This window comes from Candidatus Binatia bacterium (genome assembly GCA_035631035.1).
Taxonomy (GTDB): Bacteria; Eisenbacteria; RBG-16-71-46; order SZUA-252; family SZUA-252; genus DASQJL01.
The window spans coordinates 114,266-159,524 of the sequence record DASQJL010000060.1 but is presented as its reverse complement, the minus strand read 5'-3'; the positions used below and the strand labels follow the sequence as shown (position 1 = coordinate 159,524).

Here is a 45,259-nt window from a genome sequence, read left to right as displayed (position 1 = left end):
GAACGCCCTCTCGGGCTCGGCGACGACGGCGATCACGATCTCGAACGGCGACCGGCCGCCGGTGGTCACGGCTCCCGCGACCGCCTCGGGTAACGAGAACACGCTGATCACCTTCACGGTGACGGCTTCGGATCCCGATGCGGATCCCATCACCACGCTCACCGCTACGGGCACGGCCATCACGGCGGGCGCGACGTTCGCGGCGGGTGCGGGCAATACGAGCGGCACGCTCTCCTGGACGCCGAACTTCACCCAGGCGGGCAGCTACTCCGTCACCTTCACCGCTACGAACGCGCTGAGCGGCTCGGCCACCACCGCGATCACGATCACGAACACCGATCGTGCTCCGGTCGTGACGGCCCCGGCGACGGCGAGCGGCGCTTCGAACACGCTCCTCACCTTCACGGTGACGGCTTCGGATCCCGACGGCGACGCGATTGCTTCGCTGACCGGCGCTCCGCTGCCTTCGGGCGCGACGTTCACGGCGAACGCGACGAACACCTCGGGGACGTTCAGCTGGACCCCGACCAACGCGCAGACCGGCACGTTCAACGTGACGTTCACGGCGTCGAACGCCCTCACGGGCACGGCGACGACGGTCATCACGGTTACGAACGGCGACCGGGCTCCGGTGGTCACGGCTCCCGCGACGGCTTCGGGTGCTGAGAACACGCTGATCACCTTCACGGTGTCGGCGGTGGATCCGGATGGCGAAGCGATCACGACCCTGACGGCGGCTCCGCTTCCGTCGGGCGCGACGTTCACCTCGAACGCGGCCCATACGTCGGGCACGTTCAGCTGGACGCCCAGCTTCAGCCAGTCGGGCAGCTACAACGTGACGTTCACGGCGACGAACGCCCTCTCGGGTTCGGCGACGACGGCGATCACGGTCACCAACGTCGACCGGGCTCCGGTGGTTACGGCTCCCGCGACGGCTTCCGGCAACGAGGGAACCCTGATCACCTTCACGGTGAGCGCCTCGGATCCGGACGGTGACGCCATTGCTTCGCTCACGGGCGCTCCGCTCCCGGCGGGCGCGACGTTCACGGCTGGCGCCGGCAACACGAGCGGCACCTTCAGCTGGACGCCGTCGTTCACGCAGGCGGGCTCCTACAGCGTGACGTTCACGGCGTCGAACGCCCTGACGGGTTCGGCTTCCACGAGCATCACGGTGAACAACGTCGACCGGGCGCCGGTGGTTACGGCTCCGCCGACGGCTTCGGGTGCGGAAGGCACGACGATCACCTTCACGGTGACGGCGTCCGATCCGGACGGTGACGCGATCGCTTCGCTCACCGCGGCTCCGCTTCCCGGCACGGCGACGTTCACGGCGAACGCCTCGAACACCTCGGGGACGTTCAGCTGGGCGACGACGCTGGCCGATGCGGGCACCTACAACGTGACGTTCACGGCGTCGAACGCGCTCAGCGGCTCGGCGACGACGGCCGTCACGGTGACCAACGCGAACCAGAACCCGGTGGTCACGGCTCCGGCCACGGCCTCGGGCAACGAAGGCACCCTGATCACGTTCAACGTGACGGCGACGGATCCTGACGGCGACCACGTGACCCTCACGGCACTCGGTCTCCCGTCCGGTTCGACCTTCACGGACAACGGGAACAACACGGGCACCTTCAGCTGGACGCCGAGCTTCACCCAGGCGGGCAGCTACAGCGTGACGTTCCATGGCGCCGATGGAAACGGCGGCAGCGCGAATGCGACGACCTCGATCACGGTGAACAACGTGGATCGTGCGCCGATCGCCAACGCGGGCGGCCCCTACACCGGTATCACGGGCGTCAACGTGAACTTCAATGGCACGGGCTCGTCCGATCCGGACGGCGACGCGCTGACCTACGCGTGGGACTTCGGTGACGGCTCCACGGGCACGGGTGCGACGACCTCGCATGCGTACGCCGCGGCCGGAACCTACACGGTCACGCTGACGGTTACCGCGAATGGACAGTCGTCCACGGCCACCACGACGGCGACGATCTCGGACACGTTCTCGGCGACGGCCTTCGCTACGGGTGGCAACAAGACCATCTCGCTGGCGGCGGGCAAGCCGTACTCGTGCGTCCAGGTCCAGCCGGACGGCGGAACGTTCAGCACCAACGACGTGAATCTCGCGAGCATCCGGATGGTCTATCCGAGCGGCTCGAACAACTCCGTCCTCGCCGATCCGTCGAAGACGTCCATCGACGGTGACAAGAACGCGGATGGGATCACGGAGATCACGGCGTGCTTCACCAAGGCGAATCTGCGCACGCTGTTCACCGGACTCCCGTCCGGCTCCAATACCGTCACGGTTGACATCACGGGCACTCTCATCGGCGGCGGGCAGTTCAAGGCCACGATGCAGCTCATCGTGAAGTCGAACGGAACGTTCTTGGCGGCGAGCATTTCGCCGAACCCGCTCAACCCGCAGGCGAAGCTCTCCTTCATGACGACGAAGCCGGGCGCCGTTCGGGTCCAGATGTTCGACCCGCAGGGCCGCCTGGTGAAGACGATCACGGATGAGACGACGATGCAGGCTGGGTACCACGACTACACGATCGACGGGCGTTCCTCGACCGGCTCCAAGCTGGCCTCGGGCGTCTACTTCGTGAAGGTCTGGTCGCAGTTCGACGGATCGGAAGTGAAGAGCATCACGATCCTCAAGTAGTCCGCTGTTCGAGGGTCGGTCGTAGGGAACTCAGGGCCGCGGCGCAAGCCGCGGCCCTCTTCCTTTTCCCCCGGCGGACGCGGGCCGCGACGGGGCGTGGTAGATTGCGCGGCATGGGGGCCTACCGTCGGTTCGGGAAGCGGGCGCTCGATCTGGCCCTGGGGTCCGTTCTTTCCATCGTGGCGCTCCCCGTGATCGCGGTCGCCGCCGTCCTCGTGAAGCTCGACTCGCCGGGCCCGGTGTTCCATCGCGCCGTGCGCGTGGGGCGCGGCGGGCGCAAGTTCACCTTCCTGAAGCTCCGTTCCATGCAGAAGGACGCCGAGGAGCTTCGCGGCCTCTTGCTGCACTTGAACGAATCCCAGTGGCCCGCCTTCAAGCTGACCAACGACCCCCGCGTGACGCGGGTGGGGCGCCTGCTCCGGAAGACGTCGCTCGACGAGCTGCCGCAGCTCTGGCACGTGGTCCAGGGACACATGAGCCTGGTCGGCCCGAGGCCTCCCTTTCCCGAGGAGGTGGAGCGCTACGAGCCGTGGATGCTGCGCCGCCTGGCGGTGCGTCCCGGCCTCACCTGCCTCTGGCAGATCTCCGGCCGAAGCGACCTCTCCTTCGAAGAGTGGATGCGGCTCGATCTGGAGTACGTGGACCGCTACTCGCCGGCCATGGACGCGCGGATCCTCCTCCTCACGGTGCCCGCCGTGATCTCGGGCCGGGGCGCCTACTAGACTCCCGCAGCACCGTGTGATACCGCTCCACGCATGCGACTCCACCCGGTGATCCTGGCGGGAGGGCGCGGCGAGCGCTTCTGGCCGCTCTCGCGCCGCGCCCGGCCGAAGCAGCTCCTGCCGCTCCTCTCCGAACGCTCGATGCTGGCCGACACGCTGGCGCGGCTTCGTGGAGCCGCCCTGCCGCGCGACACGTTCGTCATCACCGCGCGCGACCTGGCGGGCGCGGTGCGCGACGCCGTTCCGGAGATCCCGCACCACCACGTGGTGGGGGAGCCGGTGGGGAAGAACACGGCGCCCGCGGTGGCGCTGGCGGCCTGGTGGCTGCGCGACGCAGGGGAGGACGCCGTCGTCGCGGTGCTCCCCTCCGACCATCGCGTGGAGCCGGCGGAGCGCTTCCGGGAGGAGCTGGTCCGCGCGGGCGAGGCCGCGCTCGAGCGCGGCGCGATCGTGACTTTCTGCATGCCGCCGACGCGTCCGGAGACGGGCTACGGCTACATCGAGGTGGGCGCCGCCACGGCGCCCGGCTCGCCGCTGGCGACCGTGGCGGCGTTCCGCGAAAAGCCGGACCTGGCGACCGCCTCCCGCTACGCCTCGGACGGACGGCATCTCTGGAACGCGGGGATGTTCCTCTTTCCGCCGGGGGTCATGCTGGAGGAGATCCGCGCGCACGCGCCCGAGATCGCGGAGCTCCTTCCCGCGCTCCCCGCGCGGCTCGCCGAGGACGAGGCGGCGCTCCTGCGCTACTACGGTGCGGCCCCGTCGGTCTCGATCGACGTCGCGGTGATGGAGCGGAGCGCGCGCGCCCTCGTGGCGCGCGCCGGGTTCGCCTGGGACGATCTCGGCTCGTGGGCGGCGCTGGGGCAGGGGGAGGCGGCGGAGGGATCGGGGTCGAACGTGACGCGGGGGAGGACGATCCTCCTCGACTCCGACGGCGTGGTCGCCTTCGCCGACGGCGGGCTGGTCGCCGCCGTGGGCGCGCGCGACCTGGTCATCGTGCACACCCCGGACGCCACCCTGGTCTGCCCGAAGGATCGCGTGCAGGAAGTGCGCGCGCTGGTGGCCCGGCTGAAGGCCGAGCCCGGCGGCGATGCGTTCCTCTAGCGGCGGCCCCGTCCGGCGCCTCCGCCGGCCGCTCGCGCCCGCCGCGCTCCTCGCGGCCCTCTTGGCGGCCCTCGCCCTCGGCGGGTGCGCCCACGCCCCGCGCCGCGGAGAGGCGGCCGCGCCCGCGGAGCCCGACCACGAGGCGCCCGCCCCTCCGACGCGGCGCGCCGAGCTGCCGCCGGAGCCGGTCCCCTCCGAGCGCCCGGCCGGCGCTCCCGCTCGCCTGGACCCCTCGGAGCAGATCACCCCCCGGGAGCTGGCGACGCTCCCCGACCCGGTGCCCCGGGGAGGCGCCCAGGCGCCGCCCGCGCCGGCCCCGGACGCGCCGGAGCGTCCCTCCGGCACGCCCGCGCCGGAATCGGTGCCTGGGCCCTCGGGAGGCGATTCGGCCGCTCCTGCGCCCTCGGAGGGGCTCTGGCGCGTGCAGATCCACGCTTCCGAGAGCCGCGCCGAGGCGGAACGGGTGGGACGCGCCGCGGCGCGGCGGCTCCAGGCAGAGCTCGTCATCCAGCGCGAGGGGTCCCTCTACAAGGTCCGGCTGGGGGCGTTCGCGACCGAGGCGGAGGCGCAGGCGCTTCGCGACCGGGCGGCCCGGGCGGGGTACCCGGGCGCGTTTCGGACCCGTTCGAGCCCGTAGTAGACTTCGCGCCGTGGAGACGTCCCCGGAGGCGCCCGAGCTGCGCAAGGACCCCATCGCGGGGCGCTGGGTGGTGATCGCGCCCGAACGCGGCCGGCGCCCCTCGTCCGCGCCTCCTCCGTCCACGGCCGCCGCGGCCGCCGGACCCTGCCCCTTCTGCCCGGGGAACGAGGGGCACACGCCGCCCGAGGTGGACGCGCGGCGCGATCCCGATTCCCGCCCCGACGCGCCGGGATGGAGAACGCGCGTCATCCCGAACAAGTTCGCGGCGCTCCGTCCCTCGGGAGCGGCGGAGCGGGTCCGGGACGGGATCTACGAGCGAATGGAGGGCGTGGGGGCCCACGAGGTGATCATCGAGTCGCCCGAGCACGACGCGGAGCTCTCGGAGCTTGCCGTGGAGCGGATCGCGGAGGTGCTCGAGGTCTGCCGCGACCGCGCCCGCGCGCACGCGTCCGACCCGCGCGTGCGCTACGTGCTTCCGTTCAAGAACTACGGCGCCTGGGCCGGCGCCTCGCAGGAGCACAGCCATATCCAGCTCCTCGCGACGCCGGTGATCCCGAACGTGGCGCGCGAGGAGCTCACGGAGTGCGAGCGGCGCTGGCGCGAGACGGGGCGCTGCTCCTTCTGCGCCATGATCGCGCACGAGCTCGAGGCGCGCGACCGCCTCATCGCGCGCGACGACCGCTTCGTCGCGCTGGCGCCCTACGCTTCGCGGTTCGCCTACGAGACCTGGATCCTCCCGCTCCGGCACGAATCGTCCTTCACGTCGGCCGAGCGGGCGGAGCTGGACGCCCTGGCCGCGCTCCTCGGCTCGACGCTCCGGCGCATGCGCGCGGCGCTCGACCGCCCCTGCTACAACTTCCTGATCCATTCCGCGCCCGCGCGCGACCCCTCGCTTCCGTGGTATCACTGGCACGTGGAGATCGTGCCCAAGCTCTCGATGGCCTCCGGTTTCGAATGGGGGACCGGCGCCTATATCAACGCCGTTCCGCCCGAAGAGGCCGCGGAGCGGCTGCGCGCGCCCGAGCGCGCCGCGGCGCCGCCCTCTCCGTAGCCATGGCCCAGCGCTTCCGCGTCGCCATCCTGAGCGCCGAGTGCGTCCCCTTCGCCAAGGTGGGCGGGCTGGGCGACGTGACCGGCGCGCTCTCCCGCGCCGTGGCGGATCTCGGCTGCTCGGTGGCCGTGGTCCTCCCGCGCTACGGAGATCTCGCGCTGCCCGAAGGGGCCACGCTCGAGCTGGTCGGGCAGGTCGAGGTCCCCGTGTCGGGGCGGGACGAGACAGCCCTCCTCTACCGTCTTCATCAGGCGGGCCTGCCCGGACACCTGCACCACTTCTTTCTGGCGAACGAGACCTGGTTCGGCCGCGACGGCGTCTACGCCGATCCCAGCACGGGGACCCCATTCGCCGACAACGCCGAGCGCTGGGTCTTCTTCGCGCGCGCCTCCCTCGAGGCGCTTCGCGCGGCGGCCTACGCCCCCGAGGTGATCCACGCCAACGACCACCAGACGGCGCTCGCTCCGGCCTATCTCAAGACGCTCCTCGCCGACGATCCCTTCTTCCAGATGACGGCGACGATCCTGGCCATCCACAACCTCGGCTATCAGGGGGTCTACCCGCCCGAGACGATGCGCGCCGCCGGCTTCCCGGAGGATCTCTTCCATCCGCTCTCGCCCTTCGAGTTCTGGGGGAAGATGAACTTCCTGAAGGCGGGGATCCACTTCGCCGACGTGCTCGTCACGGTGAGCGAGCGCTATGCCGAGGAGATCCAGTCGGGGGAGGAGTTCGGCTTCGGGCTGCAGGGGGTGCTGAACGCGCGGCGCAACGACCTGGTGGGGATCCTGAACGGCATCGACGTGAAGACCTGGAATCCGCGCACCGACCGGCATCTCGCCGCGCGCTACGACGCGGAGAGCCTGGACTCGAAGGAGCGCTGCACCGAGGCGCTCCTCGAGGAGATGGGGCTCTCGCGCGCGCCGCGGCGTGCGGTCTTCGGGATGATCTCCCGCCTCGTGGAGCAGAAGGGGCTGGACCTGATCCGCGCGGCCGCCGACCGCCTCTTCGCGCTCCCGGCGCGCTGGGTTTTCCTCGGGAACGGGGAGCGGGAGTACGAGGAGTTCCTGGAGGGCGCGGCGCGGCGCCACCCCGACCGGGTCGCGTTCCGGCGCGGCTTCGACGACCCGCTCGCCCACCGGATCGAGGCGGGGGCCGACTTCTTCCTCATGCCCTCGCACTACGAGCCGTGCGGGCTGAACCAGATGATGAGCATGCGCTACGGCACCGTCCCCGTCGTCCGGGCCACGGGCGGCCTGGCCGACACGGTGGAGCCGGTGACGCGTCGCGGGGAGGAGGGGACCGGAATCCTGTTCGAACCCTATACGGCCGAGGCGCTGGTCCGCGCCGCCGAAGAGGCGGTGGCGCTCTTCGCCGAGCCGGCCGCGCTGGCGCGTGTCCGCCGCCAGGGCATGGCCCGCGATTTCTCCTGGGAGTCCTCGGCGCGGAAGTACATCCACCTCTACCGCCAGGCGAACGCGGCCCGCAGGATGGGGTCGGGATTCAACCGCTGGCTGGAAGCGATGGAGGGCGAGGGGCGCCGCGGCGGCCCGCCGTCCCCGCCTCCCTTGACGAGGGGAAAAGGGGGGGTTTAGAATCCCCTCCGCCGTACCGACAAGTTCCCTGTGAGCGGAAGTAGCTCAGCCCGGTAGAGCCCCACCTTGCCAAGGTGGTTGTCGCGGGTTCAAATCCCGTCTTCCGCTCCACTTTTATTCTTCGGCGCTCCACGTTTCCTCTTCCGGCTCCCGCCTTTCGGGCGATTCTCCTGGGAAAAACATCGGTTTTCCCTCGGAAAATCACCATTTTTCCCTGTACGCCAGCACTGAATCTGCTAGTACTTCCCTTCGGCGCCGACATGTTCGGATCGGCCGACGTTCACGAAAGGAGAGGTGCATGCCAGCTAAGAAGCGCGCCGCAGCAAAGCCCAAGAAGAAAACGGCCTCCAAGCGGAAGCCGAGTGCCGCGTTCATGAAGCCGATGCAGCCGTCGGCGACCCTCTCCGAAGTGGTGGGCGCGAAGGCGATGCCGCGCACCGAGGTGACGAAGAAGCTGTGGGCGTACATCAAGAAGAACAAGCTCCAGGACGCGAAGAAGCGCACGATGATCAACGCGGACGACAAGCTCAAAGCGATCTTCGGTGGCAAGAAGCAGGTGAGCATGTTCGAGATGACCAAGCTCGTCTCGAAGCATCTCAAGTAAGCGTCTATCGATCCTACGGCGCCCGTATCGCGCCCCCGCCGCGAAGCACCGCGGCGGGGGCGTTCGATTCCCCGGTCCACCTCCGGCGCCGCGCCCGGGTCCGGCGGGAATCCGCACAGACCCGTTGAATCCCGGGGGCGGACCGACTAGGCTCAGCCCTTCGTGGCCCCTCGGGGGGAAGGCGCCACTCCCCGGCGCAGACCCGCCTCCTCCGACTCGACAAGCCGTCCACGGCACCCGAAACGCGAGGCCGGTCATGTCGCGACATCTCGTCGTCATCGTCACCAACCTCCGGCTCGGCACGAGAGGCGCGCTTCGCGCGCCGGCCGCCGCGGCCCGGGGGATATAGGGAGACCGGCGGCCCACCGCGGGCTATCGTGTGCGCGTGGACGAGCGGCGCTTCCCGCGATCCTTCGATTCCCTCGAGCCGATCTTCGGCATGATCGCCGATTTTCTCAGGGACGAAGGGCTGGACGGGACGGTCGCTTTCGATCTGGACCTGATCGCGGAGGAGCTCTTCACCAACATGGTGAAGTACGGAAGCGGGAACGAGCCCGTCGCCATCGGGCTCCGGCGCGAGGAGGATGCGGTCCTCCTCGTGCTGCGCGACTTCGACGCGCGCCCCTGGGACGTGACCCGGCCCCGGGCACTCCCCGACGCGCCCATCGCCCAGCGCAAGGCGGGCGGCCTCGGGCTGCATCTCGTGCAGCGGCTCGCCGACGGCCTGGAGTACCACCACGACGGGCGCTCCGGAACGATCACGGTCCGGAAGCGGGTCGCGCCCTGATGTTCGAGGCTCGGTTCGAGGGCGAGGACCGCGTACGTCTGGTGGGCCGCCTGGACGCCTCCCAGGCCGACGCCGCGCTGGCCGCGCTCGGCCGCCTGCAGGGACCCTCCGTGGCCGATTTCTCCGAGCTCGAATACATCTCCAGCGCCGGAATCGGCGTCATCCTGGAAACGTACAAGCGCCTCCACCAGGGGGGCCATACGTTCCTCCTCACCAACCTGAGCCCGCGGATCCGCAGCATCTTCGGCTACGCCGGGCTCGACCGCGTCCTCCTCATTGAGTAGCCGCCTCGCCGTGGAATCGCGCCAACTTCCGGCGCCCGCCCGTGTAGGTATGGACGGAGCGCGTGAAGCGGAGCTGATCCGCCGGTCTCTGGACGGCGACGCCGACGCCTACGGCGAGCTGGTCGCCGCCCATCAGCGGGTCCTGTACAACGTGGCGCTCCGCATGACGGGAAACCGGGAGGACGCGCAGGACGTCACGCAGATCGCCTTCATCAAGGCGTACCAGAAGCTCGCGACCTTCGACCGGGGCCGGAAATTCTTCAGCTGGGTCTACCGGATCTTGTGGAACGAGACCTTGAACCTGGTGCAGCGACGCCCGCGCCATGAGGCGCTGGACGAGGAGACGCCCGCGGAGCAGCGGTCGCCGGAAGCGGAGTCGGAGGAGCGCGAAACCAGCGCCCGCATCCATGAGGCCATCGAGGAGCTGCCCTCCGACTACCGGCAGGTGATCCTGCTGCGGCACTTCGCGCAGCTCTCCTATCAGGAGATGAGCCGCGTGATCGAGCTTCCCGAGAAGACCGTGAAATCGCGCCTCTTCACCGCGCGGAGGCTCCTCGGGTCGATCCTGGAACGGAAAGGAGTCGCGCTGACATGAAGCCGCGCGCCAACGACGAGAACGAAAGCGACGAGGCGGTAGCCCGGATGCTGGACCGGGTCCCGCTCGAGGATCCGCCGTCGGACCTCCGGCAGAACGTTCTCCGCGCGATCGGGAGTCGTCCGGAAACGTCCCGCCAGGGTTGGTTCGAGGCCGTTCGCGCGGAGCTGCGCGAGCGGATCGTTCCCCGGATGATCCCGTTCGCGGCGGGCGCCGCGGCGGGCGTGGTCGTCTTCGCCCTGGCTTCGGGGAGTGGCCTGTGGCGAGGCACCGGCAGCATGCCGTCCGACGGCGTGATGGCGCCCCTCGTCCGGGGGGCCGGCAGCGTCGCCGGCGGCATCGCCGGAACCAAGGTGGACGACCAGAGCTTCGAGCTGGGCCGGGCGAACGTCCGGTTCGAGGTGTTCCGGTCGAAGGACCGGGCGATGGTGGCCGTGCAGGCCGATGCCGTCGACCCGGTCCTGGTCACGGTCCAGCTTCCTCCGGGCGCGTCCCGGGTCGAGCGGCTCGTGACCATGCCTTCTTCACGGGGCGGGGTGGAGTACGGACCCGGCTGGGTCCGCGTGCGCCAGGCCGGGCGGGACCGGGCGGAAATCGGTCTCGTCATCGACGCCGGCGCCGGGGACGCTCCGATCCGCATCGCCGTCGAGGCTCCGGGAGGGACAGTCCGAGGCGCGCTCCGGGCGAACGCGGCCCCAGCCGCCGGCCTGTCAGGGCCGAAAACGAACTGATGCTTTTTTTCGCAGGGCGCGCCAACTTTCCGGCGCGATGGGTGTCTTGCATGCGAACGGCCGGCGCGACAAGGCGGTGGCGGTTCGCGAGAGGAGGGAGGTCCCATGAACGGTAAACGATGGGTCGTCGTAGCGGGTCTCGTGGTGGCGGCCGGGGTCGGAATCGCGGCCATGAAGGGGCTCATCCCGCCTCGCTCGGGCGTGGAAGGGACGATCGGCGGAGCCAAGCGGTACCAGGTGGAGCAGATCGCGGACAAGGACGTGAACCTGTCCGATCCCGCGGTCCAGGAGTTCCTCCAGAGCGACCTGTTCCACAAGATCTCGACCGATCCCAATTTCGGCAAGACCATCCTGGTGCCGGCCGAGAACGGCAAGCTGGTACGGGTGCCGACCGAGAACGGAAAGGTCTCGCTGGTTCCGACGGAGAACGGCAAGGCGGTCCTCGTGGCCGTCGAGAACGGCAAGACGGTGCGCGTGCCGACGGAGAACGGCAAGCTCATCCTGGTCCCGACCGAGAACGGCAAGGCGATCCTGGTGCCGGCCGAGAACGGCAAGACCGTGAGCGTGCCGACCGAGAACGGCAAGACGATCCTGGTGCCGGTCGAGAACGGCAAGACGATCCTGGTGCCGACCGAGAACGGCAAGGCGGTGCTGGTGCCGACCGAGTTCGGCAGGACGGTCCTGGTGCCGACCGAGAACGGCAAGACGATCACGGTGCCGACCGAGAACGGCAAGACCATCGTGGTGCCGACCGAGAATGGCAAGACGATCGTGGTGCCGACCGAGAACGGCAAGCTGGTGCTGGTGCCGACCGAGAATGGCAAGGCCGTGCTGGTGCCGACGGAGAATGGCAAGACCGTCCGGGTGCCGACCGAGAACGGCAGGTTCGTCCTGGTGCCGACCGAGAACGGCAAGGTGGTGCTGGTGCCGACCGAAAACGGCAAGACGGTGCAGGTGCCGACCGAGAATGGCAAGACCGCGCTGGTGCCGACCGAGAACGGCAGGACCGCGAACGTGCCGACCGAGAACGGCAACTAGACGGACCGACCGATGCACCGGATCGCGTGACGCAGGACGGGCTCCGATCGCCCGAGTGCCGCAGGCGGGGAGGCCCCGTGGGGGGGGCCTCCTCGTTCGTTTGCCCGGAGGAGCGCGCGCGCGGCGCGCGGCGGTGGTGGGCCGGAGCCGTCGCGGCCGTCCTCCTCGCCACCGGGGCCGGGCCCGCGCGCGCCCAGCTCCGCGTCCTCGAGACCGACGACCTGAGGCTCGTCTATCCCGCGCCCGCCCTCTCCTTCCTCGCTCCCTACGCCGCGCGCTGCTTCGAGAACTCGATCCGCTTCCACGAGCGCCTCTTCGACTACCGGCCCGGCGAGAAGGTCAACGTGATCCTCGACGACGCCTCCGATTTCGGGAATGCCGGGGTCGGGGTGACGCCGCGCGACATCATGGTCGTCCACATCGCGCCGGTGAACTTCGTCTACGAGACGGGCCCCTCGAACGAGCGGATCAACTTCACCATGAACCACGAGGGGGTCCACGTCGCCGCGCTGGACCAGGCGGCGGGGATGGACCGCTTCTTCCGCGGCCTGTTCGCCGGCAAGGTGCGCGACACCTCGCGCCATCCCGAGTCGGTGCTCTACTCGTTCCTCACGACGCCGCGCCGCGCGGCGCCGCGCTGGTACCACGAGGGGGCCGCCGTCTTCCTGGAGACCTGGATGGCGGGCGGGCTGGGGCGGGCGCAGGGCCCGTACGACGAGATGGTCTTCCGAGCGATGACGAAGGACGGAAGCCGCTTCTACGACCCGCTGGGGCTGGAGTCGGAAGGGGCGAAGGTCGACTTCCAGGTGGGCGTGAACTCCTATCTCTACGGCACCCGGTTCATGACCTATCTCGCGTACGAGTACGGCACCGATTCGCTGATGACGTGGATCGCGCGCCGCCCCGGCTCGCATCGGTGGTTCGCGGGGCAGTTCCACTCGGTCTACGGGCGGTCGCTGAACGAGGAATGGCGGCGCTGGATCGCCTGGGAGCGGCGCTTCCAGAGCGCCAATCTCGACTCGATCCGGCTCCATCCGGTCACGGGGTACCGCGACCTCTCCGACCGTCCCCTCGGCTCCGTCTCGCGCGCCTTCGTCGATCCCGCGTCGCGCTCCCTGATCGCCGCCGCGTACTACCCGGGCGCGCCCGCGTCGCTGGTGGCCGTGCCCCTGCCCGGCGGGGAGGAGACCGCTCCAGCCATCGCGGGCGCCGCGCCGGAAGCCGGAGGCGGAGCGCCGGCCCCGGCCGCGTCGGCGCCGCCGCGCCGGCTTCTCGAGGTGAAGGGTCCCGCGCTCTACTTCGTCTCGTCCCTGGCGTTCGATCCGGAGACCCGCACCATCTTCTACACGGCCGACAACAACGAATGGCGCGACCTCTGCGCCTACGACCTGCGCACGAAGAAGAGCCGCGTCCTCCAGAAGGACGCGCGGGTGGGGGACCTCGCGTGGGACGCGAAGGAGGGCACCCTCTGGGGGATCCGGCACTTCAACGGCGTGTCGACCCTGGTTCGCATGCTGCGGCCGTACACCGACTACGCCCGGGTCGCCACGTTTCCGTTCGGCCGCGATCTCTACGACATCGACATCTCTCCCGACGGGAAGCTGCTCGCCGGCTCGGTGGCCGAGATCAACGGGCGGCAGTCACTCCGCCTGTGGAAGACCGATTCGCTGATCGCCGGCGACACCGCGTCGGTCTCGCTCTACGACTTCGGCGCGTCGATCCCCGCCGGGTTCGTCTTCGCTCCCGACGGCCGCCGCCTCTACGGCAGCTCCTACTACACCGGCGTGTCGAACATCTTCCGCTACGACCTGGACGGCGATTCGATGAGCGTGGTGACCAATGCCGAGACCGGCTTCTTCCGCCCCATTCCGCTCGGCGCCGATTCGCTCATCGTCTTCCGCTACGCGGGCGGGGGCTTCGTCCCCGCAGCGATCGAGGCGCGTCCGCTCCAGGACGTCAGCGCGATCACCTTCCTGGGGCAGGCGCTCACGGAGCGGCGCCCGGCGGTGACGACCTGGCGCGTGCCGCCTCCCTCGGTGGTGCCGCTCGACTCGCTCATCCGGAAGGAGGGGCTCTACCGCGCCGGATCCTATCTGGGGCTCGCCTCGCTCTACCCGATCGTCGAGGGGTACAAGGACTACACGGCCGCGGGACTCCAGGCGATCCTCTCCGATCCGCTCGGCCTGGATGCGATCGACCTCTCCCTCTCCTATTCGCCCGCGCGCGGGCTGCCGGCGGGCGAACGCTGGCACGCGGCGCTCGGCGCGGCGCGCGCGCCGTGGAATCTCGAGGCGCGCTGGAACGGCGCCTCCTTCTACGATCTGGGCGGGCCCACGAAGGTGAGCCGGAAGGGCTACGGCGGGACGCTGGGGTACTCCCGCACGCTGATGGACGACGCGCCGAAATCGCTCCTTCTCGACCTGTCCGCGAGCGGCTGGGGCGGGCTGGAGCGCCTGCCGGACTACCAGAACGTCGCGACGTCGCCGGGATTCGACAAGCTGCTCTCCGGCTCCGCCGTGCTCCGGTACCGAAATCTGAGGAGCTCGATCGGCTCGGCCGACTACGAGCGCGGCTGGCGCGGATCGGTCACCCTGGCGAACGACGGCGTCCGCTTCATCCGCGGGGGACGGGCCGCCTGGCGCGGATTCCCCCACGCGGAGGGAACGCTCGACCTGGGCGTGCCGCTCCCGGCGCCGCACGCCTCGGTCTGGCTCCGGTCGGCGGCCGGCCTCTCGCCGGGAGACCGGGAGGAGCCGTTTGCGAACTTCTACTTTGGAGGGTTCGGGAACAACGTGATCGACTACCACGACCCGAAGCGCTACCGGGAGGCGGAAGCGTTCCCGGGAACCGACCTGAACTCGATCGCGGGACGGAACTACGCCAAGACCACGCTCGACCTGAACCTCCCGCCGCTCCGCTTCCGGCGCGCGGGATCGCTCGCGCTCTACGCGACCTGGCTCCGCGCCTCTCTCTTTGCGGGGGGACTCGTGACCAACCTCGACGACGCCGATTCCCGCGCGACCGCCGCGGACGTGGGGATCCAGGCCGATCTCCGGCTCCAGCTCTTCACCGTGTCGCCGCTCACGCTGTCGGCGGGGTACGCGCGGGCGTTCCGGCGCGGCGGACCCGGCGACGACGAGTGGATGGTCTCGCTGAAGATCCTGTGAGACGGATCCGGTGACGCCGCTCTTCCCCCTGCTCGCGGGCGTCCTGCCGGTGCTGCTCTTCCTCGCGGCCCTCCTCATCCTCGACAGCTACAAGCTGACCACGCGCCGCGCCGTCCTGCGCTCGATCGGGTGGGGGCTCGTCGCCGCCGGCATCGCCTACGTCGTGAACGCGAGCCTCCTGCGCGCGGGGCTCGATTCCGTTCTCCTCCGCCGCTACGCCGCGCCGGTCGTCGAGGAGTCGCTCAAGGCGGCGCTGCTGGTCATGCTGATCCGCCGTGGCCGCGTCGGCTTCCTCGTGGACGCCGCGATCCATGGCTTCGCCGCGGGCGCGGGCTTCGCGCTGGTGGAGAACGCCTATTACGCCGGCGCGGGCGCCGCGGGCGCCGGCGTCTGGATCGCGCGCGGGCTGGGCACCGCGGTGATGCACGGCTCGGCGACCGCCATCACGGGGATCCTGGCGAAGAGCCTCACGGAGCGGCACGGCGCCTCCTTCCGGTGGTTCCTCCCGGGGCTTGGCGCGGCGATCTTCCTGCACTCCCTCTGGAACCACGTGGTGCTGAACCCCCTGGTCTCCGCGGCGCTCCTCGTCGCGACGATGCCGCTGGTCGTGGCGTTCGTCTTCGAGCGGAGCGAGCGCGCGACCGAGGCCTGGCTGGGCGAGGGGCTGGACGGCGACGTGGAGCTCCTGGAGCTGATCGCGAGCGGGGAGTTCCGCCACACGCACGCGGGCGCCTACCTCGAATCGCTGCGGGCCCGCTTCCCGGGGCCGGTCGTGGCCGACATGCTCTGCTGGCTCCAGATCCACCTGGAGCTGGGCCTTCGCGCGAAGGGGGTCCTGCTCGCGCGCGCGGCGGGGATCGATCTCCCGGTGGATCCCGCCGTCCGGGACGCGTTCGTCGAGATGAAATTCCTCGACCGCTCGATCGGACCCACGGGGAAGCTCGCGATGATGCCGCTCTGGCGGGGGAGCGGCCGCGACCTCTGGCAGCTCCAGCTCCTGGCGGAGCGGCGCTAGAGGATCTGCTTGCCGAAGAGGCTGAGCGCCAGCTCGACCGCCAGGGCGCCGGTCGAGTTCCGGGTGTCGAGCACCGGGTTCACCTCCACGAAATCGGCCGCCACGACGAGCCCGCTCTCGCAGAGGAGCTCCATCGCGAGGTGCGCCTCGCGGTAGGTGATGCCGCCCGGAACCGGCGTGCCGATCCCCGGCGCCTCCTCCGGATCGAGCACGTCCAGATCGAACGAGAGATGGATCCCCCCCGTGCCAGTGCCGGCGATGCGGATCGCGTCGCCGACCACGGTCTTCATGCCGCGCTCGTCCACGTCGCGGATCGTGAACACCGCGACCCCCGAGTCGCGCAGCATCTCCCGCTCGCCGGTGTCGAGATCGCGCACGCCGATGACCGCGGCGTGCTGCGGCTTCACTTTCGGCGCGCGCCCGCCCAGGCGGACCAGCTCCGAGTCGCCCTGCCCGAGGAGGACGGCGAGCGACATGCCGTGGATGTTTCCGGAAGGGGTCGTGAGCGGAGTGTTGCAGTCGCCGTGGGCGTCGAACCAGATCAGCCCGACCGGCTGGGAGCGGATGTCGAAGTGGTTCGAGGTCCCCGCGACCGATCCGATGGCGATCGAGTGGTCGCCGCCCAGCACGAGCGGGGTGCGCCCGGCGCCGTGGATCCGCTCCACCTCGATCCGGAGCGACTCGCAGGCGGCCAGGATGGCCGCCTTGTAGCGGAGGACCCCGGCGCCCACCTCCAGCGTCTCGGGGATCATGACGTCCACGTCGCCGTGGTCGGAGACGCTGTGCCCCAGCGCCTCCAGGCGCGGCTCGAGGTCGGCGATGCGGATGGCCGAAGGGCCCATGTCCACGCCGCGGCGTCCCGCGCCCAGGTCCACGGGCGCGCCGATGATCTCGATCGATGCCGGCTTGAAGCTCATGACGAACGGGCTAGTGGCGTCCTCGCCGCATGCGCTCGGCCGACGTCACCTTGCGGGGACGCCGCCCATGGCGATCGGCATCCCCCGCGGGGGTGGCCTGGTCGGGACGCCGCCGGTCGTTCTCGGATCCCGCGCCGCGGCCGGAGCCACCGTTGCGCGGACCGCCGGAGCGGGGTTGGGATCCCGACCCGGGTCCGGAGCCGGGCCGCCGGGAACCGCCGCCGCGCCGCGGCCCGCCGGCCGCGCCGCCGCCGTGGCGCCCTTCGCGCGAGGAGCCGGGGTAGGTGGCGCCGCGCCGTTCGCGCGCGCCGGAGCCCTGCTCGCGAGGTGAGCCGTTTCCGGCCCGATCCTCGCGGCCGCTCCGCTCTTCGCGGCGGCCGTCCGAGGGGCGCGCCTTGTAGTCGAAGTCGGGCAGCGTGACGCGCGGGATGGCGCGGCCGAGGAACCGCTCGATGGCGGTCATCTGCTTTCCCTCTTCGGGAGCCATGAGCGTGAAGGCGTCGCCGACCGCGTCGACGCGGCCGGTGCGCCCGATGCGGTGCACGTAGTCCTCGGGCGTGTGCGGCACGTCGAAGTTGATCACGTGGGTGATCCCCTCCACGTCGATCCCGCGCGAGGCGATGTCGGTCGCGACCAGCACCGACACGCGTCCGCGGCGGAGGTCGGAGAGCGCGCGCTCGCGCTGGCTCTGGCTCCGGTTTCCGTGGATCGAGGCCACCGAGTGGCCGCGCCGCACGAGCAGCTTGGCCAGGCGGTCGGCGCCGTGCTTGGTGCGCGCGAAGACGATCACGCTCGAGGCCTCGTCCTTGGAGAGCATGGCGTCGAGGAGGTCGGTCTTCTTGTCGCGGGCCACGGGATAGACCGCTTGCGTGATCCCCGCCGCGGGCCGCGACGGAGGGGCCAGGTCGACCCGCGCCGGGTTCTTGAGGGCGTCCTTCGCGACGTTGTTCAGCTCCGGAGGCATCGTCGCCGAGAAGAGGAGCGTCTGGCGCTCCGACGGCAGGAGGCGAAGGATGCGCTTCAGGTCGGGGGCGAAGCCCATGTCCACCATGCGGTCGGCCTCGTCCAGCACCAGGATCTCGATGAAGTCGAGGCGGAGCGCGAGGCGGTCGTGCAGGTCGAGGAGGCGCCCCGGCGTGGCGACGAGCAGCTCCACCCCGGCCTTCATCTGGCGCTCCTGGGGCGGAAGGGGCACGCCGCCGTAAACGACTCCCACCCGGATGTCGGTGAAGCGGGCATAATCGCGGGCGTTCGTCTCCACCTGGGCGGCCAGCTCGCGGGTCGGCGTCAGCACCAGGGCGCGGATGCGCTTGGGGCCCTCGAGGAGACGGCTCAGGATGGGGAGGATGAACGCCGCGGTCTTTCCCGTTCCGGTCTGCGCCGCGGCGATCACGTCCTGTCCCGACAGCACGAGCGGGATGGCGCGGTTCTGGACGGGCGTCGGATCGGTATATCCGGCGGCCCGCACCCCTTTGAGGACGGCGGGCGGCAAGCCCAGTGTGGCGAATGGCATCGGAAGACCATACACGAAAGGAGCCTCCACGTATGCTGCTGATTGCTCGGCCGGCGCCCGGCGAATTCCTTCCCTACTACGGCCGCTACATCGACCTCGTCGGCGACGACCTCTTCGGCGCGCTGCGATCGGGCGTGGGCTCCATGCGCGAGCTCGTGGGGGCGCTGCCGGAAGCGCGCGGCGACTTCCGCTACGCGCCCGGCAAGTGGAGCGTGAAGGAGGTGCTGGGGCACGTGATCGACTGCGAGCGCGTGTTTACCTATCGCGCCCTCCGCTTCTCCCGCAACGATGCCACGCCGCTTCCCGGGTTCGACGAGAACGCATGGACGCCGCAGTCGGGGTACGCGTCGCGCTCGCTTTCCAGCCTGCTGGACGAGCATCGCGACGTCCGCGCCGCCACCGTCGCCTTCTTCGAGAACCTTCCCGAGGCGATGTGGGGGCGGTCCGGCACGGCGAACGACGCGCGGATGAGCGTGCGCGCGGCGGCGTACGTGATCGCCGGCCACGAGCTGCATCATCAGAACGTCCTGCGCGAGCGGTACTTGAACGCCTGAACTCGCCGCGATTTCCCCTCAAGTCCGGGGGGCGATCTGCCGATTCCTGGGATTCGGGGAAGTGCCCTCCGCGACCGGGATCGGGGGAAGCCTATGGACAAGCACGAACGGGGATGGGAAATCCAGGAGGGGCGGACGGACCTGCCGCTCCCGCAGTGGAACGGCAGCTACCGCGGCGACAGCCGGCGCCTGCCGAAAGTGGTGCAGAAGCTGGCCAAGGGACGCCCCCTGACGCCCGAGGAGAAAGCCGAGCTTCTCTGGCGCTTCTACGAGCTGGACATGCAGCGGCGCTCCCGGAGCCGCGGGCTCAAGGGGGTGCTCCTGGTGCTGGCGACGCTGGGCGTGATGGCCTTCATGGCCGCCTATCCGCCGCCCTGGCTGCGGCAGGAGATCGTCAGGTTCCTGGGTCCGGGCTGAGACGCGTGCTACAGTCCTCGGCGTGGCCCACGACCGGGGCGCCGCGGCCACCGCGGCCGACCCCCTCCTCGCCCGGCTCCTCGAGCTGGAACGGCTGACCGCTCCGCTTCACCCCGACGCGGAAGAGCGGGAGTCCCTGGCCGAAGCCGCGTTCGTCCACGCCGAGGCGCTCTCCGACGAAGTCGAGCGCGGCGTCCCCAGCGTGCGCGACCACGGCGACCGCGCGATCACCGAGTTCCCGATCGGCCCCGAGCCGGTCGACGCCGCCACCGTCTTCTCGCTTCTGGTCCGGCACGTGGACGCCCTGGGCATGACGCCCCACGCGCCCGGGTTCTTCGGGTACATCCCGGGCGGGAATCTCTACCATGCCGCCATCGCCGACTTCCTCGCCGCCGTGAGCAATCGCTTCACGGGTCACTTCCTGGGAAGTCCGGGCGCGGTGCGCGTCGAAAACCAGGTGCTCCGCTGGCTCGGCTCGACGGTCGGCTATCCGGCGAGCGCCGCCGGCTCGCTCGCCTCGGGCGGGAGCCTCGCGAACCTGAGCGCGATCCTCGCCGCGCGCGAGGCGGCGAACCTCCGCTCCGAGCAGGTGCCACGCGCGGTGATCTACGCGACCGAGCACGTCCATCACTGCATCCCCAAGGGACTCCGCGTCGCGGGCCTCGGCGAATCCCCGCTCCGCCGCGTCCCGATGGACGCGCACTGGCGCATGGACCCCGAATCGCTCGACCGGATGATCGACGAGGATGCCCGCGCCGGACGGATCCCGTGGCTGATCGTCGCGACCGCGGGCACCACCGACGCCGGCGCGGTGGATCCGCTGGAAGCGATCGCCGACGTCGCGCGACGCCGCGGCCTCTGGATGCACGTGGACGGCGCCTACGGCGGCATGTTCGCGCTCGCCGCCGAGGGGCGGCGGATCCTGGCGGGGATCGAGCGCTCCGACTCGGTGGTGCTCGACCCCCACAAGGGGCTGCACATCCCCTACGGCGTGGGGGCGGTGCTGGTGAAGGACGCGCGCGCGATGCGCGCGGCGCACCGCTTCGACGCGGCGTACGTTCCGGACGAAGCGCACGAGGTGGAGGAGCCCTCCCCGTCGGAGCTCTCGCCCGAGCTGAGCCGCCCCTTCCGCGGGCTTCGCCTCTGGCTTCCGCTCCTGCTGCTCGGGACGCGGCCGTTCGAGGCGGCGCTCGAGGAGAAGCTGCTGCTGGCGCGCTATGCGCACCGGCGCCTCTCGGAGATTCCGGGGCTCGAGGTGGGACCCGAGCCCGATCTCTCGATCGTGGTCTTCCGGATGGCGCCCGACCGCGCCGACGCCGACGAGCGCAACGACCGGCTGGCGCGCGCGCTGGAAGAGGACGGCCGCGCCTTTCTCTCGACCACGCGGCTTTCGGGGAAGCGCTTCCTGCGCCTCGCCATCCTCGCGTCGCGCACGCATCGCCATCAAGTGGACCGCGCGATCGACGCGATCCGGGAGCTCAGCGCCGCCCTGGGCTCGGCCTAGGGCCCGAGGGCGCGACGCGCCCGTTGCTGCGCCGGTCTAGGCGTAGCGGGGTGGCCGCTGCACGTGGAATGACGTGCGCGCCTGGTACAGCTCGCCCAGGTCCAGCAGCAGTCCCTCCTCGAACGCCGATCCCATGATCTGGAACGAGGCCGGCATGTGCCCGCGGCCGAAGCCGGCGGGCAGCGCGATCGCGGGAAGGCCGCACGCGTTTCCGATGGCGCCGACGGGATCAGCGTAGGGAAGGGTCTTCACGAGGTCCTCGGCCACCGGCGGCGCGACCGACATGAAGTTGGGCGTGACGATGACGTCGTAGCGGGAATAGAAGTCGAGCATCTTCTCTTGGAGCACGGCGCGCATGCGCGTTGCCTTCACGTAGTCGGCGCCCGTGAGCGCCTCGGTGACCTCGCGCTGGTAGGGGGCGTAGGGATCCTTGAGCTGGCGCACCGTGCCGTCGTCGAAGAACTTCTCGAAGGTGGAGAGCGCCTCGGCATAGAGGACGGTCGTCGCCGTCTCCGAGGCGGGGAACTCGGGGAGCTTCGCCTCCTCGATCGGCAGCCCCGCGCCGCGCAGCTCGTCCACGGCCGCGCGGAAGGCGGCGCCGACTTCGGGCTCGGCGCCCGGAGTCTTCGCGAAATCCAGCGGCACCAGCGCGGCGCGCAGGCTCCGCAGGTCCAGCCGGCGGCGCCGCATGCGGACCGGCTCGTCGGCCGCGCTCGGATCGTCGGGGTCGGGGCCCGCGATCGCCTCGAGCACCATGCGGCAATCGCCCGCGCTCCGCGCGAGCGGGCCGATCTTGTCGAGCGTGAACGATCCGACCATCCCTCCGGCACGGCTCACCCGCCCGTAGGTGGGGCGGAGTCCCGTCACGCCGCAGAACGCGGAGGGGCAGAGGATCGACCCCCACGTCTCGGTGCCGATGGCGAAGCCGACCAGCCCTGAGGCCACGGCGGCGCCCGATCCCGACGAGGAGCCGCCGGTCCAGCGGTCCAGGTTCCACGGATTCCTGCCGGGGCCCGTCAGCGAGGCGTTGGCGAAGCGGTAGCCGAGGCATCCCGCGAACTCCACCATCCCCAGCTTGCCCAAGAGCACCGCGCCCGCCTCGCGCAGCAGCCGGATCACCGTGGCGTCCTTGTCGAACATCTGACTCCGGGTCGGCGCCGCACCCCAGGTGGTCTTGATCCCCGCCGTCGCCAGGAGATCCTTCGCGCCGTAGGGAATGCCGTGCAGCGGGCCGCGGCGCCGGCCGCGCTGGATCTCCTGCTCCGCCTCGCGCGCCTGCCGCATCGCGACGTCGTCCGTCACCGTGACGAAGGCGTTCATCTCGGCCGCGTAGCGCCGGATCCGGTCGAGGTAGGCCTGGGTCAGCTCGACGGGGGAGAGCTTCCTCCGGCGGATGAGGTCGGAGAGCTGCGCGACCGGCTGGAAACAGAGATCGGCGTGGAGGTCAGGCACGGGAGACGCTCCGCTTCTCGGCCCGGAAGAGGAACGCGGGCCGGCTGCCCGGCGGGAGCTTGTAGGCGCGGATCACCTTCAGCATGTCGGCCACCGATTTCTTCTGGCTGGCGATCTCCTTCCGGGTGGCCGCCGACATCGCCGGCGATTCCGGCGGGGGCGATGCGGGATGCTTGGCCGCGGCGGCGAGCGAGCGCCCCACGGGCTGGGTCAGGACGGCGGCCGCGCTCGCGGCCATGAGCTTCATGAATCGGCGACGTCTCATGATCCGAATCGCCCCAGCGGGGCGCCTCCCACGAGGTGGAAATGAAGGTGAAAGACGGTCTGCCCCGCGTGCGGGCCGACATTGGTCACGAGCCGCCACCCCGATCCCAGCCCCTCGTCGCGGGCGATGCGCGCCGCCAACGGGAAGAGCTGCCCCAGGAGCGTCCCATGTTCCGGCGTGAGCTCCGCGGCGGAGGGGGCGATGTGTCGCTTGGGAATGATCAGGATGTGGGTCGGAGCCTGAGGCGCGATGTCGCGGAACGCGAGGAGGTCGGCCGTGTCGGCCACAGGCTTCGAGGGGATCTCGCCGCTGACGATGCGGCAGAAGAGACAGTCGCTCATGGTCTCCGCGCCCGGCCCCGGGGCGGCGCGGAAAACGCAGCGCCCGCGGACCGTACGGGTGAGACCGTACTAAGAGGCCCGCGGGCGTGCCAAGCGATTTCCGGACGGATCAGCGGTTGTGGCCGCGCCCCCGCCCGTGGCCCCGTTGATCGGAGCCCTGGTCCTGGCTGGGCTCCTGGTCGGAGCCGCCGCGATTGCCGCGCTCCTGCCGGACCCGCTGCTGCGGCTGCTGTTGCTGTTGCTGCTGCTGCTGTGGCTGCTGCGCCTGTGCCTGCTGGCGGCGCTCTTCCTGACGCGCGCGAGCGTCCTGCTGCTGCTGCTGCTGTTGGCGCTGGTAGCGCTCCTGCTCTGTCTGCTGCCGGTATTGCTGGCGCTGGTAGCGCTCCTGCTCCGCCTGCTGCCGGTATTGCTGGCGCTCGTACCGCGCTTGCTCGGCCTGCTGGCGGGCCTGGTCGCGCTGGGCCTGCTGCTCGGCGCGAGCGCGCCCCTCGGCTTCAGCGCGATCCCTGCGGCGCTGCTGGGATTGGCCGCGGTCGTATTGCTGCTGCCGTTCGATGCGCTGCTGCTGGCGCTGCTCCTGCTGCTGGCGCAGGCCCTGCTGCTCGCGCTCGTAGCGTTGCTGCTGCTGGCGCTCGAAGCCGCGCTGCCGCTGCTGGCTCTCGAAGCGCTGCTGCTGAAGCGCACGGTCCTCGCGGGCGTTGCGGTCCCGCTCCACGCGCGCCTGATCCCGGCGGTCCCGCTCCATGCGCATCTGATCCCGCCGATCCTGCTCCATCCGCGCGCGATCGAATCCACGCTGCCGCTCGACCGGCGCTCCGCGCTCGAGCCGTCCGCGCGCCTGCATTTCGCCGCCGCGCCCCGGAGGCATCCGCTGCCCGCGCTCCAGCCTGCCGCCGCGAACCCGCATCTCCCGCTCGAAGCGATCGCGGCGCGCGCGCATCTCGGTGGTGAGGCGCTCGCCGCCGCGCCCCCTACCTTCTCGCGCGAGAACCGGCATCGGCGATACGAGGGTCCTGCCGCGCACCATGTCGCGCCGGAGGCCGCCCTCGCGGGTCGTCAGGCGGTACTGCGGGATGTCTCGTCCCGTGGCGCGCTCGATCAGCGCGGGCCGAAGTCCGCGCTCGGCCACCCGCCCGTTCACCGACGCGTAGCGGGTCAGATCCCGGGTCTCGGTGTAGATCCGCCGCGTCTCGGGAAGCGGCGCCACGTACGAGCGGAGCCGCGTGCTCGTGAGCCGGGTCGCCGGAACGAAGCACCAGCGCGACGGAGCGACGAAGTCGTCGGCGTAGCGAACCCCGAAGGAAACGTCCCACGTCGCCTCGGGCGGAAGCGGCGCCCAGCCGGCCCAGCCGTCGCCGTAGCGCCACGACACCCACGCCGGCGCCCACACGTCGTCGGGGACCCACATCCAGCGATTCGAAGCGTCGCAGGCCCATCGGCCGTAGTGATAGGGATCGGCTCCCCAGGGATCCTCGGAAACCCAGGCCCAGCCCCAATCGGTGTAGACCCAGTGCCCGTTGAGGTAGGGGCGCCAGCCGGCGTACGTCGCTTCGGGGTACCAGACCCAGCCGTAACGCGGGTCGTCGTACCAGTCGCCGTAGGGATCGAGCTCGTCGTAGAAGTAGGAGACCGTGACGGGGTAGCCGTATTCGTCGTCGCCGTAGCCGTCGTCGTCGTAGCCGCGATCGTAGTAGCCGCCGTCGCCATACGAGGAGGCGAGATAATAGTCGTACGACGGGTCGCGGCCGTAGGCGTACGCCCAGCGGCCGTAGTAATCGGTGTCGCCGGAACGGCGGTCGCGCTCCGTCCTGGGAGCGGCATCGTGTCGGTTCGCGGCCGCGCGTCCGTTCGAGGCGCCGCGGGCGTCGCTATACGAATCGGAAGGCGGCCCCGCGTAGGGGTAGTCGTCCTGGGAGAGCTGGTCGCCTCGTCGCGACGAGCACCCCGCGGAAACGACGGCCGCCGCCATCGCTATCCAGATCGCTGTTCTTCGAAACACGGAAACGCTCCTTCCTGACGGAACGGGGTCTCACTGTCGCTCGTTTCCTACACCGCCCCGCGCCGCCCGTGGCGCGCCGCGGAATCTTCCGTTGCTGGAAAAGGGCTTACGGACGGTCCGCGCGCTACACCCATCCCTCTCCTATGCTAGATTCGCCCTCCAGTCCTTGCGGTGCAGGGGTAATGCCAAGGAGGGCGGGTGGCGGGCAAGAAGATCATCATCGTGGGCGGGGGCGTGTCGGGCCTGGCCACGGCCTGGTACTGCCTGGAGCGGGGGCACGAGGTCACCGTCCTCGAGCGGGGGCCGGAACACCACGACTGCTGCTCCCTGGGCAATGCCGGATTCATCTCGCCGAGCCATTTCATTCCGCTCGCATCGCCGGGGGTCGTGGGGAAGGCGCTCCGCTGGCTCGGCGATCCCGAGAGCCCCTTCTGGGTGCGCCCACGGCTGGATCCCGCGTTCCTCGCCTGGTCCTTCCGTTTCTGGAGAGCCTCGCGGCCGGAGCGCGCGCGCCGCGCGGGGCCGCTCCTCCGCGATTTGAACCTGACCAGCCGGTCGCTTTTCGAGGAGCTGGCCCGTCGTACCGGCAACGATTTCGGGCTCACCGAGGAAGGGCTTCTCCTCCTCTTCCGCTCGGAGGCGGCCCTCGACGTGGAGCGCCGCCACGCGGCGGCCGCGCGAGAGCTGGGCATGGAGGCCGTCATCCTCGATCGCGCGGGCGTGGCGGCGCTGGAGCCGTCCCTCACGCTGGACGTGACCGGCGGGGTGCACTACCCGATGGATGCGCACGTGACGCCGCAGCGCTTCTGCGCGACGCTCGCGCGTCTCGTGCGCGAGCGGGGCGGCGCCTTTGCGTGGGAATCGGGCGTGACGGGGTGGCGCGCCTCGGGGCGCAGGATCGAAGCGGCGATCACGCCCCGCGGAGAGCATCGGGGCGACGAATTCGTGGTGGCCGCGGGCTCCTGGTCGCGCGCGGTGCTCCGGCCGCTCGGCGTTCCGATCGCGCTCGAGCCGGGGAAGGGCTACAGCCTCACCCTGCCCGAACCTCCGGAGCGGCCGCGCCGTTCGCTGCTGTTGCAGGAGGCGCGCGTCGCGATCACCCCAATGGGAAGCACGCTCCGGGTCGGCGGCACGATGGAGCTCGGGGCCGGCACGCTGGGCGTCAATCCGCCGCGCATCCGGGGCATCGTGCGCTCGATGGGACGCTATCTGCCGGCCTTCACCCCGGACCGTTTCGCCGGGATCGAGCCCTGGAGCGGGCTTCGCCCCTGCACGCCGGACGGGCTGCCGTACATCGGCCGCTCCGCGCGCCGCGACAATCTCCTCGTCGCGACCGGGCACGCGATGCTCGGACTCTCGCTGGGCCCGGTGACCGGCTCCCTGATCGCGGCGCTCGTGTCCGGCGAGCGGCCCGCCATCGATCTCGAGCCCCTGCGCCCGGAGCGGTTCAGATGAGCCGTTTCGGCAAGGCGATCCGTTCCGAGTGGCTGCTCGATCCCGCCTTCGTCTACCTCAATCACGGGACCGTCGGCGCGCCGCCCCGCCGCGCGTTCGAGGCGCAGGAGCGGATTCGCCGGGAAGTGGAGCTCCAACCGGCGCGCTTCCTGCTGCGTGAGCTCTCGGCCATCGCGGTGGGCGGTCCGCGCGCGGAGCCGCCGCGGATGCGCGCGGCCGCGGACCGGGTCGCCCGATTCCTGAACGCCGAGGGGAAGGACCTCGTCTTCGTGGACAACGCCACGACGGCAATCAACGCGGTGCTCCGCTCCTTTCCCCTCCGGCCGGGCGACGAGATCGTGATCTCCGACCATGCCTACGGCGCGATCCGGAACGCCGCCGCGTTCCGCGCGCGGGAGACCGGCGCGGTCGTGCGGGAGGTCCCGCTTCCGGGTCCGCCGTTCTCGGCGGAGGGCATCGCCGAGGCGTACGCGGCCGCGCTCTCGCCGCGAGCGCGGCTCCTGATCGTGGACCACGTCACCTCGGAGAGCGCCCTGATCTTGCCGCTCGAGGCGATCGTCGCGAAGGCGAAGGCGCTCGGCCTGCGGGTGCTGGTCGACGGGGCGCACGGTCCCGGCGCCGTCCCGGTGGATTTGAGCGCGCTGGGCGCGATCGGCGCCGACTGGTACGCCGCGAACCTCCACAAGTGGGCGTTCGCGCCGCGGAGCTGCGGCATTCTCTGGGCGGCGCCGGAGCGGCAGGAGGAGCTGCATCCCCCGGTGATCTCCTGGGGCATCGGCCGGGGGTTCCTGGCGGAGTTCGATTGGGTGGGCACGCGCGACCCCTCGGCGTGGCTCGCGACGCCCGCCGCGCTCGACTGGTTCGAGGAGCTGGGGGCCGACGCGGTGCGCGAGCACAACCGCGCGCTGGCGCTCCGCGCCCGCGCGTTCCTTACGGAGCGGTGGGGGACGGAGCCGGCGGCGCCGGAGTCGATGACCGGCCCCATGACGACGATCCCGATGCCCGAGCGTCTCGGGAGCGAGCCGGAGGACGCCGCGCGCGTCCGCGACCGGCTCCTCTTCCAGGATCGGATCGAGGTTCAGGTGCACGCATGGCGGGGGAGGATCTGGGCGCGCGTCTCGGCCCAGCTCTACAACGACGACGACGACCTGGAGCGGCTCGCGACTGCGGTCGCGGCGCTCCCTAGCTGAGGAGCCGAGATGCCGACGAAACGACGAAGGAAGAACGCGAAACCGGTCGCACGGCGCCAGGCGCCCGCCCGGAGGTCGTGGTTCACGCGCTTCGCCAAGGCGACCTCGCGCGCCGCGGGCCGCCCGGGCGCGTTCGCCGTCGCGGCGGCGATCATCGTGGTCTGGGGACTCACGGGGCCGATGTTCCACTACAGCGACACGTGGCAGCTCGTCATCAACACGGGCACCACGATCGTCACCTTCCTGATGGTCTTCCTCATCCAGAACACGCAGAACCGGGACTCGGAGGCGGTCCACCTCAAGCTGGACGAGCTGATCCGGGCGCTCGAGGGCGCGCACAACGCGCTGCTCGATCTGGAAGACCTGGACGACAAGGAGCTGGACAAGATCCGCGAGACGTACGCGGAGCTCGCCGAGTCGGCGCGAACGCTGCTGCGGCAGCGAGGCGTGGACACGGGCACGCCGGACGTGAAACCCGCGCGCTGACGGCTCGTTGCGCTTTCGCGCGCGGAGGGCCTAGACTCAAGGCAGGGGAAGTGGGCTCCTGGGGTCTCGCCGAAGAGGAGACCGAGCCATGAAGAGCGACTCCGGCGCCACGCGCTCCGTGTGGATGGACGTCCCGCCGCTGCCTGCCCGCCCGCCGCTCACCCGAGACCTGCGCGCCGACGTCTGCATCGTGGGCTCCGGCATCGCGGGACTCACCACCGCCTACCTGCTCGCCCGCGAAGGGCTGCGCGTGGCGGTCCTGGACGACGGCGCCACCGCGGGCGGGGAAACCTCGCGAACCACCGCGCACCTCACGAACGTCATCGACGACCGCTACCACTGGATCGAGCAGGTCCACGGACCCGAGGGGGCGCGCCTCGCGGCCGAGAGCCACACCGCCGCGATCGACACGATCGAGTCGATCGCCGAGGGGGAGCGGATCGCCTGCGACCTCCTTCGACTCGACGCCTATCTCTTCGCCGCCCCCGGCGATCCCCGGGACGAGCTGGAGCGGGAGCTGGAGGCGGCGCGCCGCGCGGGCGTGTCGGGCGTCGCGTGGGCCGACCGGGCGCCCCTCGACGCGTTCGAAACGGGGCCCTGCCTCCGCTTTCCGAACCAGGCGCAGTTCCACCCGCTCCGCTACCTGCAGGGCGTGGCCGACGCGATCGAGCGCTCCGGAGGACGCATCCACGGCGGCACGCGCGTGACCGCGGTCCATCACGGCCCGCCGCCCCGCGTCGAGACGGCGGACGGCGTCACCGTCCAGGCGGATGCCGTCGTGGTCGCCACCAACTCGCCCGTGCACGAGCTGATCGGAGTCCATCCCAAGCAGGCCGCCTACCGCACCTACGTGGTCGCCGCCCGCGTGCCGGCCGGCTCGGTGACGCGCGCCCTCTACTACGACACCGAAGACCCCTACCACTACGTCCGCCTGCAGCCGGAGAGCCAGGGAGGGCCGGATCTCCTGCTCGTGGGGGGCGAGGACCACAAGACCGGACAGGCCGACGACGCCGACGAGCGCTGGGCGGCCCTCGAAGCGTGGACGCGCGAGCGCTTCCCCCAGGCGCGGGAGTTCGTCGCGCGGTGGTCGGGGCAGGTCATGGAGACGATGGACGGCGTGGCGTTCATCGGACCGGACAAGAGCGGGTCGCGGGTCTTCATCGCGACGGGGGATTCGGGGATGGGGATGACCCACTCCACCATCGCGGGGCTGCTCCTCCGCGATCTGATCGCGGGCCGCGAGAACGCCTGGGCCCGGCTCTACGACCCGGGCCGCGTCAGCCTGCGCGCCGCGGGAGAGCTGGCCAAGGAGAACCTGAACTTCGTATCCAAGTACGCCGACTACGTGACGGGCGGCGACGTCGGCTCCGCCGACGAGATCCCTCCCGGCGAGGGCGCGGTGCTGCGACGCGGCCTGACCAAGGTGGCGGCCTACCGCGACCCCTCGGGGACGCTCCACGAGATGTCGGCGGTCTGCACCCACCTGGGATGCGTCGTGCGCTGGAACTCGGCCGAGAAGAGCTGGGACTGCCCCTGCCACGGCTCCCGGTTCGACAGCCGCGGCCGGGTCGTGAACGGACCGGCCACGCGCGATCTCGCCGAGAAGGACACGGCGCAGCCGGCCGCGGCCTGGGAACGGGCCTGACCCGCGCCGGACGCGCCCCGCGGCGCGCCGGCGCGTCGCTCTAGGCGGTCTTCGCCTGCCGCTGGAACATGCGGCCCAGCGCGAAGGCGACGCCGATCCAGATCACGATCAGCGCCAGCGCCACTTTGGCGAAGTCGGTGGGCCGGAACGCGAGCCACGTGGTTCCCGCGAAGACGAGACCCGCCGAGATCACGTCCCCCAGGCGAACGAAGAAGGTGTCGTTCGCCTGCTTCGCCTTGTACTTGGCCGCCCGGCTCGTGGGCAGGTAAAGGGCGTTGCGCGTCGTGTTCTGGAGCGAGTAGTCGAGCGAGTTCTCGGCGATCTTCGCGCCGCGGATGAAGGAGAGGATCGGCACGAACGCCATCGACGCGTAGCCGACCAGCGCCACCAAGGGAAGCACGAGAAGGGCGGTGCGCACCCCGAACCACTTGAGGATGCGCGAGACGAGAAACGCCTGGATCAGGAAGGAGACGATGTTCACGATGGTGAAGTAGTTCCCGTAGAAGGCGCCGATCGCCTTCTCCTCGTCCACGGCGCCTCCCTGCCGCGCCGCCAGGACGTTCACGATCGTCTTCCCCAGGATGTACTCGCCCGTCGTGTTCACGAGATTCGAGAGAATCATCAGCGCCGCGATCAGGAGCAGGTAGCGGTTGGTGAGGACGAGCATGAAGCCGCTCCGACTCTTCTCGCCCGTGTCCGCCGCGGCGGGCTGATCCGCGGCCGCGGCGCGGTCGCCGGGCGTCTCCGGCTGGCCGTGCACGCCCCGCTTCTCCCTCAGATTGACCAGGTTGGTGAGCACCATGCAGATCCCGAGAAGCGCCGCGGCGGCCAGCATGAAGGGATAGGGTCCGAACGCCTTGACCAGCTTTCCGGTCACGAAGGAGCCCGCGATCGCACCGAGCGAGGCGCCGACGCCCACGATGGCGAAGAGCCGCTTTCCCTGGTCCACGGTGTAGACGTCGTTGGCGAAGGCCCAGAGCTGGGCGATGACCATCAGGTTGAAGATCCCGACCCAGACGAAGAAGGCGGTCCCGACCGCGTAGCCGACCCGATCGGCGAGGAAGAAGGCGACGAGGCAGCCGATGAAGAACAGCGTCACGCCGTTGATCAGCTTCACGCGCGACACGCGCGAGGCGATGGCGCTGTAGATCGGCACCAGCACGATCAGGACGCCCGCGATCGCCGCCGCGGCGTAGCTCTTCACCTCCGCGCCTCCCGGCTGCGCCAGGATCAGCGGCTCCCGGATCGTCTTGAGCAGGTAGTACGAGGCGAGGAGAAAGAAGATGTTCAACATCAGAAGGAGCGCGGTGACGCCCTCGCCGCCGCGCACGTCGGCGAACAGGCCGAGGACCCGGTCGAGGATCCCCCGGTGCTCGCCGGCCACGGGGACGCCGCGACCGGCGGTATCGGAAATCGTATGGCTCATGGGTTCCTCCGTGGGCTGAGTCGAGCCGCCGCTCAGCGGCGGGTCCGCCGCGGCCGCACCGGCGTTTTCGCGCGGCTGGGGGGCGGCGTGTTCTTGATCGTCTTCGATACGGTCGATACCGAGTCGGATTTCGTGGTCGAGGTGAGGCCCTTGGCCTTGGGGTTCTCCTCGAGCGGCGGCGGCTGGGTTTTCGGCTCGGCCGGGATCGGGAGCTTGTGCTGGTCGATCTTCGGGACGCCGTAGCGCTTCAGATCGATCTGGACCTGGTCCGCCAGCCGGACGTTTCCATTCGGGAGCACCTCGTACGTGGCGAAGTCGCCGCCTCCGAACCAGAGGCGGACGTGGATGAAGTGGAAGAACTGCCCGGTCAGGACGTTCTCGGGCTTGATCACCCCGCCGGCCACCTTGTACTCGCTGAAGAGGCGCGCGCTCTCCTCGCGCGAGGGGATGTCGTGCAGCGGCGACCCGGCGCCCCCGGTGACGAGATTGATGAGGACGCCGTCGGGCCAGGTCATGAGCGCGCGCTGATAGGCGTGCTCGTGACCCGTCGCCAGCACGCCGATGCCGTTCTCATGCAGGGCCCGCACCATCCGCTCGCGCCGTTCCTGAAGCACCGCGTCGCTCTGCCACTCGACGCGGTGGAACCCCACCGAGAGGGGAGGGTGGTGCATGAAGACGAAGGCCGGTCCGCGGTGCTCCTTGATGCGCGCCACCAGCCAGTCGATCTGCTCGTCCGAGTACTTGATCTCCACGTCGCGCGGCCAGTGGTTCGCCGGATCGGTCATGGGATTGGAGTCGAGCGCCAGGAACCGCACCCAGCCGTCGGCTGAATCGAAGCAGTAGTAGAGCCGGTCCCCGGTCGCGGGAAGGCCCGTCGCGGTGCGCCAGTTCTCCACGCCCAGGGGCGTGTCGGTGCGCTCGTGATTCCCCGCGATGCCGAAGTAGGGGACGCGCGAGGAGAGCGGGCGGATCAGGTTCAAGAACCGCTTCCATTGAGCCGGGACGCGTCCGTCCTTGACGAGGTCACCGGTATTGATGATCGCGGATACCGCCTGGCCGCTCGCTTCCAGGGAATCGAGCTTCGCTCCGATCGCCTTGTTGACGGCCACCTCGCGCCCCCACGTCGGATGATTTCGCGCCAGGTCAGGGATGTCGCGCACCAGGGCCAGGTCGGGCACCAACCCCCTCACGAGGACCGTCGGGATCGCGATCAGGCCGCGCACGACGTTCAGCGGGTTGAGGGAGAAGATGTGCTCGACCCTGAGAATGTCCTCCTTGAGGCGCGTGGTGCGATACGCCGGACGGTTGTCGCCGCAGAGAAGGATGTTCAGCGTGTCGGCCGTGTAGCCGCGGCGGAGCCGGCCCAGGTAGCGCCGCGTGCTGTCGCCCGTGCCCGGGACGAAGCCGATCAGCGAGTCGCCGGTGAAGAGCGACCAGGTTCCCGGGGCGCCCCCGGCCTCCCGCGCCAGGCGCCGCTCCCCCTCCGCGCGCTGTGCCGAGCGGGGGATGCTGTCGGCGGGCGGCGGCGCGATCGTCTGGGTCACGCCGGTCAGGCGCCCGGTGGAGGAGCATCCGGCCGCCAGCGTCAGGGCCGCCGCCAGGAAGATGCCCGACCGTCGAATCCAGGCGCCTCCGGTTCGGGGAGGCGTCGCTTCGCTCATCCGTGCCGGACCCGCGTCACGACCCAGTCGTGCCCGTTCCGCCGCAGGTCGACCCGCACGGGCCGCGCATGGCTCTTCGCCACCGACAGCCGCAGGGAGATCTCATCGCTCCCGCGGCCCAATCGGCTCAGGCTGATTTGCGGGTCGCGCGCGAGAACCTCGATCGGCACCGCACGGCCGTCGCCGTGCTCCTCCTCGACCTCGTAGCCGCGCTCGGGAGCCAGTCCCAGGTCCACCGCGAGGTCGTGGAACACGAGGTAGCCGTCCTTGACGTGGAAGAAGTCGAGTGGGGCCACGCGCGCGAACCAGAACCGCGCGATCTTGTCGCGCCGGGCGATGAGCGTCCGTTCGATGTACTCCGGCGCGCGCGGATCCTCGTACCCCGCGGCGTCCACCGCGGCCGCGATCTGGGCATTGGAGAACGAGGCCACGATCTTGGCGCCCCAGTAGGCGTCGGCGAGCGTCATGCGGCGGAACGGCTCCATGTACTGGAGCGGCGCCCAGTCGGCGGGATCGAATTCCACGGCCTCGAAATTGCCGACCGAGGGGATCCCGCTATCCTGATGCGCGCGGCGCCACGGATCGGTCGAGAATCCCAGCGTGACGAATCGCTGGAGGGTCCGGCCGGTGTCGAAGCGCTGCTCATAGCCGTACTTGAGCGGCTTCGGGCCCTCCGCCGCCGCGCCCAGCGACCCGTTCACGTCGAGGAGATAGTGGGTGACGTGGCCGTTCGCGCTGTCGGGTCCATACGTGTCCAGCGACTGGTCGTCCTTCACGTCCCAGTTGTTCACCCAGGAATAGACGACGAAGAGCCCGCGCAGGTCGCGCCGCTCCTTGTGCCGGAACCGGTCATTCGGGTCGTCCTGGCGAATCCCTCGGAAGCTGAACGGTCCGATCGGCGTTCCCGGCAGGAAGAAGCTCGCGATGGCGTAGTAACGGCCGTCCTGGGTGCGCGCGCCGCGCGTGAGCAGCGCCTCGAGGTCGGCATCGCGGAACGGCTTCTTTCCATCCTTTCCCTTCGCCAGATCGGCGTCGATCGAGAGCTCGTCCCTGCGGAACGTGAACGCCTCGTCGTGCGAGATGTTGTACCCGGCGGCCCAGACGAGGCGGCTCGAGACGACGCCGGCCCCCGAGGAGATCTGCGGGAACCCGGCGCGGTCCAGCTTCACGACCCAGCGCTTGCCGGCCGCGTCCTTCATGTTGAAGCCGGGGTTGAACCCGTGCGTCTTGACGCTCTTGATCGTGTACGGGGGTGTCGGATGCACGGCACCGAAGGGCCCCTCCCGGACCGCGTCCGTCGAAAGCGCGCGGACGTGGTTGCGATTGGTGAACCAGGTGGAATTGGGGACCTCGTCGAACGCATTGACGTTGGGCGCCTCGGGCACCCTGCGGACGCCCAGCGGCCTCATCAACCAGATGACCTTGTCGGGAATGTCGAACAGGTGGGAGATCGGTTCCACGAACGATTCCCGGACCAGGTGACCCAGGTGGCTGGGGTCCGACACGTGCGGCTGGGGAATCGGCTGGCCGTCGTGGTCCACCCGGGTGTTCTCCTTGACCGGCTGGCGCTCGAGGCGCTCTTCGGCTTCGTGCTTCGGGCTCGCCGAGAGCGGGGGTGCGTTGACGGAGGCGGCCAGGGCCGCCCCGATCACGGTTCGCAGCAGCACGCGAAGGACGCGCGCCATCTTCCGTTCCTCCATCGTCGCGCGCATCAGAAGGGCGCCTCCAGGTTCAGGTCGATGTCGAATCCTTGGTTCCCCTTCGCCAGCTCGAGGCGGGCGGTCTGGGTGTCGGTGATTCGATAGCGGAAGCCGCCCCCGTAGGCTTCGTGCATCGAAGCCCAGCGGAGCGCCCCCGTGCTCGGAGCGACCTCGGCGCGTTGCGCCAGGGCGAACGCCCACAGCTTGGACCAGATCAGCCAGCGGTACTCGGCCTGCAGGATGACGAGTCGCTTGTCCCGGAACCGGTCGCCGGAGTACCCGGAGAAGCGGTCGTCCCCGTTCGAGTAGGGGAGCCGGTAGAAGGGGATCGGGCCGGAGCCGCTCGCCGGATTCACGCCGTCGATAAGCGCGCGACCGGCCAGGATTCTCCGGACCGAGAAGACCGGCAGGTAGCCGCGCCCTTCGACGCGGTAGGCCTCATAGGTGAGGTCGTTCGCGTCGGCGTCCATGAGGTGGCGCGCTTCGCCGAAGATCCGCACCCCGCGCGCGGGATCGACCGGCTCGTTCAGCGAGGCCCATCCCGCGCCGGCGCCGACATACCAGACGCGCGACCCGCGGGTGAGGTACGGCACCTCGGCGGGCGTGAAGACCTCGATGCTGCGCGGCGAATCGTTGTACCCGGGACCGATGTCGATGTCCGAGAGGCCGACGAAGGCTCGCGCATCGAGCCGGGGTTTGTGGGTCACGAGGACCGAGCCCATGAACTCGTCTTCCCGCTCGAGATAGATGGTCCTCGTCGTTCCGGCATCGTTTCCGATCCCGTAGAAGCGGCGGTTCGGACGGTGGCGGTACATCCCGAACAGCGAATAGCCGAGGGGGCGGTCGGCGCCGAAAAGGAGGGTGGCGCGCGCGCGCCGCGTGTCTCTCGTGGACCAGCTCAGGTCGGAGCGGCCGACGTTGTGGGGCGTCCCGAGCTCCGCCTTCATGGAGAGGCCCAGGCCGAGACCCTCGTTGTTCGAAAAGGAGGCTTGAGGAGCGGCATGGAACCCATGCGGGGGGCCGGCCGGCGCGTTCAGCTCATCGAGGGGAAGATGCTTCTCCGCCAGATCCGCCGCGCCCTCCAGTCCCCAGGCCATCAGGCGGAACGGGAAGAAGGCCACGCGGAACGGCGTGCGGAGCACGGTTTCCCAGGTTCGCTCGTGATCGGGCTCGGCGACGCGCGGACCGGGGTCCTCCGGCGTGCCGGTGGCCTGAGGGACCGGAGCGACCCACGTGGAATCGCCGAACCGCTCGTCGGCGCGCGACGAAGAGGCGCCGAAGGTGAGGACGGCCGCGAGGACGGCGACGGACACGGGAAGGATACGGGAGCGCTGATTCGTTCTGGTCGGCACAGGGCCTCCGGGTGCGGAGAGGAACCGATCTGGCTCGGTGCGAGCCGTGCCCCTTATCAAGGCACGTGCCGACGGGGCTGTCCGCCGGGACGCTAGCAGTTAGAGTCTCAAAGGAAAATAGGGTTGTCGTTGGATTGTCAGTTTTTCCCTGCCGGAAGCGGGTGCCGCTCGTATCTTACAAGGGCTGGGGCGGGGCGGCAGGGCCATTGGCCCGACCTGTGCTGGAGTTTCCCGGGCCTCACCGCCCCGGCGCGCCCGCGGCCGAGGGACCGGTGGGTTCCCACGCGCGAAGAGGAGGCTTCCATCGCATCCCGTCTCTCGATGGCCCTGACTCGCCGTCTCGGACTCGAGCCGGAAGAGCAGCGGACGTTCTACCTCATGGGCCTCCTGGTCGCGGCGCTCCTCTGCGCCTACACGCTGGCCAAGGTGGTGCGCGACGCGCTCTTCCTCGCCAACTTCGGCGCGCTCGCGCTTCCCTACGCCTACGTCGGCGTGGCGCTCGCGTCAGCGGCGTTCGTCTGGTTCGAGGGCCGGCTCACCCGCCGCTACGCCCGGCTCGACCTGACCCGGTTCAACCAGGTGCTCGCGGTCGTGATCGGGTTCTCCGCGGCGGCCCTGTACCCCCTGGCCCGCACGTGGACGACGGCGCTGTTCTACCTCTGGACCGGAAGCCAGGCGATGCTCCTCATCCCGCACTTCTGGCTCCTGGCGCTGGACGTCTGGGACTCGCACCGCGCGCGGAGGCTCTTTCCGATCCTGAGCGGCTGCGGCCTGATCGGCGGGCTCGCGGGGGGCGGCATCGCGGGGTGGATGACGCCGCTGCTCAAGCGCGTCGGGCTCATGTGGATCGTGGCGGGACTGTTCCTCGTCTCCCACGTTCTCACGCTGGTGCTGCAGAAGCACCGGGCGCGCCGCGCGAGCCCGATGGAGTTCGCTTCGCCGCTCTCGCGCTGGGAGATCCTCCGACGGTCCGGCTACATCCGGCTCCTGGCGCTGACCCTGGCGCTCGCGGTGATCGTGGGGACGCTGATCGACTTCCAGTTCAAGTTCTTCATTCAGCGGGTCTATCCCGATCCGCACGACCTCACGCAGTTCCTGGGGCGGTTTCAGGTGGCCGTGAACGCGCTCGCGCTGGTCGTCCAGTTCGTCGTGGTCGGGTGGGCCTTCCACCGGCTGGGACTGACCAACGCGAGTCTGCTCCAGCCCGCTCTGGTGATGGTCTTCGGTGGCTGGGTCGCGGCCACGGGCGGGTGGCTGGCGATCATCGCCATGCGCTGGGTCCAGGGGGTCGTGCTCCAGACCTTCGGCAAGTCCGCGTCGGAGATCTACTACATGGCCGTGCGCCCACCCGAGCGGCGGCGCATCAAGCCCACGGTGGACACCCTGGTGGAGCGCTGGTCGGATGCCGTCGTGGGGGTCCTCCTGATCGTGGTCCTTCGGGCGATCGGCATCGCGATTCCCGTTCTCATCGGAACCACCCTGGCCGTGGCGGGCGTCTGGATCGTGTCCCTCTTCTTCCTGAACCGCCAGTATGGGCGCGCGTTCCAGGAGGCGCTGAGCCGGCGCTGGGTCGAGCCGGAGCTGTCGCCGGAGTCGCTGCAGACTCCGGCCGCCGAGCAGGCGCTGCTCATGGCGATCCGCTCCGGGAAGGAGCCGCAGATGATCACCGCGCTTCGCCTGGCCGAGGGGGCGCGAGGGCGCGCCGTCGCCGCCGGTGTGCGCGCGGCCCTCGCCCACCCCTCCGCGGCGGTCCGCGCGGCGGCGATTCGCGCGGCCGAAGCGCTGCGCCTGCGGTCGGCCGCTTCCGTGATCCAGCCGATGGAGCGCGACCGGGACGAAGCGGTGGCCGGCGCGGCGCTCCGGTACGGTCTCGCCATGAGCCGGAACCCCGTCGCGTACGCGCGCGAGCGTCTGGAGGGAAAGGACCCCGCCCTTTGCCGGCGTATCGTCGAGGTGTTGTTCGAGCGGCCCTACGCGGCCCCGGGGGCGCTCACGCTCGAGTGGATCGACCGCCGGATCGAGAAAGGGGACACGGAGAGCCTCATCCTTGCCGCGCACGCCGTGGGGGCCACCCCCGGCAGCGCCGCCCGCTCGCGTCTCCAGACGCTGCTGGCCGACCCCGACGTGGAAGTGAAGCGGGCGGCGCTCCTCGCCGCCGCGCGCCGTCCCACGGCGACGCTCCTCGACTCGATCCTCCCGCTCCTCTTCGTGCCTGAAGTAGGCGGCGAGGCCCGCGCCGCGGTCGCCGCGATCGGCGACCCTGCGGTGCCGAGCCTGATCCGCTTCCTGAGCGGCGAACACAGCGCGCGCGCCCGGGCCATCGCGGTGCGCGCCCTCGCGGAGCTGGGCAGCCCGCGCGCCGTGAACGCGCTGCTGGGCCTGACGCGGAGCAGCGATCCCAACGAGCGCACGCTCGGCCTGCGCAGCCTGAGCCGCGTGCGCGTGAACACCGGCCGCCCCGTCCTGCCTCGCGCGCTCGTGCACCGGCTCTTCCTCCGCGAGCTGCGAAGCTATCGCTCGTCGATCGAGCCGGCGGTCGAGCTGGAGAACGCCGTGGACCCGGAGATCCGGCTTCTCGCCGAGAGCTGGGTCGAATACGGGGAAGGGGCGCTGGAGCGCGCGATGCGCGCTCTGGCCTGCTGGTACGACCCGCAGCCCGTGTCGGGGGCCTTCGAGCGGCTCAAGTCGCGGGACTACGAGCAGGTGGCTCCGGCGCTGGAATTCCTGGTGCACGTGCTGCCGCGCCCCGTGTTCCGGCCGCTGCGCGAGATCTTCGAATCGCGCATGGTCCGCGAGCGCACGCGGGGCGACGACACTCCGACCCGTCTCGCCGACTGGATCCGGGCGGCGTGGGAAACGGGCGACGCGTGGATGCGCGCGTGCGCCGTCCGCGCGTCGTGGGTGGTCATCGAAGCCGACCGGACCTGGTTCGCGGGGGGCGAATCCAGCGCCATGGTGGACGCGGAGCTGGCCGCGCGCTTCCCGGATTTCCCCCCCGCGGGAGCGGCGGCGCGCCTCGCGGGAGGAGCGGCCCCGTGCTGACCCCCGTCGAACGCGTGCTGATCTTGAAGGGCGCGGATCTCCTGCGCGGCGTGGGACCCCGGCATCTCCTGGGCCTGGCCAACGTCTCGCGCGAGGTGCCGATCTACGCCGGGGACACCATCTACCTGGAGACCGACCCCGCGGACGCCCTCTACATCGTCGTCGAGGGACGCGTGCGGATCTCCACGGACGGGCGCGCCACCTCGGAGGTGGGGCCCGGCGAGGCCTTCGGGACCTGGTCCTTGATCGACGACTCCGAGCGCGGCCAGCGCGCCGAGTGCGTCGAGGACGGGCTTGCGCTCTCGCTCACGCGCGAGGAGTTCTACGACGTCGCGTCCGGCGATCTCGCCATTCTTCAAGAGCTGGTGCGCGTGCTGGCCAAGCGGCTGCGTGAGCTCGCGGCCACGGCACCGCCCGAAGAGGCGCGGGTCGAGGGAGAGGGAATCGAGAGGACGGAGGCGCAGGTCGAGGCCGCGCGCCCGACGGATCAACCCGCGGAAGCGGAAGCGGTCGGCCCCGCGTCGTCTCCGGGCTCGTCGCTCGCGGCGGCCGCGGCGGGCAAGCCGTCTTCGGCCGAGACCCCGGCCGCGGTGCCGAACCTGCCCGGGCCGACCGACGGCGCCGCCGCCATGGATCCGGTCATCGCGCCGGAGCCGATCGCGCCGCCCGTGGAAGGGGTGGAGACGGAAGAGTAGACACAACTCGCGCGGCGATGGGCGCCGCGCGCGACGAATCAGCCCCGCGCCGCCGCTCCGCCCTGCACCAGCGCCACCGTCCGCACCAGCTCGGCCGGGTCCACCGGCTTCGACACGTGCGCGTCGAAGCCCGAAGCCAGCGCGCGCAGCCGATGCGTCTCCTGGGCGTACGCCGTGAGCGCGATCGCCGGCGTGTGGAGGCCGCGCCCCCGCTCGGCCCGGCGGATCCCTTCGATCAGCGAATAGCCCGACTCCTCGGGCATCCCGATGTCGGAGACGATGACGTCGGGCGGCGCCGCTTCGAACGCGGCGCGCGCCTCGCGCGCCGAGACGCACGCGCGCACCTCGGCGCCGCGCCAGGCCAGGATGCGCGTCACGACCGCGCGCGTGTCCTCTTCGTCCTCGACCAGGAGGATGCGCGTGCCCGCGAGCGATGGAGCGTCTCGATCCGGCGGGGGCGCGGGGACGCGCACGGAGCGGGTGGCGTCGGGGCGCTTGGGCGCGCCGTTTCGGGCAGGAACGCCTGGAACGCCGTCCGCGGCGGTCTTCGCGCCGCGATAGGGCGGCAGGAATACCGTGAACCGGGCTCCGCTCCCCGGACCGGCGCTCTCCGCCTTCACCGTGCCGCCGTGCATCTCGACCACGTTCCGGACGATCGCGAGCCCCAGCCCCAGGCCGGAGTGCCGTCGATTCTGCACGCTCTCGGCTTGCCGGAAGCGCTCGAAGATCCGCGGCAGCATCTCGGGCGCGATCCCAGGGCCGGAATCGGATACCGAAATCGCGATGGAGCCGTTCGAGGGTCCGGAGGCGACCTCCACCCGGCCGTCTTCGGGGGTGAACTTGACCGCGTTCGAGAGCAGATTCCAGACGACCTGCTGGAGCCTGGCCGGATCGCCGAGCACCAGGTCCGCGCCCGGCGACAGCCGCGCTACGATCCGAATCCGCTTGGCCTCGGCGGCCGGCCGCACCACCTCCAGGGACGCCCGGACGGCATCGGAGACGGTCGTCGGGCGGACCTCCAGCTTCAGCTTGCCCGAGGCGATGCGCGAGGCGTCGAGCAGATCCTCCACCAGCCGCACCAGGATCCCGGCGTTGCGCTCCACCGTCTCCAGGGCCCTCGACGAGGAGGAAGCGTCCACGGCGCCGATGCGCAGGAGTCGGAGCCAGCCCACGATAGCGGTGAGCGGCGTGCGCAGCTCGTGCGAGACGACCGCGAGGAAATCGTCCTTCGAGCGGTTCGCGCTCTCGGCCTCGGCCCGCGCGACGCGCTCCCGCTGGAGCGCATCGTCCTTCTCGGACTCGGCGTGCTTGCGCTCGGTGATCTCCTCGACGATGGCGAAGCAGAACCGCGGCGCGCCCTCGGCGTCGCGCACGGCGGAGACCTGCTTCCGGACCCAGACCACGGCGCCGTTCGGGCGCACGTAGCGCTCCTCGGCGACGAAGTCGCGGCACGCGCCGAGAAGCTCGCCGAAGAGGGCGGCGTGGCGGCTTCGGTCGTCGGGATGGATCACGTCGGAGAGCGAGCGGCCCGACAGCTGGGCCCGGCTCTGGCCGACGATCTCGCAGTAGCGCTCGTTCACCTGGAGGAAGCGGCCCTCGAGGTCGGTCTGGGCGATGCCCGCGATCGACTGCTCGAAGATCGCCCGCAGGCGCCGCTCGCTCTCCCGCAGCGCCTCTTCGGCGCCGCGCCGGTCGGTCACGTCGCGCACGATGATCATGACCCCCTCTTCGGCCGGATACAGGTTCGTCTCGTACCAGCGTCCGTGGGGCGGATACCAGGTCTCGAGGCGCCCGGGGATCCCCTCGTCCATCGCGCGGCGCAGCTCGCGCAGCGCCGGCAGGTCGGCGACGTGCGGGAACACTTCGGAGACGCCGCGTCCCACCAGCTCCTCCGGCGGGCGCCCGGCCAGCTGGCCGGCCGCGCGATTCACGAAGCGATACCGCCAGTCGGTGCCGAGGAAGGCGCATCCGTCGGAGACGCCCTCCAGGATCTTCCGCATGCGCGTCCGGCTCACGTGGCCGGTGAGGCTGAGAAGGCTGGCCGCGGCCCCGAGTCCAACGAAGGCGACGAGCGGGGCATAGGCCAGGGCGCCGGTGGCGCCGGAGCGGGGCAGGAGCTGGCTCGCGATCAGGCCCAGCCCGGTGGCGAAGAATCCGGGGCCGGGGCCGGCGAGCGTGGCCGCGACGACGACGCCCACGGCGAGCGGCAGGAACGGAGAAGCCCGGAACAGGGGCCACGTGGCGATCTCGAACCAGGCGAGCACGCAAACGGTCAGCGCGGCGAAGGAGTAGCGCATCAGGCGGGGGTGCTGCCTTCGTGCGAGCATCGCGGCGCTCCGTGGAGGTCCCTAGGTCGGCCCCATTGCGACATTTCGAGCCGGTCCCTTCGATCGCTAACATTTCCCATGCCATCCGGATGTTTCGAACGCGCGCCGAGCGTTGGGATGGGGTGGAACTCCCGGCAGGCGCGGAGTTGGGGGGATTGGGGCGGGTCCGCTACCCGCGCCCCGGGCGCGCGCGCCCGTGCAACAACGACGCATTCCTTGTAAGCGACGTCTCTCGGCGCCGCGTAGCTCCACGCGTTCCGGCCCTGCTCCGTAGACAAGCTCGGTTGGCGCGGGTTCTGCACCCGGCAGCGGCCGGGGCAGGTGCCCGGAACGAGGAGATACCCATGGCGCGCGCATTCTGGAAAGGCAGCATCAGCTTCGGCCTGGTCGAGATCCCGGTGACCCTCCGGCCGGCGCTCAAGAGCGACGAGATGAGCTTCACGCTCCTGAACCGAAAGGATTTCGCTCCGGTCGGCTACAAGCGCTACGACAAGAACACGGGCCGCGAGGTCCCGTGGGACGAGATCGTGCGCGGCTACGAGTACGAACCGGACGAGTACGTCGTGCTGAGCGACGAGGAGCTGCGCGCGGCGAACGCCAAGGCGACGCAGACCGTCGAGATCGTCGAGTTCGTGGACGGCTCGGAGATCGATCCCCTGTACTTCGACACGCCCTACTACGTCGAGCCGCAGAAGAAGGGGAGCAAGAGCTACGGGCTCCTGCGCGAGGCGCTCCAGAAGAGCGGCAAGATCGGCATCGCGAAGGTGGTGCTGCGCACGCGGCAGCACGTGGCCGCGCTCCTCGTCCGCGGCCAGGCACTCGTGCTGAACCTGCTCCGCTACGCGCACGAGATCCGCCCCGCCGCCGACCTCGACGTCCCCGCCAAATCGGCGGGCGCCTCTCCGCGCGAGGTGCGCATGGCCGAGCAGCTCATCGACGGCATGACGGCCGCGTGGCGACCGGAAGCGTTCAAGGACGAGTACCGCGACGACGTGATGGCCCTGGTGAAGAAGAAGATCAAGTCGCGCCAGACCCACACCATCGTGGAGCCCGAGAAGGGCGCCGAGGCCCCGGCCCGCGCGAAGGAAGTCGTCGACCTGATGCCGCTCCTGAAGCAGAGCCTGGAGCGCCGGCACGGCGGAAAGGCCGGCCCCGCGAAGGCCCGGGCGGCCTCGAGCGCGACGGAGGAGGAGCCCGCACCCAAGACGGCGCGGCGCTCGGCGAAGCGCGGGGCATCGTCTCGCGGCCCGGCTCGCCCGTCGCGCGCGCGGGCCCGCACCGGCACGAACGCCGCCTCGCGCGGAGCCCGGGCGCGCCGCGAGCGCCGGAGCGCCTGAGCCGTGCCGCTCGGCCTCTATCGCAAGAAGCGCGACTTCCGGCGCACGCCCGAGCCCCGAGGACGGGTCGTCCACGGCGGAGCGAAGCTTGCCTTCGTGATCCAGAAACACGCGGCGTCGCACCTGCACTATGATTTCCGCCTCGAGCTGGCCGGCGTGCTGAAGAGCTGGGCCGTGCCCAAGGGGCCCAGCCTCGACCCCGCCGACAAGCGGCTCGCGGTCATGGTCGAGGACCACCCCATCGAGTACGGCGGCTTCGAGGGGACGATCCCGAAAGGCCAATACGGCGGCGGCACGGTGCTCCTCTGGGACCGCGGCACCTGGGAACCGCGAGGCGACGCCGAGGCCGGGCTCCGGAAAGGGCACCTCGCCTTCACCCTCCACGGGAAGAAGCTTCGAGGCGCCTTCTCCCTCGTGCGCATGGGAGGCCGGGAAGGAAAGAACTGGCTCCTGATGAAGACGCAGGATGAATTCGCGCGTTCCGGCGGCTCGAAGAGCGTGGTCCAGGAGCGGCCGGAGAGCGTGACGTCGGGGAAGAGCATCGAGGAGATCGCCGGCGCGAGGCGCGCCAAGGTGTGGAACTCCAACCGCGGCGGCACGACCACCGCGGCGACGTCCGTCGCGCGCCGCAATTCCGCCGCGAAGAAGCCCGGCCCCTCCGCCGGCGCGCGCGCGGCCACGCGGGCGCGGCGCCCCTCCGGACCCGACCCCTCGAAGCTCCTTCGCGCGCGGGCGGCCGCGATGCCGCGCGACGCGCGGCCCCAGCTGGCCACCCTGGTTCCCGAAGCGCCCGAGGGAGACGACTGGCTGCACGAGATCAAGTACGATGGCTACCGCGTGCTCGCGCGGATCGAACGCGGGCGGGCGCGCCTGATCACCCGCGGCGGGCTCGACTGGACCGACCGGTTCGCGGTCGTGGCCGACGCGCTCCGGCGCATGCCGGTGAAGCAGGCGATCCTGGACGGCGAGATCGCGATGGTGCTCGAGGACGGCACGACCAGCTTCCAGGCGCTCCAGAACCAGCTTCGCTCGGGGAACGACGAGGCGCTCGCCTACTTCGTGTTCGACCTCCTGTACCAGGACGGATGGGACCTGACCCAGGCTCCCCTGGAGCAGCGCAAGGAGGCGCTGGCCGCGCTCGTCGAGGGGGCCGACGCCAGCCCGGTCCTGCGCTACAGCGATCATCTCGAGGGGCAGGGCGTCCGCTTCCATCGCCAGGCTTGCCGGAGCGGTCTCGAAGGGATCGTCTCCAAGCGCAAGGGATCGGTCTACACGCCGGGGCGCACCGGCTCCTGGCTCAAGACCAAGTGCTCCTCGCGGCAGGAGTTCGTGATCGGCGGCTACACGGAGCCGCAGGGCGCTCGCGAGGGAATCGGGTCGCTCCTCCTGGGCACGAACGAAAACGGCGATGGGCTTCGCTATCGCGGGCGCGTCGGCACGGGATTCACGCGCGAGACGCTGGACGAGCTCCTTCGGAAGCTCCGCCCCCTGGAGATCGACAAGGCTCCGTTCGCCGACCGTCCGCCGCAGAAGCGGGGGGTGCACTGGGTGCGCCCCCGGCTGGTGGCCGAGGTGTCGTTCGGCTCCTGGACGAACGACGGGCGGCTGCGCCATCCCTCGTTCCAGGGACTGCGCGAAGACAAGCCCGCGGACGAAGTCGTGCGCGAGGCGCCCCGGAACGGGTCTGCGCCCGCGAAACCCCGCCGCGCCGGGGCCCGAAGCTCCGCGGCGCCGGCCAAGGCGAAGCGGCGGCCGACGCCCGAGAGGCGCCGCCCCCCCGACACGCCGCCGCGGATTCCGCCTCCCGTGAAGGAGCCGGGCCGCCGGCCGCCCGTCGCGGACCCGCCGCCGCGACCGAGGAAGCGACCCCTGCGGGACCCGGTCGACGCGGACGCGGCGCTCGCGATCACGAGCCCCGACCGGGTGCTCTACGCCGACGAGGGAATCACGAAGCTCGATCTCGCGCGCTACTACCGCGCGGTGGCC

General features: G+C 70.8%; 36 protein-coding genes and 1 tRNA gene (1 of these 37 only partly in view). 26 read left to right on the top strand and 11 right to left on the bottom strand.

What is annotated here, in order from left to right; translation table 11 throughout:
• From VE326_06255 to VE326_06185, 15 genes are all read left to right on the top strand, one after another.
• The coding region (locus VE326_06255) for a putative Ig domain-containing protein (protein HYJ32806.1) at positions 1–2,665 on the top strand (2,665 nt) is incomplete at its 5' end.
• Between the two features lie 113 nt (positions 2,666–2,778).
• On the top strand, positions 2,779–3,387 hold the full coding sequence (locus VE326_06250) for a sugar transferase (protein HYJ32805.1): 609 nt from the start codon (positions 2,779–2,781) through the stop codon (positions 3,385–3,387).
• 33 nt (positions 3,388–3,420) lie between these two features.
• Positions 3,421–4,491 carry a sugar phosphate nucleotidyltransferase gene (locus tag VE326_06245; GenBank protein ID HYJ32804.1) on the top strand — a complete coding sequence of 357 codons (1,071 nt, stop codon included), beginning with the start codon at positions 3,421–3,423 and terminating at the stop codon, positions 4,489–4,491.
• On the top strand, positions 4,478–5,128 hold the full coding sequence (locus VE326_06240; protein ID HYJ32803.1) for an SPOR domain-containing protein: 651 nt from the start codon (positions 4,478–4,480) through the stop codon (positions 5,126–5,128). Before VE326_06245 ends, VE326_06240 begins: the two co-directional genes overlap by 14 nt.
• 13 nt (positions 5,129–5,141) lie before the next feature.
• Positions 5,142–6,182, top strand: a complete 1,041-nt coding sequence (locus tag VE326_06235; protein ID HYJ32802.1) for a DUF4931 domain-containing protein — start codon at positions 5,142–5,144, stop codon at positions 6,180–6,182.
• Positions 6,183–6,184: 2 nt separating this feature from the next.
• Complete coding sequence (locus VE326_06230; GenBank protein ID HYJ32801.1) at positions 6,185–7,774, top strand: glycogen/starch synthase; 1,590 nt, start codon at positions 6,185–6,187, stop codon at positions 7,772–7,774.
• A gap of 34 nt (positions 7,775–7,808) precedes the next feature.
• Positions 7,809–7,885: transfer RNA gene (locus VE326_06225), tRNA-Gly, on the top strand.
• A gap of 187 nt (positions 7,886–8,072) precedes the next feature.
• Positions 8,073–8,378, top strand: coding sequence for an SWIB/MDM2 domain-containing protein (locus VE326_06220; protein ID HYJ32800.1), 306 nt, complete (start codon positions 8,073–8,075; stop codon positions 8,376–8,378).
• 385 nt (positions 8,379–8,763) lie between these two features.
• Complete coding sequence (locus VE326_06215; GenBank protein ID HYJ32799.1) at positions 8,764–9,165, top strand: ATP-binding protein; 402 nt, start codon at positions 8,764–8,766, stop codon at positions 9,163–9,165.
• Positions 9,165–9,449 (top strand): STAS domain-containing protein, encoded by a 285-nt coding sequence (locus VE326_06210; GenBank protein ID HYJ32798.1) that lies wholly within the window; start codon positions 9,165–9,167, stop codon positions 9,447–9,449. Before VE326_06215 ends, VE326_06210 begins: the two co-directional genes overlap by 1 nt.
• A gap of 49 nt (positions 9,450–9,498) precedes the next feature.
• Positions 9,499–10,044 carry a sigma-70 family RNA polymerase sigma factor gene (locus tag VE326_06205; protein ID HYJ32797.1) on the top strand — a complete coding sequence of 182 codons (546 nt, stop codon included), beginning with the start codon at positions 9,499–9,501 and terminating at the stop codon, positions 10,042–10,044.
• Positions 10,041–10,775 (top strand): hypothetical protein, encoded by a 735-nt coding sequence (locus VE326_06200; protein HYJ32796.1) that lies wholly within the window; start codon positions 10,041–10,043, stop codon positions 10,773–10,775. Before VE326_06205 ends, VE326_06200 begins: the two co-directional genes overlap by 4 nt.
• 105 nt (positions 10,776–10,880) lie before the next feature.
• A complete protein-coding gene (locus VE326_06195) occupies positions 10,881–11,813 on the top strand; it encodes a PQQ-binding-like beta-propeller repeat protein (GenBank protein HYJ32795.1) in 933 nt (310 codons plus the stop codon).
• Between the two features lie 77 nt (positions 11,814–11,890).
• Positions 11,891–14,980: a hypothetical protein gene (locus VE326_06190; GenBank protein ID HYJ32794.1), complete on the top strand. Its 3,090-nt coding sequence runs from the start codon at positions 11,891–11,893 to the stop codon at positions 14,978–14,980.
• Between the two features lie 10 nt (positions 14,981–14,990).
• A complete protein-coding gene (locus tag VE326_06185) occupies positions 14,991–15,995 on the top strand; it encodes a PrsW family glutamic-type intramembrane protease (GenBank protein HYJ32793.1) in 1,005 nt (334 codons plus the stop codon).
• Here the strand turns inward: VE326_06185 and rocF are convergent.
• The gene (gene rocF, locus VE326_06180; GenBank protein HYJ32792.1) at positions 15,992–16,912 is read right to left on the bottom strand and encodes an arginase; all 921 of its coding nucleotides are present in this window, start codon (positions 16,910–16,912) and stop codon (positions 15,992–15,994) included. The genes VE326_06185 and rocF overlap by 4 nt on opposite strands.
• A 10-nt stretch (positions 16,913–16,922) precedes the next feature.
• Entirely contained in the window at positions 16,923–18,425 is a 1,503-nt protein-coding gene (locus VE326_06175) for a DEAD/DEAH box helicase (protein HYJ32791.1), read from the bottom strand.
• A gap of 32 nt (positions 18,426–18,457) precedes the next feature.
• On the opposite strand from VE326_06175, the gene VE326_06170 reads away from it, so the two are divergent.
• The 3 genes from VE326_06170 to VE326_06160 all read left to right on the top strand — a co-directional run bounded on the left by VE326_06170 (position 18,458) and on the right by VE326_06160 (position 20,900).
• Positions 18,458–18,979: a DinB family protein gene (locus tag VE326_06170; protein ID HYJ32790.1), complete on the top strand. Its 522-nt coding sequence runs from the start codon at positions 18,458–18,460 to the stop codon at positions 18,977–18,979.
• A gap of 93 nt (positions 18,980–19,072) precedes the next feature.
• A complete protein-coding gene (locus tag VE326_06165) occupies positions 19,073–19,396 on the top strand; it encodes a hypothetical protein (protein HYJ32789.1) in 324 nt (107 codons plus the stop codon).
• A gap of 22 nt (positions 19,397–19,418) precedes the next feature.
• Entirely contained in the window at positions 19,419–20,900 is a 1,482-nt protein-coding gene (locus VE326_06160; GenBank protein HYJ32788.1) for an aminotransferase class V-fold PLP-dependent enzyme, read from the top strand.
• A 36-nt stretch (positions 20,901–20,936) separates the two neighbouring features.
• Here VE326_06160 and VE326_06155 read toward each other — a convergent pair whose 3' ends face one another.
• From VE326_06155 to VE326_06140, 4 genes are all read right to left on the bottom strand, one after another.
• Positions 20,937–22,352, bottom strand: a complete 1,416-nt coding sequence (locus VE326_06155; GenBank protein ID HYJ32787.1) for an amidase — start codon at positions 22,350–22,352, stop codon at positions 20,937–20,939.
• Complete coding sequence (locus tag VE326_06150; protein ID HYJ32786.1) at positions 22,345–22,617, bottom strand: hypothetical protein; 273 nt, start codon at positions 22,615–22,617, stop codon at positions 22,345–22,347. The genes VE326_06155 and VE326_06150 overlap by 8 nt, the downstream gene beginning before the upstream one ends.
• Positions 22,614–22,958 carry a histidine triad nucleotide-binding protein gene (locus VE326_06145; protein HYJ32785.1) on the bottom strand — a complete coding sequence of 115 codons (345 nt, stop codon included), beginning with the start codon at positions 22,956–22,958 and terminating at the stop codon, positions 22,614–22,616. The genes VE326_06150 and VE326_06145 overlap by 4 nt, the downstream gene beginning before the upstream one ends.
• A gap of 109 nt (positions 22,959–23,067) precedes the next feature.
• Entirely contained in the window at positions 23,068–24,957 is a 1,890-nt protein-coding gene (locus tag VE326_06140; GenBank protein ID HYJ32784.1) for a DUF6600 domain-containing protein, read from the bottom strand.
• Positions 24,958–25,155: 198 nt separating this feature from the next.
• Between VE326_06140 and VE326_06135 the strand changes: the two genes are divergently transcribed.
• The 4 genes from VE326_06135 to VE326_06120 all read left to right on the top strand — a co-directional run bounded on the left by VE326_06135 (position 25,156) and on the right by VE326_06120 (position 29,733).
• Positions 25,156–26,412 (top strand): FAD-dependent oxidoreductase, encoded by a 1,257-nt coding sequence (locus VE326_06135; GenBank protein ID HYJ32783.1) that lies wholly within the window; start codon positions 25,156–25,158, stop codon positions 26,410–26,412.
• Positions 26,409–27,602, top strand: coding sequence for an aminotransferase class V-fold PLP-dependent enzyme (locus VE326_06130; GenBank protein ID HYJ32782.1), 1,194 nt, complete (start codon positions 26,409–26,411; stop codon positions 27,600–27,602). Before VE326_06135 ends, VE326_06130 begins: the two co-directional genes overlap by 4 nt.
• Positions 27,603–27,611: 9 nt before the next feature.
• A complete protein-coding gene (locus VE326_06125) occupies positions 27,612–28,088 on the top strand; it encodes a low affinity iron permease family protein (protein HYJ32781.1) in 477 nt (158 codons plus the stop codon).
• A gap of 88 nt (positions 28,089–28,176) precedes the next feature.
• Positions 28,177–29,733 carry an FAD-dependent oxidoreductase gene (locus VE326_06120; protein ID HYJ32780.1) on the top strand — a complete coding sequence of 519 codons (1,557 nt, stop codon included), beginning with the start codon at positions 28,177–28,179 and terminating at the stop codon, positions 29,731–29,733.
• Positions 29,734–29,773: 40 nt separating this feature from the next.
• Here the strand turns inward: VE326_06120 and VE326_06115 are convergent, their stop codons facing one another.
• From VE326_06115 to VE326_06100, 4 genes are read right to left on the bottom strand one after another with little or no spacing between them, the layout of a single operon-like run.
• Entirely contained in the window at positions 29,774–31,159 is a 1,386-nt protein-coding gene (locus VE326_06115) for an Npt1/Npt2 family nucleotide transporter (protein ID HYJ32779.1), read from the bottom strand.
• A 32-nt stretch (positions 31,160–31,191) separates the two neighbouring features.
• On the bottom strand, positions 31,192–32,820 hold the full coding sequence (locus VE326_06110) for a metallophosphoesterase (protein HYJ32778.1): 1,629 nt from the start codon (positions 32,818–32,820) through the stop codon (positions 31,192–31,194).
• The gene (locus tag VE326_06105; GenBank protein HYJ32777.1) at positions 32,817–34,532 is read right to left on the bottom strand and encodes a hypothetical protein; all 1,716 of its coding nucleotides are present in this window, start codon (positions 34,530–34,532) and stop codon (positions 32,817–32,819) included. Before VE326_06105 ends, VE326_06110 begins: the two co-directional genes overlap by 4 nt.
• Positions 34,532–35,833, bottom strand: coding sequence for a hypothetical protein (locus VE326_06100; protein HYJ32776.1), 1,302 nt, complete (start codon positions 35,831–35,833; stop codon positions 34,532–34,534). The genes VE326_06105 and VE326_06100 overlap by 1 nt, the downstream gene beginning before the upstream one ends.
• Positions 35,834–36,193: 360 nt before the next feature.
• Between VE326_06100 and VE326_06095 the strand changes: the two genes are divergently transcribed.
• On the top strand, positions 36,194–38,914 hold the full coding sequence (locus VE326_06095) for an Npt1/Npt2 family nucleotide transporter (GenBank protein ID HYJ32775.1): 2,721 nt from the start codon (positions 36,194–36,196) through the stop codon (positions 38,912–38,914).
• Complete coding sequence (locus VE326_06090; protein ID HYJ32774.1) at positions 38,908–39,609, top strand: Crp/Fnr family transcriptional regulator; 702 nt, start codon at positions 38,908–38,910, stop codon at positions 39,607–39,609. Before VE326_06095 ends, VE326_06090 begins: the two co-directional genes overlap by 7 nt.
• 38 nt (positions 39,610–39,647) lie before the next feature.
• On the opposite strand, the gene VE326_06085 is transcribed toward VE326_06090, so the two are convergent.
• Positions 39,648–41,936 carry a PAS domain S-box protein gene (locus VE326_06085; protein ID HYJ32773.1) on the bottom strand — a complete coding sequence of 763 codons (2,289 nt, stop codon included), beginning with the start codon at positions 41,934–41,936 and terminating at the stop codon, positions 39,648–39,650.
• 344 nt (positions 41,937–42,280) lie between these two features.
• Here VE326_06085 and VE326_06080 point away from each other — a divergent pair, with 344 nt between their 5' ends.
• Both VE326_06080 and ligD read left to right on the top strand, forming a co-directional pair.
• On the top strand, positions 42,281–43,273 hold the full coding sequence (locus VE326_06080; GenBank protein ID HYJ32772.1) for a Ku protein: 993 nt from the start codon (positions 42,281–42,283) through the stop codon (positions 43,271–43,273).
• Positions 43,274–43,276: 3 nt separating this feature from the next.
• On the top strand, positions 43,277–45,259 hold the 5' portion of the coding sequence (gene ligD, locus VE326_06075; GenBank protein HYJ32771.1) for a DNA ligase D. Its footprint extends 789 nt past the window's final position; 1,983 of the gene's 2,772 nt are visible here — the first part of the coding sequence; its start codon is at positions 43,277–43,279; the stop codon falls past the right edge of the window.

Excerpts from the sequence above, each read along its gene's own strand:
- VE326_06145 (HYJ32785.1), bottom strand. The coding sequence starts at position 22,958 with ATGAGCGACTGTCTCTTCTGCCGCATCGTCAGCGGCGAGATCCCCTCG.
- VE326_06230 (HYJ32801.1), top strand. The coding sequence starts at position 6,185 with ATGGCCCAGCGCTTCCGCGTCGCCATCCTGAGCGCCGAGTGCGTCCCC.
- VE326_06080 (HYJ32772.1), top strand. The coding sequence starts at position 42,281 with ATGGCGCGCGCATTCTGGAAAGGCAGCATCAGCTTCGGCCTGGTCGAG.
- VE326_06200 (HYJ32796.1), top strand. The coding sequence starts at position 10,041 with ATGAAGCCGCGCGCCAACGACGAGAACGAAAGCGACGAGGCGGTAGCC.
- VE326_06130 (HYJ32782.1), top strand. The coding sequence starts at position 26,409 with ATGAGCCGTTTCGGCAAGGCGATCCGTTCCGAGTGGCTGCTCGATCCC.
- VE326_06220 (HYJ32800.1), top strand. The coding sequence starts at position 8,073 with ATGCCAGCTAAGAAGCGCGCCGCAGCAAAGCCCAAGAAGAAAACGGCC.
- VE326_06165 (HYJ32789.1), top strand. The coding sequence starts at position 19,073 with ATGGACAAGCACGAACGGGGATGGGAAATCCAGGAGGGGCGGACGGAC.
- VE326_06095 (HYJ32775.1), top strand. The coding sequence starts at position 36,194 with ATGGCCCTGACTCGCCGTCTCGGACTCGAGCCGGAAGAGCAGCGGACG.
- VE326_06120 (HYJ32780.1), top strand. The coding sequence starts at position 28,177 with ATGAAGAGCGACTCCGGCGCCACGCGCTCCGTGTGGATGGACGTCCCG.
- VE326_06115 (HYJ32779.1), bottom strand. The coding sequence starts at position 31,159 with ATGAGCCATACGATTTCCGATACCGCCGGTCGCGGCGTCCCCGTGGCC.
- VE326_06250 (HYJ32805.1), top strand. The coding sequence starts at position 2,779 with ATGGGGGCCTACCGTCGGTTCGGGAAGCGGGCGCTCGATCTGGCCCTG.
- VE326_06125 (HYJ32781.1), top strand. The coding sequence starts at position 27,612 with ATGCCGACGAAACGACGAAGGAAGAACGCGAAACCGGTCGCACGGCGC.
- VE326_06205 (HYJ32797.1), top strand. The coding sequence starts at position 9,499 with ATGGACGGAGCGCGTGAAGCGGAGCTGATCCGCCGGTCTCTGGACGGC.
- VE326_06240 (HYJ32803.1), top strand. The coding sequence starts at position 4,478 with ATGCGTTCCTCTAGCGGCGGCCCCGTCCGGCGCCTCCGCCGGCCGCTC.
- VE326_06110 (HYJ32778.1), bottom strand. The coding sequence starts at position 32,820 with ATGAGCGAAGCGACGCCTCCCCGAACCGGAGGCGCCTGGATTCGACGG.
- VE326_06085 (HYJ32773.1), bottom strand. The coding sequence starts at position 41,936 with ATGCTCGCACGAAGGCAGCACCCCCGCCTGATGCGCTACTCCTTCGCC.
- VE326_06195 (HYJ32795.1), top strand. The coding sequence starts at position 10,881 with ATGAACGGTAAACGATGGGTCGTCGTAGCGGGTCTCGTGGTGGCGGCC.
- VE326_06245 (HYJ32804.1), top strand. The coding sequence starts at position 3,421 with ATGCGACTCCACCCGGTGATCCTGGCGGGAGGGCGCGGCGAGCGCTTC.
- rocF (HYJ32792.1), bottom strand. The coding sequence starts at position 16,912 with ATGAGCTTCAAGCCGGCATCGATCGAGATCATCGGCGCGCCCGTGGAC.
- VE326_06170 (HYJ32790.1), top strand. The coding sequence starts at position 18,458 with ATGCTGCTGATTGCTCGGCCGGCGCCCGGCGAATTCCTTCCCTACTAC.
- VE326_06150 (HYJ32786.1), bottom strand. The coding sequence starts at position 22,617 with ATGAGACGTCGCCGATTCATGAAGCTCATGGCCGCGAGCGCGGCCGCC.
- VE326_06210 (HYJ32798.1), top strand. The coding sequence starts at position 9,165 with ATGTTCGAGGCTCGGTTCGAGGGCGAGGACCGCGTACGTCTGGTGGGC.
- VE326_06175 (HYJ32791.1), bottom strand. The coding sequence starts at position 18,425 with ATGCCATTCGCCACACTGGGCTTGCCGCCCGCCGTCCTCAAAGGGGTG.
- VE326_06105 (HYJ32777.1), bottom strand. The coding sequence starts at position 34,532 with ATGCGCGCGACGATGGAGGAACGGAAGATGGCGCGCGTCCTTCGCGTG.